Source organism: Pelomonas dachongensis, from assembly GCF_043555865.1.
In the GTDB taxonomy this organism is placed as follows: Bacteria; Pseudomonadota; Gammaproteobacteria; order Burkholderiales; family Burkholderiaceae_C; genus Pelomonas; species Pelomonas dachongensis.
Window position 1 is genome coordinate 1 of sequence record NZ_JBIGHY010000011.1, and the last position, 56000, is coordinate 56000.

Here is a 56000-nt window from a genome sequence, read left to right on the forward strand (position 1 = left end):
CTCAGCCAGCGGAGCGTCGAATAGCCGGTACCAGCGGCAGCGGCCATCGAACCATTAAAAATGGATGTTGGCAGCCAGCCATCCAGCGTTGGTCGATGTGGCGCGGTGGGCGGCTGCTATGGGCACATAGCAGTCGGTCGCAAGTGCGCCGCGAGCGGCAGCAACCAGCCTGAGAAGCCACTCAACCCTTGACAGATCCCAGGTAATCCACGGCCAGGTTCGCCAGCGCGCGCACGCCCACCTCCAGCCCGCGCTCGTCGACGACGAAGCGCGGTGAGTGGTTGGAGAAGGCCTTGGCGGGCTCGATGTCCGGCGGCGTGACGCCGACGAAGAAGAACAGGCCCGGGATCAGGCGCTGGAAGAACGAGAAGTCCTCCGCGCCGGTCGCCTTGGGCACGACCTCGATACCCATGGGCCGCGGACCGGTGCTCGCCACGCGCGTCAGCGTGGGCACCATCTTTTCCGTCAGCACCGGGTCGTTGCGCGTGACCGGGTAGTTCTTCGTGATGCAGACCTTGCACGTCGCCCGCGACGCGGTAGAGATGCCTTCGGCCAGCGTCGTGATTCGCTCGTGGATGGCATCGCGCATGCCCTCGTCGAAGCTGCGGATGGTGCCGCGCATCTCCACCGAGTCCGGGATGATGTTCTCGCGCACGCCGCCCTTGATGGCGCCGATGGTGACGACGGCCGGCTCGCGGTTCAGGTCCAGCGTGCGGCTGACGATGGTCTGCAAGCCCAGCACGATCTGCGCGGATGTGACGATAGGGTCCACACCCAGCCAAGGCGCCGCGCCATGGGTCTGCTTGCCCAGCACGGTGATCTTCAGCTTGTCGCTGCTGGCCATGGTGGGCCCGGGCCGGTAGCCGATGACGCCGGCCGGCTGTCGCGACGTGACGTGCAGCCCGAAGATGGCGCTGGGCGTGGGGCTCTCCAGCACGCCCTCCTTGATCATCAGTGCCGCGCCGCCCTCCTCGCCTTCGGGCGGCATCTCCTCGGCGGGCTGGAAGATGAACTTGATGCTGCCCGGGATCTGCGCGCGCAGCCCGGCCAGGATGCTGGCCACGCCCATCAGGATGGCGACGTGGCAGTCGTGCCCGCAGGCATGCATGACGCCGACCTCCTCGCCGTTCCAGACCGCGCGGGTCTTGGACGCGAACGGCAGGTCGACCTCTTCGGTGACGGGCAGCGCGTCCATGTCGGCACGCAGCGCGACGACCCCGCCCGGCAGACCGCCCTTCAGCAATCCGACGACGCCGGTGTGCGCCACGCCGGTCTTCACGTCGTCGAAGCCCAGCGCCTTCAGGTGCTCGGCCACCAGCGCAGCGGTACGGAACTCGCGGTTGCCCAGCTCGGGGTGCTGGTGGAGGTCCCGCCGCCAGGCGATGACCTGGTCTTGTAGGGCGGCAGCGGCGGCGTCGATCTCGGCAGTCAATGGCATGGTGGGACAGCTTGCCCCAGTTCGGCACGGGTTTTCAAGCCATCAAGTTCAAATCTTGTTGCGCCCACGCACGGATCGCGGCTCGCGCGACAGGCACGGTCAGCGCCAGCTGAATCGCCAGCCAGACGGCGCCGCGTTGTGGTGTCAGACCAAGCCAGGAGGTCACTGCAATGGCCAGCGCGGCCACCACGCCCAGCGCGAGGACGATGCCGAGCCCGCGCCAGGTGTTGCCGCGGCGGCCGCGCAGCCAGGCAGCCACTGCCACGGCCAGCAGCGCATCGCCCATCGCCGCGGCCCAGTTGCCGACGTGGACCGGCTGGGTCAGCCGCGCCATGCACAACCCGAGGCTGAGCCAGGCGGCGATGAACAGCATGGAGCCGAACACCAGCCGGAGTGCCCAGCGCTGCGCGCTCATGCCGCCAGGGGCCAGCCGTTGCCGCCAGTGGAGCGGAGGCGCAATCAGCCACACGCAGGCCATGCCACTCAGCAGCGACAGCCACAGCCCGTAGCCGAGCGCGGCGGGCACGGTGTCATAGGCGCGGCCCCAGTCCAGCCACCGCACGCGCTCGGCGTGCATCTGGAACTGTGGCACGAAGACGAACATCGTGAACGGCAGCGCGCGGGTCTTCTTCTCGCCCATCGGCACCATGCGCCAGACGCGGCTCGGCAGCCGGCGCAGCGCCGGGATGGGGTTCCACTGCGGCAGCGGCGCCCCGCGGCGCACCAGCGACCGGTGCGAAAAAAGCCAGAACGCTGTCACGCCGGCCAGCCCCAGCAACAGCAGCGACTGCAGCGGCGTACGGTGGCTGAGCGCCTGCATGCTGTGCGGCAACGCCAGCGCTGCCAGCACCAGCAGCGCCGGGGGCAGCAGCCATCGCGGCGCACGCCCCTGCCAGGCCAGCCCCATCGCCAGACCGGCGCACAACCCGCACGACAGCAGCGCCACCACGCCGGGCAGCAGGCGCACGCCCCCGGACTGCAGGTCCAGCACCGCCGCCAGCACCAGCGGCCCGGACAGGCCGATGCTGCCCATCCAGCCCAGGTCAAGCAGCAACCGGGCACGCGCCCGCGCGTGGGCAGCCGCCGGTGCGATGCGCCCTTCCCACCGGTGCAGCCGCTCGTGCGCCGACGTGGCCAGCGACACCGCGCCGATGACCAGCAGCAGCGTCTGCAGCCAGCACACCGTCACTGCCAGGCGGTCCATCCGGCCGGGGAACTCGTAGGCCAGCGCGGCCGGCGCCAGCGCCAGGCCGCTGACCAGGGCTGGCAGCAGGCGGGTGAATACCGGCAGATCGGACGCCGGCAACGACTCGTCGCTGGCGTAGCGGGCGGGGCGCGTTGTCGCGTTCATGGAGCCAACTCCTTCAGCAGGGCTTCAGCCATTGCACGCCAGCGCGTTGATGTCACGCCGCGCCCAGGCACGCAACGCCAGGATCGTCATCACCCCGACAAGGCCCGCCTGCACCATCAGCCACACCGCGCCGCGCTGGGGCGTGAGGCCCAGCGCATTCAGGCCGCACAGCATCGCCACGGCGGCCAGCGCAGCGCCGAGCAGGCGGCGCAGGTTATCCAGCAGGCCATCGCTGCAGCCACGCGACCAGAGAGCCACGCTGCTGGTGAGCATCAGGTCGCCCAGCACGGACGCCCAGAAGCCGGCATCGACAGCCGGGTCGCGCCGCAGCCAGATGGTCAGCATCAAGAGGCCCGCGGGGGCATAGGTGAGCAGCGAGCCCCACACCAGCTGGCGCACCCAGCGGCGCGTCGTCAGCCCTCGCGGCGCCAGCCGGTGGCGCCAATGCAGCGACGGGGCACTCAGGTGCAACGCGGCCGCGGTAGCAAGGATGAACAGGCACAAACCGCCACACGCCACGGTCACGACATCGCCAAACGGCTGCCCCCACGCGAGCCAGCCCATGCGGTGGGCGATCAGCAGGACTTGGCTCTGAAAGAAGAAGCCCACGGCGGCCGCCACGGTGTGCCGGACCAAAGGCTCGCCCGCCGCGTTGCGCATCGGCAAGCTGCGCCAGTGGAACAGCCAGTTGGTCAGCCAGTTCCGCCGCCACCGGGCCGGCAGCCGGGGTCGGGGCAGCGGCGACGCCACCACGCGCAACGCATCGGCCCGCACAAGCGCAGCGCCGGCCAGCCCGGCAGCGCCGATGACGAGCAGCGACACCAGCGGCTCGCCACGCACGACCGCTTCGACGCCGCTTGGCCGCAGTAGCAGCGCCAGCACACCAGCAGCCGGCACGACCAGCCAGCGCGGCGCGCGACCGCACCAGCCAAGGCCCAGCACAAGGCCGCCGCACAGGCTGGCCGCCAGCAGCGCCGCCACGCCGGGCAGCGTTTGCACTTCACCAGCATGCGCGTCCAGCACGACCCCGAGCGCCAGCGGGCCGGCGGCGCCGAGCCCCCCCAGTTGCCCCAGCCGGCTCAGCAGCCAGCCGCGCACGACTTCCCGCGAACCGAGCGGCGCCACGCGGCGCTCCCATGGCAGCAGCCGCTCATGCGCGACAGCGGCACTGCGGTTCGCCCCGTAAGCCAACAACAGCGCCTGCCCCCACAGCAGCGGGAATGCAATGCCGACATGGCGCGGGGCCAGGATGGCCAGGCCCGCTGCGATCAGCACCAGCAGACTGCCGGCGGCGGGCAGCCCGCACGTGACGAAGGGCAGATCCGGCCACGGCAGCGCGGCGCCGAGCCGCCTGGCCGCGGCGTAGTACGGGGTTTGTCGCGCAGCCGGATTCATGTGTTCAGCACCTCCAGCAGGTCTTCCATGCCCAGGCCGGCCAAGCCTGCGGCGTCCGGGCGCTGGCGCGCGTCCACCAGCAGCTGCCCGCCCTGCGCCGCGCTCCAGTGCAGCCCCGTCGGGTCGGGCTCGCGGGCGGACACGCAGCGCAGGTGCTCGACCGCCTCGTCCCACTCGATGAACAGCTGCACCCGGCCCTCGCGCAGGAACAGCACGTGGCTGACCACCCGCTCCAGGTCGCTGAGCAAATGGCTGGACACCAGCACCGTGCGCGGCGCGGGCTTACGGCGCAGTGCGAACAGCGCTCGCATGAAGTCGCGGCGTGAGATCGGGTCCAGGCTGGCCACCGGCTCGTCCAGAAGCAGCAGGTCGGGGTCGTGGGCCAGCGCCAGCACCACGGCCAGCTTCTGCTGGTCGCCCAGCGACAGCGCATCGGCGCGCCGGCCCAGCGGCAGGTCCAGGCGCGCCGCCAGCGCCAGCGCGTCAGGCAGATGCACGCCGGGGTAGACGGCGGCCATCTCCTGCAGGTGCTCGTGCCCGTTCAACCGCGCAAACAGATCAGGCGTCTGCGCGGCGTAGCCCAGGCGCTCGCGCACCGCGTCGGTTAGCGTCAGGCTGGGCTCGCCCAGCAGCCGGGCCTCGCCGCCGTCGGGCGTCTGCAGGCCCAGCAGGCAGCGCATCAGCGTGCTCTTGCCGGCTCCGTTGCGGCCCACCAGGCCCACGACAGCACCTTCCGGGACGCGCAGGTCGACGGGGCCCAGCAGCAGCGGGCGTGCCGCGCTCCACTGGCTGTCAGACTTGCGCAGGCTGAGCTGGCGGGCCTCGATGGCGGCGGTCATGGGCGGTCCTTGGAGTCGGGTTGAAGGGCGCGAGCGAGGGCCTGCAAGACCTGCTCTGGCGGGATGCCTAGTTGCCCGGCTTGCTGCGCCAGCGCCTGCAGCGCGGGTTGCAGCAGCGCGAGCCGGTCCGTGCCGGCCGCGGCCGGCTGGGCCTGGGCGGCCACCACCATGCCGACGCCGCGGCGCCGCTCCAGCAGGCCCTCGGCTTCCAGCAGGCTGTACGCCTTGCTGACGGTCATGGGGTTGATAGCATGGCGCTCGGCCACGGCGCGCACGCTGGGCAGCTCGTCCCCGGCGCTCAGCTGGCCACCCGCCACCAGGCGCTGCACCTGCTCCACCACCTGGCGGTAGATGGGCGTGGCCAGTTGCGGCTGGATGTCAAAGGCGACCGGCGACGACATGTGTATTAGTGTATTGCATACTTAATACACTTGGCAACACGCCGTGTCCCTTAGGTGCCCAGCAGCCGCCTCCAGCGGCGTTTCAGGTCCAGCCACTGACGGCCCCGCGAGCGGTCGATGCGCTTCACGTCGATCAGGGTCAGCGCGTCGCCGCAGCCGCTCAACGTGTGCAGGCCGGCGGTATGGCTGGCGCTGGCGAGGTCGCCCGTCAGGCGCTCGATGCCGGCCTCGATGACGACACGCTCGGGCGTCAGCACCGGGAAGCGCAGCAACCGCGTCGCGCCGCCGTAGCCGGTCGAGCTGTCCTGCACCGGCAGCACCAGCACGCCGTCACGGCCCACGAAAGGCCGGCCCGCCGGCCGCGCGCCATCGTGGGCGACGCGCACGGGGTTGGCGGCCAGCGGCGTCCACGGCCCGGTCAGCGACGGCGCGTGCGCCACGTGCAGTTCGCGCTGGTCGCGTCGCTCGCGGCCCACCAGCGCATAGAACATCCACCAGCGCCCGCCGTGCTCCACCAGCGTCGCATCCGCGCCGGGCAGGCCGCGCAGCAGCGCGCACTCGCGCTCCCAGTAGTTCAGCGAGTCGTCGCTGGCGCGGTACAGCGCGATCTCGCCCGCCTGGTAGCTCTCCGGCACCATCCACGTCTCGCCGTCGTGCTCGAAGACCTGCGGGTAGGACAGGTGGAAGGGCCGCGCCAGCACCGTCGCCTGGCCGCGCCAGCGCAGGTCGGCCCGCCCGAAATCGTGGCGCTCGATGTGGGCGCGCTTGGTCCGGTAGTCATAGGCCTCAACGAACACGTGCAACGCATCGCCGCGCACCAAGCCGAACGGATCAGCCAGGTAGCGCCAGCGGCCCGGGTCGGGCAGCCAGGTGATGCGGTCGCGCACGCCGGCCAGCCGGGCGGCGTTCACGTCTGCCACGGCCAGCGGCACGATGCCGACCTGCCAGAAATCGCTGCGGGGGGCCTTCAGCATCAGGCGGCCACGACATCGTCGTCCAGCTGCGGCAGTGGCCGCGTCTGCTGGCTCATCACATCGCGATAGAACGCCAGCGTGTGGGCGACGGCGTTGCCGCGGTCGTACGCCGCCGTGGCGTACGTGACCGTGCGCGCTGCGGGGGGCAGCGCGCGCAGGCGCCCCAGCTCCTCGGCGATGGCACGGCCCAGCGCTGGCGCGTCGTTCACCGCCACCAGCCGGGCCGGCTGACCCGCCAGCATCTCCAGCGGCCCTTGCGTGGCGGTGGACAGCACGGGGCAGCCGGCGCGCATGGCTTCCAGAATGGCCAGCGGGAACGCCTCCTCGCGCGACGGCGACACGAACAGGTCGAAGGCCTGCAGCGCGCGGTCCACGTCGTTGCGGAAACCCAGCAGGCGGATGCGCGCGTCGCCCGCGGCCAGTGCGCGCAGCGCCGCCTCGTCGGGGCCCTCGCCCAGGATGGCCAGCACCGCGTCAGCCGGTGCATGGGACTGGAAGGCGGCGATCAGCAGGTCCATGCCCTTGCTGCGGTGCAGGCGGCCCACGCTGCCCACCAGCAGCTGGCCCGGCGCCAGGCCCAGCTCGGCGCGCAAGTCGGGCGCTGCCGCCACCGCTGCCGGGCTCTCGGGCGCCCAGTTGTAGATGACGCGCGCCATCGGGCCGGCGGCCGGCAGGCTGTCGTGCTGGGCGCGGTTGACGCACACCAGACCGTCCAGCCGACCATGGTGGTGGGCCTTGTAGCCGACGTGCAGCGTGCCGATGCGCATGCCCTGCTGGCTGTACGCAACCGCCTTGCAGGCGGGGCCGAGGTGGCCGTGGCAGATGTCGGCACCCAGCCGGCGCGCCAGTGCGGCCACGCGCCGGCCGCGCAGCAGCGGCAGCCGCAGGCCGTGGAAGCGCACGCCCAAGGCCAGCGCACCGGCCACCGCCGAACCGGCCGCGCCGATGACATGCACGCGGTGGCCCAGCGCGGCCTGCGCGTTGGCGAGATCGATGCAATGCCGCTCGCCGCCGGCGATGCGAGAAGAGAACACGACATGAACCAAAGTGAGCGGTTCGGGAGCAGAGAACATGGTCGGGGCGCTGGGCGATTTCGGTGCACCGCAATCTACGTACGGAAACATTCGGAAACCTTTAGCCAGCTGTACCGGGGCTTGCCGGTGCCCGTCCCGCCAGCCTCGCGACGGCTCACGGTCAGGAAATGCGGGGCGCTCACCCGCCTTTTCAGCGGCTTCGCGGGCTCAAGCCTCCGCAGAATCGGCCGAGTGAAGTCCCTGCAAGCCCTCCTCCTCAGCCTCGCCCTCGTGCTGGCTCCCTTGACGCCGCCTGCCCAGGCCGCCCGCATCAAGGAAGTCGCGTCGGTGGCCGGCGTGCGTTCCAACCCGTTGACGGGCTACGGCCTCATCGTGGGACTGGATGGCACCGGTGACCAGACCACCCAGTCCCCGTTCACCGGCCAGAGCCTGACGGCGATGCTGCAGCAGTTCGGCGTGATCCTGCCGCCGGGCGTGACCATGCAGCCGCGCAACATCGCCGCCGTCATGGTGACGGCTTCGCTGCCGGCGTTCGCCCAGCCCGGTCAGCAGTTGGACATCAACGTTTCGTCCATCGGCAACGCCAAGAGCCTGCGTGGCGGCACGCTGGTGGCGACGCCGCTGCGCGGCGCGGACGGCCAGGTCTACGCCATCGCCCAGGGCAACCTCGTCGTCGCCGGCGCGGGCGCGTCGGCCGGCGGCTCCAAGGTGCAGATCAACCACCTCAGCGCGGGCCGCATCCCCGCCGGCGCGCTGGTCGAACGCTCGGTGCCCACGCCGCTGGCGCAGGGCGAGTTCGTCCAGTTCGACCTGAACAGCAGCGATTTCGCGACCGCCCGGGCCGTCGCCCAGGCCATCAACAAGGCCAAGGGTGACGGCGTCGCGCAGGCACTGGACGGCCGCGTCGTGCGCGTGCGGGCACCCGCCACCCCGGATGCGCGCGTGGCCTTCCTGGCCGATGTCGAGAACCTGGACGTCAGCACCACGCCGGCCGCGGCCCGCGTGGTCATCAATGCCCGCACCGGCTCCATCGTCATGAACCAGGCCGTCACGCTGTCCGCCTGCGCGGTGGCCCACGGCAGCCTGTCGGTGACGATCAGTTCCACGCCGGTCATCAGCCAGCCCAACCCGCTGTCCGGCGGCCAGACCGTCGTCGCGGAGAAGGCCGACATCGCGATCCGGCAGGAGCCGGGCAGCCTGATCCAGTTGCCGGCCGGCGCCCGGCTGCCGGATGTCGTGAAAGCGCTGAGTTCGCTGGGCGCCACCCCGCAAGACCTGCTGGCCATCCTGCAGGCGATGAAGACCGCGGGTGCGCTCAACGCCGAGATCGAGGTGATCTGATGTCCTCCTCCTTCCAATCCATTGCCGGCCAGAGTCTGGGCAGTCTCGACAGCCTGAACGGCCTGAAGGCCCAGGCGTCGCGCGACCCCAAGGCCAGCATCCGCGAGACCGCCAAGCAGTTCGAGACGCTCTTCATGCAGGAAGTCATGAAGAGCATGCGCGCGTCCACGCTGGCCAGCGGCATGCTGGACAACAACGCCACGCAGCTGGGCACCGAGATGCTGGACACGCAGTTCGCCGGCAAGATGAGCGGCCTGCCGGGCGGCCTGTCCGACGCCATCCAGCGCCAGCTGCAGCGCCAGATGGGCGTGCAGGACCTAAGCCCCGAGGCCGTCAAGCGCGCCAGCCAGACGACGCTGGCGCAGGCGCTGCCGGCGCTGGCCACCAAGGGCATTCCCAATCACGTGCAGAGCTTCATCCAGAAGCACGACGCGTCCGCCAAGGCGGCGTCGGCGGCCACCGGCATTCCGGCCAGCTTCATGGTGGCGCAGGCCGCGCACGAGAGCGGCTGGGGCAAGCGCGAGATCGTCGGCGCCGACGGCACCAAGTCGCACAACATCTTTGGCATCAAGGCAACGCCGGGCTGGACCGGCAAGACCGTGGACGTGCAGACCACCGAGTACGTCAATGGCAAGGCGCAGAAGGTGGTGGCCAAGTTCCGCGCCTACGGCAGCTACGACGAGGCGTTCAAGGACTACGCACGCCTGATCGGCACCAACGACCGCTACGCCAAGGTCGTCGCGCAGGCCCAGACCGGCAGCGCCGCCGGCTTCGCCAAGGGCCTGCAGCAGGCCGGCTACGCCACCGATCCGGCCTACGCCGAGAAGCTGGCGAAGACCATCAACACGACCATGCGCGTCCAGCGCGCCATGGCCTAGGAACTGACATGTCCGGCTTGCTCACCCTCGGCGCCCGCGCGATGTTCGCCAACCAGGCGGCACTGCAGACCGTCGGGCAGAACATCGCCAATGCGAACACGCCGGGCTACTCGCGCCAGTCCGTCGTGATGACCACCTCGGCCGGCCAGTTCACCGGTGCCGGCTTCTTCGGCAAGGGCGTGGACATCGAGACCGTCCAGCGCTCACACAACGCCTTCCTGACCAAGGAGGCGGCCACGTCCAAGTCCACCGCGTCGGCCGACGCCACCCGTGCCGAGCAGCTGTCGAGGATGGAGAAGGTCTTCCTGCCGGGCACGGACGGGCTGGGCTATGCCGCCAGCCAGTTCCTGAACGCGATGGTGGACGTGACCAGCCGCCCCAGCGACCCGGCCGCGCGCCAGGTGGCGCTGGGCCGCGCGACCGAGCTGGCCACGCGCTTTTCCAGCGCCGGCCAGCAGCTGACCGACCTGCAGTCCGGCGTCGTCAGCGACCTGCGTGCCGGCGTCACCGTCGTCAACCAGCTCGCGCAGCAGATCGCCACCGTCAATGACCAGATCTCCCGCACGCAGGGCACGGGCCACACGCCCAACGACCTGCTGGACCAGCGCGACCGCCTGGTGACGCAGCTGGGCGAGTACGTCGCCGTGACGACGCTGCCCGCCGACGACGGCAGCATGGGCGTCTTCATCGGCGGCGGCCAGCGGCTGGTGCTGGGCAACCAGGCCTCCACACTGCAGGTCACGACCGATGCCTACGACGCCACGCGCGCGCGCCTGGCGCTCGACGAGGGCGGCCGCATCCGCGCGCTGGACGAGAGCGTCTTGACCGGCGGCTCCATGACCGCACTGCTGTCCTTCCAGAACAACGACCTGCAGGACGCCCGCAACCTGCTGGGCCAGTTGGCGGCTGCCATCGGCACGCGCGTCAACGACCAGAACGCGCTGGGCTTGGACCAGTCCAACCCGCCCGGCGCGGGCGCGCAGATCTTCAACGTCGCCGCGCCGCGCGCGCTGGCGGCCGCCACCAACCTGCGCAACCCCGATGGCAGCTTCGCCAGCGGCGTGCAGGCCACGATCGTCGACGCCGGCCAGCTGCAGGCCGCCAGCTACAAGCTGACCTCGTCGGCGCCCGGTGCCTACGAGCTGACGCGGCTGCCCGACGGCCAGCCCCGCTCGGTCAACGACGGCGACGTCATCGACGGCTTTCGCATCAGCTTCACGCCCGCAGCACCGTCGCCTGGCGAGAGCTTCCTCATCGAGCCCGTCGGCGGCGCCGCGGTCGAGATGCGCCGCGTGCTGGACAGCCCCAACGGCCTGGCCGCCGCCTCACCGCTGACGGCCGCGACCTCGGTGAGCAACGCCGGCACGCTGACCGTGGACAGCGTGTACGCCGTCAAGCAGAGCTTCAGCGCCGGCGTCGCGCCGATGACGCTGACCTTCGGCGCCGCCGACCCGGCCAACCCCACGGCCCTGCCCTACACGCTGACGCTGGCCGACGGCACGGCACTGTCCGGCACCTGGAAGGCGGGCCAGCCCATCGGCAACCAGCCCGAGCTGGGCATCGACCTGGGCTTCGAGCTGCGCACCAACGGCGTGCCGCGCGAGGGGGACAGTGTCACCATTGACCCGACGCGCTACACCAACACCAACAACGGCAACGCCAAGGCGTTTCTGAACATCCAGGCCGACGCCTTCGTGGGCCGGCAACTGCTGCCGGACGGCACCCTGACGGTCGGCACCACCATCAACGACGCCTATGCGGCAGCGATGAGCGAGGTGGGTGCCCGCGTGCAGAGCGCCACCTACCTGTCGGGCGTGTCGACCAGCGTTGCCGTCGATGCCGAGGCCAGCCGCGCCGGCCAGTCCGGCGTCAACCTCGACGAGGAGGCCGCCCGGCTGATGCAGTTCCAGCAGAGCTACCAGGCCGCGGCCAAGATCCTGCAGACGGCGCAATCGCTGTTCGACGAGCTGATGCGCATCGCTCAGAGGTAACCCATGAGACTCTCCACCGCCAACCTCTTCGACGTCTCCATCGCCAATCTGCAGCGTCGCCAGAACACGCTGCAACAGCAGCAGCAACAGCTGACGTCGGGCAAGCGCGTTGCGCTGGCCAGCGACGACCCCACCGGCGCCGCGCGTGCCGAGCGCGCCCTGGCGTCCATCGGCCGTGTCGATGCCAACCAGCGTGCGCTGGAGGCCAGCCGCAACAGCATGACGCTGGCCGAAGGCGCGCTGGGCGATGCCAACGAACTGCTGCAGCAGGCCCGCGAGACCATGGTCTCGGCCGGCAACGCCAGCTACTCCGACGCCGAGCGCAAGGGCCTGGCCAACAAGCTGCAGGGCCTGCGCGACCAGTTGCTGACCATCGCCAACCGGGCCGACGGCGCCGGCGGCTACCTGTTCTCCGGCCAAGGCTCATCCAGCCCGCCGTTCCTGGACCAAGCCGGCGGAGTCAGCTACGTGGGCGTGGCGGGCAGCATCGCGACCGGCAACCTCGAATCCTTCGCGCTGACCGTGGACGGCCGTGGCGCCTGGGAGCAGGCGCGCAGCGGCAATGGCAGCTTCGTCACCGAGGCCAATCCCAACGCCATCGACCCAACCCAGGCCGCCAAGGGCTGGATCGACAGCGGCCGGGTGACCGACCCGACGCTGCTGACGGGCCAGAACTACCGCGTCGACATCTCCGGCACCGCGCCCGCACAGACCTATTCGGTCACCAACCTGGACACCGGGGCCGGCGTGGCCAGCGGCAGCTACGCGTCAGGCCAGGCTATCCAGTTCGACGGCATGGCGGTCGCCATCACCGGCACACCGGTCGACGGCGACAACTACTCCATCGCGCCAGCCACCAACACGCTGAAGGTGTTCGACGTGCTTGACCGCGCTATCAACGAGCTGAAGACCCCGCTGCGCGGCAGTGCCGCCATCCAGCAGAGCAACAGCGGGCGCATCCGCGACATCGACGCCGTGATGGGCAACCTGCAGAACCTGCGCAGCCAGGTCGGTGAGCAGCTCAACAACCTTGACGGCACCGAAACCCGCCTGGCCGCGCTGAAGCAGTACAGCACCGAGGAACGCAGCGCCGCCGAGGACCTGGACATGGTGCAGGGCATCTCCGACTTCCAGAACCAGCAGACCGGCTACGACACGGCGCTGAAGACCTACGCCATGGTGCAGCGCATGTCGCTGTTCGAGTACCTGAGGTAACGCTGCGGACCGCCGGCGCATGCCGGCGGCACGGCGACAGCACGGCGGCGCGTGAAGCTGTCACGATTTGCCGGCTCTGACAGGTGGAGGCCGTGGCAGACTGCCGCATTCACCGCCCCCCGCGCCGCGCCATGTCCGACACCACCCCCGCTGCCCTAGACCAAGCCGTCCTGTCCGGCGTCGCACTGGGCTACGCCCCCGTCATCGACCGCCAGCACGCCATCGCGGGCACGCGGCTGACGCTGGTACCCCTGCGCGCCGACGCCCCCATTGACCACGCCGAACTGCTGGGCGCGCTCACCGCGGCCTTTCCTCAGGGCGGCACGGTGCTGAACCCACAGGGCGAGGTGCTGCTGGCCGCGTTGCTGCAGCAGCCGCCCGCCGAACCCTCGCAGATCGAGGTGCCCGCCTTCATTGCGGCCGACCCCGCCCATGCTGCGGCCATCGCCGCGCTGAAAGGCGCCGGCCATTCGGGCCTGTTGAAGGGACTGCCCGGCGAGCCGCTGCCGGCCGCCGTGCAGGCGGTTTTCAAGCAGGTCGTGCTGGAGCCGGGCCAGAGCGCGCCGGCCGGCATGGGGCTGGTCTGTGCGGGCCTGCGGGGTGCCGCGGCCGTCGATGCCGCGTTCACCGCCGGCGCCCAGGCCGTCATCGGCTGGCCCACGGACGGCGTGTTCCAGCCGGAGCCGGGCGTCAAGAACGAGATCGCGGCCGACCTGCAGGTCATCATGGAGCTGATGTCGCGCGTGGACGAGGGCGAAGACGTCGAGCGCCTGGAGCAGACGCTCAAGCGCGACCCCAGCCTCGCGTTCAAGCTGCTGCGCTACATGAACTCGGCCGCCTTCGGCCTGCCGGTGCAGGTGTCCAGCTTCCGCCACGCCATCATGCTGCTGGGCTACGCGCGCCTGAAGCGCTGGCTGGCGCTGCTGCTGACGACGGCCTGCACCGACCACAACATGCGCCCCATCATGTACGGCGCACTGCGCCGCGGCCTGCTGATGGAGGAACTCGCGCGCGGCATGGACGAGCGCGAGATGCGCGACGAGATGTTCATCTGCGGCCTGTTCTCGCTGCTCGACCACATGCTGAAGGCACCGTTCGAGAAGCTGCTGCAGAGCATCCCCGTGCCCGAGCGCGTGCGCCAGGCGCTGGTGGACGAGACCGGCCCCTTCCTGCCCTACCTGGAGCTGGTGCGCGCCATCGAGGCCGAGTCGGTGTTCGACTACCGCGAGCGCGCCGAGGCGCTGATGGTGGGTGCTGGCGAGATCAACGCCTGCGTGCTGCGCGCGCTGCACAAGGCCACCCAGCTCGAATGAGCGGGATCCCGTCGGCCTGATGTTCGGCTCGCCGCCCCCGCCACCCGCGCTGCTGGAACTCATCGGCGACCCGGTGCTGACACTGCGGGCCGATCTGACGGCCCTGCGCGCCAACCCGGCCGCCCGTGAGTGGCTGGGCAGCGATGCCACCGACGGCTGGCGGCTGCTGCGCCAGGCCGCCGGCAGCCGGCTGGAGACCTGGCTGCGGGATGCCAGCCACGCCGTGGAGACCGGCCGCCCGGTGCCGCCGGCCCCGCCGCTGAAGCTGGCCGATGGTCGCCGCGCCACGCTGCACCTGCTGCGCGAGCGTCCCAACTGGTTGCTGCACGTGCGCCTCAGCGCCGCCGACATCGCCGAGCCGCCGCTGCGCGAGTGGCTGGCGCTGTCGCCGCTGCCGCAGCTGATGGCGGACGCCGCCAGCGGCGCGCTGCTGCGCCTGAACACCGGCTTCGAGCAGCTGTGCGCCGCCGCGCCGCGCCACCTGAACGACTTGCCGGACCTGCTGCAGGCGCTGCTGGGCTGGAACCGCGGCGCCCCGCTGCCGGCGCTGGCGGCGCAGCGCGCGGCGGACGGCCCGCTGATCACCGAGGCAGAGTTCGTCGACGCGCAAGGCCAGCACCGCTGGCTGCAGGCGCGGCTGCGGCTGTGGCGGCAGGACGGCCGCACGCTGCTGCTGGCCGTGCTGGAAGACCAGAGCCTGCTGCACGAACGCGACCTCGCCCACCAGCAGCTGGACGCGTTGATGGACACCGCCGCCGTCGGGCTGGCCACCTTCCAGCCCGAGGGCGGCTGGCTGAAGGCGCACCGCAAGGGCACGCCGTTCAAGAACGGCGCCAAGGCCGTCGTCGGCTCGCTGCAGGGCATCAGCCGCGACATCGTCGAGCCGGGCTCGCTGGCCGAGTTCGAGCGCCTGCAGCGCGCGCTGAAGAAAGGCGATCTGGCCGAGGTGCGCTACGCAGTGCGCCACCCCGAGCTGGGCCGGCGCTGGCTGCTGACGCGCGTGGCGCCCGGCATACTGGCCGGCGGCCGGCGCACGACCTCGGTCGTCACGCTGGACGTGACCGCCCAGGCGCAGGCTGAGAACGCGCTGCTGCTGCGCGCCGAGAGCGAGCGCGCGGTGCTGGACTCGGTGCTGGTGGGCATCGTCACCGTCGGGCCGGATGGCATCGAATGGATGAACCGCTCCGCGCGCCGCATGTTCGGCTGCGAGCTCGCCGACGTGCTGGGCCAGCCCATGGGCGTGCTGGCACCGGAAGACGACGAGCATGCCTTCCACGCCGAGCCCGGCAGCGACGTGTTCGAGTGCCGGCTGCGCGGCCGGGACGGGCGCGAGTTCTGGGTCATCGGCAACGCGGTGCAGACACCGCGCGACGACGGATCCCAGCAGCTGACTTACGCGCTGCTGGACATCGACCGCCGCCGCCACGCCGAGGCGCAGAGCCGGCTGGCGCAGGCATCGCTGGCACGCATCATCGAAGGCGCGCCGATGGCCATCACGCTGCATGAGGCGCAGACGCTGCGCATCGTCAAGCTCAACCAGGCCGCCGCCGCGATGGCCGGCCAAACCGAGGCAGAACTGCTGGGCCACGGCCCGGAGGCGCTGTTCGGCAACGCCCAGGGCGGCCGGGTCGCCAACGACATGCGCGAGGCGCTGGCCTCGCAGTCCGTTGTGCAGCGCGAGTACCAGGTCACGTCCGGCCCCGGCACGCGCATGTGGGACACGCGGCTGCTGCACCTGGCCGGCGTCGGCGGCGACGACGCGCCGGAGCTGCTGCTGCTGGTGGCCAGCGACGTGACCGAGCACCGGGCCGCCGAGGCCGCGCGGCTGCAGGCGGCGATTGCGCAGCGCGAGCTGTTGGTGCGCGAGGTGCACCACCGCATCAAGAACAACCTGCAGGGCGTCGCCGGCCTGCTGCAGCAGATCGCCGCGCGCCGGCCCGAGGTGGCCCCGGTGCTGAAGGACGCAGTGGGCCAGGTGCAGGCCATCGCGCAGGTCTACGGCCTGCAGGTGGGCGCCAGCGGCCCGCTCGTGCTCAAGCGCGTGTTCGACGCCATCGTCGGCTCGGTGCAGCGCGCGCAGGGCCGCGTCGTCACGACCACGGCCGAGGGCGGCGCGCTGCTGGAGGACTGGTGCCTGCCCGAGGCCGAGGCCATCCCGATCGCGCTGAGCCTGAACGAGCTGCTGGGCAATGCGCTGCGGCACGGCAATGGCGGCGACGGCGGCGAGGGCGGGCAGGTGCGCTGCCAGCTGATCTGCGACGCTGGTGGCGTGACGGTGGAGATCGCCAACGCGGGCCGACTGCCCGACGGTTTCCTGCTGCAGAACATCCGCAGCGGCGTGTCGGGCCTGGGCCTGGTGCGCGCCCTGCTGCCGCGGCGCAGCGCCATCTTGAGTCTGGAACAGCAGGACGACGATGTCGTCTGCCGGCTGGAACTGCTTCCACCGAGCGTGGTTCACAATCCGGCCATAAAACCAAGTTCTGGATAGAGGGGCACGGTGAGCAAGGGCAAGATCCTGGTCGTCGATGACGACCGTCTGGTGCTGGCGACGCTGAGTTACGGGCTCACGCAGGCCGGCTTCGAAGTCATCGACGCCGACAACGGCGACGATGCCATCCTGCTCGCGCGCGAGCACCGGCCCGAGCTGGCGCTGCTGGACATCCGCATGGAGGGCCTGACCGGCTTCGACGTGGCGGCCTACCTGCGCGAATACCTGCAGACGCCGTTCATGTTCCTGTCCGCGTTCGCCGACGAGGCGACGGTGGCCAAGGTCAAGGAGCTGGGCGCCGTGGCCTACCTGGTCAAGCCGCTGGACATCTCGCAGATCGTGCCGGCCGTGGAGGCAGCGTTTGCGCGCACCGCGCCCCCCGCAGCGGCGCCGGCCGCGCCGGTGCAGCCGCCGTCCGAAGTACCCGCCCAGCTGGACCCGACGGCCATGGCCGTGGGCGTGCTGATGCACCGCTACTCGCTGCCGCGCGACGAGGCCCTGACCCGCCTGATGGGCCTGGCCGCCGCCGACGGCCACAGCGTGCAGGAGCAGGCGCGCCGCATCGTCGACGCGGTGGAGTTGCTGGCCCGGCCCGGTCAGCGCTGAATCACCCGACTGCGCGGGCGTCGTGCCCTGTGCGGGCCGAGCGCCGGGCCGCTCCCAAGCCGGCCCGTCTGGCGATGTGCGAGCGGGGCCTCCCCCGCGAGCATCGACGTCCCCTCGGGGACCGACCAGCACCGCCTGCGTTCAGCAAGGCGGTCTGGGCGAGAGGTCTCAGTTCAACGTGAAATAGAAGCTGGCGCCTTCGCCCACGGCCGACTCGGCCCAGATGTCGCCGCCATGGCGGCGCACGATGCGCTTGACCAGCGCCAGGCCCACCCCGGTGCCCTGGAAATCGCTGGCGCTGTGCAGGCGCTGGAACACGCCGAACAGCCGCTCGGCGAAGCGCATGTCGAAGCCGGCGCCGTTGTCCGACACGAAGAACACCTGCCGCCCGCCCTGCTCCACGCTCCCGAAGCGGATCTCGGCACGCTCGGCCTTGCTGCTGTACTTCCACGCGTTGCCCAACAGGTTCTCCAGCACCATGCGCAGCAGCGTGGGGTCGCCCTGCACGGTCAGGTCGGGCTCGATATGCAGCGTCAGTTCGCGCTGGGGTGCCGCGCGCTGCAGCTCCTCCATGACATAGCCGGCCTGCTGCGACAGGTTGACCGGCTGGCGCGACAGCGGGCGCGTGGACAGCTGGCTCAGCGACAGCAGCGCGTCGATCATGCAGTTCATGCGCGCCGCGGCGCTCATGACGCGGTCCAGGTGGTCGTTGCCGACCCGATCAAGCCGCGCGCCGTAGTCCTCCTTCAGGATGCGTGCAAACCCCTCAACCACGCGCAGCGGCGCACGCAAGTCGTGCGACACCGTGTAGCTGAAGGACTCGTGCTCGGAGGCCATGTCCGGCTGGGCCGCCGCGGCTGCCCTCGGCGCTTCGGCGCCTTCCGGCCGCGCCGTGCCCACATAGCCGGCGAAATGACCTTGCGCGTCGATGCACGGCAGGCCGCGCAGCTGCCAGCACTTGTCGCCACCGACGCCAGCGACGGCCAGATCGACGATGGGCTGGTGCGCCTGCAGGCGATCGCGCAGGTCCTGCGCGGGGGGGGCCGGCTCGAAGCGCTCCCACAGCAGCTGCGTACTGGCGCCCGCGCCCATCCAGCTGGACGACGGCGCGCCCTGCGGTGCCTGCCAGCGCACCAGGTGGTGCTGCGCATCGGTCGCCCATTGCCAGTCACGCTGCAGCTGCGCCTGCATCAGCAGTTGCTGGCGCAACTCACGCAGCGGTTCGGACAGACGCTGGCGCGTCAACCGCACGCCGACGTGCCAGCCCAACGCAGCGGCGACCAGCAGCAGGCATCCGGTGAAGAAAGCCGTCAGCACCAGCGCCGCATGCACCAGACCGACCTCGCCGCCCCAGACCCGCACCAGCGCCAGCAGCACCAGGGTGCCGAGCATCAGCAGCACGAGTGCAGCCGCGGCCAGACCCAGGACCAGCCAGCGCATCGGCAGTCGCCGCTCCAGGCGGCGCACGGAGGCGCTGTCTTCGCTGAGGCTCTTCATGCGCGGCATTGTAGGCAGCGGCTCCCCGGTATCTGGTGCATATGCACGTCACGGCGATGAGGCTGGAATCTGTGCATTCCTTCGCGCAAGCCCCCCCGTCCGGCCGCGATACATTTGCCAACGTGCGCATCGCCCTGCCCCATGACTGCCAACGACAACGCCGCCCTGCTCGACGCTGAGGCCATCCAGCGCCTGCGCGAGCTCGATCCGACCGGCGGCAACAAGCTGCTGGAACGCGTCGTCGCGGCCTTCAACACGTCCCTGGAACGCCTGCTGCCCGACCTGGCGCAGGCACGCAGCGGCGCGGTGCTGGACCTGGCCGTGGTGCGCCACGTCAGCCACACGCTGAAGTCCTCGTCCGCAAGCCTGGGCGCGACGCGGCTGTCCATGCGCTGTGCCGACATCGAGGCCCGGGCACGCGATGGCCGCAGCGATGGCCTGTCCGAGCAGCTCGACGCTATGCTGCTGGACATCCAACAGGTACGCGTCGCCCTGGCGGCGCTGCTCTGATGTCCAGCCACCAGTCACACCCCGTGATGGACGACCTGCCTGCGCGCCCGCGCGTGCTGCTCGTCGACGACGACGAAGTCAACCTGCTGCTGACGGCAGCGGCGCTGCGCGAGCGTGGTTTCGAGGTCGACGAGTCGCCCAGCGGCAGCGATGCGCTGGGCAAGCTGTCCACGCGCGCGCCGGACGTCGTCGTGCTGGACGCGCTGATGCCGGAGCTGGACGGCTTCGAGACCTGCGCGTTGCTGCGCGCGACGCCCGGCTTCGAGTCGCTGCCGGTGCTGATGCTGACCGGCCTGGACGACGAGGCGTCCATCAACCGCGCCTACCAGGCCGGCGCCACTGACTTCTTCGTCAAGTCGCCGCAATGGAGTCTGCTGGACGGCCGGCTGCGCTACCTGCTGCGCAGCTCGCGCACGCGGCTTGAGCTGGAGCGCAGCAAGGCCAAGCTGGCCCGCGCGCAGGACCTGGCGCGCATGGGCAGCTTCGAATGGCGGCGCGGGCTGGCGGGCAGCTTCTCAATATCCGCCGAAGGCCTGCGCGTGTTCGGCCGCGGCCCGCAGGACCGGCTGGACTTCGCCGGCGTCATGCGCATGGTGGCGCTGGACGACCGCCACGTGTTCCTGCGTTTGCTGCGCGATGTCGTCGCGCACACCTCGGTGCTTATCACCGACCTGCCGCTGACGCTGCCCGACGGCCGCCTGCGCGTGGTCCACATCGAGGCCGAGCCCGAGTTCAACGAGCAGGGCGGCATCAGCGGCTACACCGGCATCCTGCAGGACGTGACCGACCGCCGCCAGGCCGAGGACCGCATCCGCCAGCTCGCGCACTTCGATGCACTGACCGGCCTGCCCAACCGACGTCAGCTGATCTGGCGCGTGGAGCGCGCCATCGAGAGCGCGCGCCGTGGCGGCCACGAGGTGGGCCTGCTGCTGATCGACCTGGACCGCTTCAAGATCATCAACGACACGCTGGGCCACGCGGCCGGCGACGAGCTGCTGATCGAGGTGGGCCGCCGCCTGCGCGGCTGCGTGCGGCACTCCGACCAGATCATGGAAGGCGTGCTGGAAGGGATGGGTAGCCGCAGCCACCGCGGGCTGGAGGCCGTGGGCCGCCTGGGCGGCGACGAGTTCGTCGCACTGCTGCCTGAGGTGGTGGACGAGCGCGATGCCGAGCGCGTCGCGCAGCGCGTGCTGGAGGCCCTGCGCGAGCCCATCTTCGTGGGCGGCCAAGAGTGCTTCGTCACCGCCAGTGTGGGCATCGCCATCTACCCGCGCGATGGCCAGAGCATGGCCGACCTCCTGCGCAATTCCGACGTGGCCATGTACGCCGTCAAGAGCCAGGGCCGCAACGCCTCGGCCGTGTACTCGCCGCAGCTGGCCGGCCACGGCAAGCAGAAACTGGAGCTGGAAAGCGCGCTGCACAAGGCGCTGGAGCGCAACGAGATCGTGCTGCACTACCAGCCCAAGATCGACGTGCGTGCCGGCCGCATGGTGGGCGCGGAAGCGCTGATGCGCTGGAGGCGTGGCGACGTGCTGGTGCCGCCGGCCGACTTCATCCCGCTGGCCGAGGAAACCGGCCTCATCGTGCCGCTGTCCGAATGGGCGCTGAAGGAGGCCGCCCGCCAGGCCAAGCTGTGGCAGCTGCAGTTCGGCTTCGCCGACTCCATCGCCGTCAACCTGCCCAGCCGGTTGTTCGAACGCACCGATCTCGTCGAGCACATCCACCAATGCGTCAGTGCCTATGGCGTGCCGCACCGGTCGATCCAGCTGGAGATCACCGAGAACAACCTGATGAAGGACCTGCAGAACGTCATCCCGTCGCTGCACCGTCTGAACGAGGTCGGTGTCGAGATCTCCATCGACGACTTCGGCACCGGCTACTCGTCGCTGGCCTACCTGACCACGCTGCCGATCTCCGAGGTGAAGATCGACCGCACCTTCGTGCGTGACCTGGGCATCACGCCGCAGAGTTCCGAGGTGGTCACCGCCATCATCGCGCTGGCCCGCGCGCTGGAGTTGCGAGTCATCGCCGAGGGCGTGGAGACGCCGCGCCAGATGGAAGTGCTGCACCGCCTGGGCTGTTCGCTGATGCAGGGCTTCCTGTTCAGCAAGCCCTTGCCGGCCGACGAACTGGAGCGCTGGATCACGGAGGTGGTGCAGCCTCGCAACGCGCCCTGGATCACCGCGATGGACGGCGTCGCGGACACGGCGCGCCGCCCGGGCTAGACGACAGCATGCGGCCCACCCCCGCGCCGGCGCAGATCGCCAAGGCCGCCCTGCAGCGGCTGGCGCAGGCGCGGCTGGAACCCACGCCCGAGAACTACAGCCGCGCCTACGCCATCGAGGCCGGCACGGAGGTCGCCCCCGGCGCCAACGGTGCCATGCCCGAGCGCGTGCAGCAGCTGCTGTCCAAGTTGATCAGCCTGGCCCTGCCCTCCGGCAGCGCGCGCCAGGATCTGCAGGCCGCCTTGCGCGAGCAGCGGCTGGACGAACTGCAGCGCCAAGTCGACAAGCTGCTGGACACCGCCGGCCCCGGCGCCCAGGCGGATGCGCTGGCCCAGGCCATCGACCGACTGGTGCGCGGCCTGGAGCGCGGCGGCAGGCACTGGACGCTGGCGCGCAAGAAGGAAGGCATCAACCGCGTGCTGGAACTGAGCCGCACCGACAGCGGCAAGCTGGTGAAGCGCATGCTGCAGCTGATCGCCAGCTGGGACAAGGACGACGACGGCAGTGGCGTGGAGACCGACGAAGATGGCGGCACACCCAGCCAGTTCTTCGCCGACAGCGCCTTTGCCGACACCGGCCTGCGCGAGCCCGGCGACTTCGTCGACACGCCGGTCGAGACCATCAGCCTGGACCTGCCTGCACCGGTGGACCTCACGCCCTGGCAGGAGATGGGCGGCGAGCTGAACGCCACCGTGCGCCACGCGCTGCGCTCGCCGCAGGCGGAGGCGACGCCGGCCGACGCGCTGATGCGCGAGCTGGACGAAGCCCAGGCCGAGATCCAGGCCCAGGGCGCCAGCCCCGAGCGTGCGCAGCAGATGGCCGCGCTGTGCCAGCGCGCGCGCCACCTGCTCGACCACCGCCGCCACATGTTCGACGCACTCGGCGGCCTGTGCCGCGAGCTGTCGGCGAGCCTGGTGGACCTGGCGGAGGACGATTCATGGTCGCAGGGCCAGGCCGAGGCGATGAACAACACGCTGGCGCAAGGCCTCTCCGGCCGCGGCGTGCGCACGGTGTCGGAGCTGCTGGCCGGCACGCGCCAGCGCCAGCGCACGCTGCGCGACGAGCGCTCCAAGGCGCGCGATGCGCTGAAGGGCCTGATCCAGCGCATGCTGACCGAGCTGGGCGAGCTGGGCCAGCACACCGACCGCTTCCAGAACAACGTCGGTCGCTACGCCGACGCCATCGAGCAGGCCGACTCGCTGGAGAGTCTGGCGGGCACCGTGCGCGAGATGGTCGAGGAGAGCCGCAGCGTGCAAGGGCTGGTGTCGCAGACACAGCAGCGCCTGACGCTGGAGCACGAACGTGCCGCCGCGCTGACGCAGCGCGTGGACGAGCTGGAGGGCGAACTGCGGCGGCTGTCCAACGAGGTCCACACCGACCAGCTGACGCAGGTGGCCAACCGCCGCGGCCTGATCCAGGCCTTCGGCATCGAGCAGGCCAAGGCCGAGCGCGAGTCCACACGCATGGCCCTGGCACTGCTGGACATCGACAACTTCAAGAAGCTCAACGACAGCCTGGGCCACCACGCCGGCGACATCGCGCTGAAGTCGCTGGCCGAGCGCACGCAGGCCTCGTTGCGGCCCGGTGACATGGTGGCACGCTACGGCGGCGAGGAGTTCGTACTGATGCTGCCCAACACCCCGCTGGACGAGGCGCAGGCCGTACTCGTACGGCTGCAGCGCTCGCTGTCGATGGCGCTGTTCAACCACGAGGGCAAGGACGTCTTCGTGACCTTCTCGGCCGGCGTCACGCTGTACCGCCCCGGCGAGACGCTGGAGACGGCACTGGACCGCGCGGACGTGGCGCTGTACGAGGCCAAGCACACAGGCAAGAACCGGGCGTGCATCGCGGAATGAGGCGGTGGACGGCGTTGCTGGCCCTGGCCGCCGGCAGCGCTGCGGCACACGCGCGCGTGCCTTTGTGCGTGACCGACTTCCCGCCTTATGTCAGCGCGGCGGCGCCCGATGGCGGCAGCATCACCGCGCTGGCGCGCCGCGCCTTCGAGTCTGGTGGCCTGGGCGTGCAGACGCTACACGTGCCGTGGGTGCGTGCCTTCGCGATGGCCAGGAACGGCGAGTGCCTGCTGCTCTCGCTGTGGCGCAACGAGGAGCGTGACACCCTGTTCCTGTACTCGCTGCCGGTGACGCGCATGGAGCTGGGCCTGTTCGTGCGCGCCGACCTCGACACGCCGCTGCCGCCGGATGCCACGGTGGCCTATCAGCGCGGCTCCTACCTGCCAGCCGCGCTGGCCGACGGCCGCTACCAGTTGTACGAGCTGGTGGACCCGCGCCCCGGGCTGGAGATGCTCCGGCGCCGCCGCGTCGACGCGGTGATGTCCGAGCGCGCCACCTTCGAGCACCTGCTGGCCTCGCAGCCGCGGGGCGCCGACGACGTTCGCTGGCAAGCGCCGGCGATCGAGGTCAAGAACAGCTACATCGCGATCAGCCGGCACCACCCCCAGGCCGAGGCCTGGCTCGCACTGCTGAACCGCGAGATCCGCCGCTCGGTCAGAAATTGAAGGCCAGGCGCAGGCCGCCCCAGTGGCGGCCCTTGACCATGATGGGCGCCGCCGCCTCCTTCAGCAGCACGAAACGGCCACCGCCCATGTCGCGGCGGTAGGTCTGCAGCAGGAACGGCCGCGCGTTGCGCGCGGACGCCAGGCCGGTGCGGTCGTTGAAGATGCGCCGGTAGCGGCTGTGGGCCGTGTTCCAGACCGTGTCGCCCGGCCGCTGTGGCTGGCAGTACGTGCGGTTGTGTGTCGCGATGTAGCCATTGCGGTCGGCGGCAATGCAGAACACGATCTTGTCGCTGAAGCCCAGCGTCTTCTCCTGCACACCGGGGAACAGGCGGTCACTCAGCTGGCAGAAACGCGTCGTGTGCTGCTGCGGGTTGGTGTCGGCGATGGGCCGGTAGTTCTCGTCGAACAGGTCGGCCTCGCTGATCTGGCCGTCTCGCAGCGCGGCCTCCAGCAGCGCGGAGATCTCGCCCGCCGCCGCCTGCGCGGCGCGGATGAAGGGCATGTCATCGACCTCCACGCCGCTCTCCGCGATCTGCTCGATCAGATCTTCCGACATACGCAGGAAACGGTCGCTGCCATCGAAGGCCACCTTCAGGCTCTGCGACGCGTCGGTCACCTCGCGGCCCAGCTCGTGGGCGTGCTCGTTGAGCAGCTGCATCTGCTGGCCGCTGTGCGCCGCGGAGGCGGCAATGCGCTGCACGTCTTCCTCGACCTCGTGGAAGGCGGCGTGGATCTGGCTGGGCTTGGCGCCCTTCTCGGTCAGCTCGTCACTGAAGCGGTCGATGCGCGTCTGCAGCGTGGCAATGGCACTGACGATGGCCTTGGACGAGGCCTCGACCTGCCCTGCCAGCGCCTTCACGGCCTCGGCAACAACGGCGAAACCACGGCCGGCGTCACCGGCATGCTTGGCCTCGACGGCGGCATTGAAGGCCACCAACCGGGTCTGCAGCGAGATCTTCGTGATCTCGGCGGCGGCCTCGGACACCTGGGCCAGCGTGCTGGCCATCCCCACCACCTCGCCGCCTACGACGCCCAGCGCACCACGTGCGCGCTGCACGGCGGCCGAACTCTGCGCCGTGGCGGTGGCGATGGCCGCCTGAGCCTGGCTGATCTGGTCGAGCTGCTGGGCCAGCGCCTGCATGGCCTGTCCCTGCGCCTGCACCACGCGCTGCGTGTCTTCCAGCGCGCCGCGCACCTCGGCGGCGTCCTTGCCCACGGTGGAAATGGAGCGCGACAGCTTCTTGACGACGTTCAACGCCGCGCTGTCATCGCGCCGGACGGGCTCCTCCCGAACGGTCTGCGCAGACGCCGAGACTCCGGCCTTGGGCCACCTGAACATGCGTTTGTCCCCCGCTTATAGGCTGGGGCCGCCGCTGTCAGCCGCCCCTCAGATCACCAGTCGCGCAGCTTAACGCGCAACCTTGCGATGGACTGACTGTGCAGCTGGCACACGCGCGACTCCGTGACCTTGAGCACGGCCGCGATCTCCTTGAGATTCATGTCGTGCTCGTAGTACATGCTCATCACGTACTGCTCGCGCTCGGGCAGGTTCTTGATGGCGGCCACCAGCGCCTCGCGCATGCGGTGGTCCTGCAGCTGCGCCATCGGGTTGGCGCTTTCGTCGGCGACGTGGCGGTCAAGGTAGTCGTTGTCGCCGTCGTCGCCCGACATGTCTTCCAGGTACACCAGCTGCGTGCCGCGCACCTTGCCCAGCAGCTCCTGGTAGTCGGCCAGCGACAGGCCCATCTCCTTGGCGATCTCCTCCTCCTTCGGCGCGCGGCCAAGCTTCTGCTCGACCTTGTGCACCGCGGCCTCGATCTCGCGCTGCTGGCGGCGCGTGCCGCGGCTCATCCAGTCGCCGCCGCGCAGCTCGTCGAGCATGGCGCCGCGGATGCGCTGCGTGGCGAAGGTCTCGAACTGCACGCCCTGTTCGGCGTCGAAGCGGGACAGCGCATCGGTCAGGCCGATGAGGCCGACCTGGATGAGGTCGTCCACCTCCACGTTGGCCGGCAGCTTGGCGATCATCTGGTGCGCCAGGCGTCGGACGAGCGGGCTGTACTGCTTGATCAGCGTGCTGTTGTCGAGGCGGCCTTTGGGCGTGTACATGTTCTGCTCCCAGCAGAGGTCAATGCGCTGCGAGGAAAGGGTTGGACACCGTGCGCGCCGGGCGCAGCGGGGTCGCGTCAGAAGCGGCGTCGATGGCGGCGCCCGGGGGCGCCGCCAGCAGCAGCTCGCGGGCCAGGTGGCGCAGCTCGGGCGTCAGCGGCGCATGCTGCGAGGCGCGCGGGTCCAGGCAGGCCCAGTCGCGCAGCACCGCGCCGAGGAAACCGTCGGCGCACGAGTGGAGCTGCTGCGCGATGCGAGTGGCCACGCGCAGCTGGGGGTGGCAGGCCATCAGCAGACTGTAGACCATCAGCCCCGCCCGCTGCGTGAGCCATTTCATGCCGGCGTAGGCCTCGGTGACGCTGTGCGGATCGGTATCCGCCAACAACAGTGGACGCACCTCGCGCAGCGCGACGATGCGGGCCAGCTCAGGCGCCGGTGCGTGCAGCAGGATGACGTCGGCATCCGGCGCGGCGGCAGACACGGCCTCCAGGAAGGAAGCAGCCGACCCGTTGGCATTGATATGACGCAGCGGCAGGCCGCGAGCGGCCAGGTACGACACCTTGGGCGACAGGCGCTCGATGCAGTTGGACAGGTCCACCTGCGCCAGCTCCGAGGGCGCCGGCGAATGCTCACCGGCGTCAACCACCAACGTCTTCAGGTTCAGTTCGCTGAATGCGGCGCACAGGCCTTCCAGCAGCACGCCGGCGCCCATCACGCGCGGGTTGCTGACGACCGGCACGAAGCGGGTCTTGGAGGCGGCGAAGAGGCGGCGCAGACCGTGGGCTTGATCCATCATGTTTGCCCCTCGTGCAAGGAATGCTTTGACCGGTCTCCCGAGGGGATGCGGGCCGGCTTGGGAGCGGCCCGGCGCGCGGCCCGCTCAAAACGCACTGTGACGCCTCGCATCAGTGGACCGCCCGCAGGCCCGCGTCGGCGAGCGGTCCGCCGGCGAAGATCAGGTTGACATCGGTGTTGTCCATGCGCCAGGCGCCGGATGCGGCGCCCTTCAACGCGCGCTGCACCAGCGCCACGCTGGGCAGGCGGTGCCAGTCTTCCGGCACGCGCTGGCCGTTGGCCACGCCCAGCACCTTGAGCTTGTGGCGGATCAGCGTGTCCAGCGCCGGGGCCAGCTTGACCGCTTCGTCGAGCTTGCTGAGCACCACGCCCTCGCAGGCGGCGGCTTTCCAGGCGTTGACGACGTCCTCGATGGTCTCGCCCTGCTGCGCGGCGTTGATGACCAGCAGCTTCTTGATGCTGGGGTGGGCGAGCATCTCCAGCAGCTCCTGCGTGCGGCTGTCGCGCTGCGCCATGCCGGCGGTGTCGATGAGGATGAGCTTCTTGCTGGACAGCAGGTCCAGCAGGTCGTCCAGCGACGCGCGGTCGTGCGCGGTGTGCACGGGCACACCGAGGATGCGCCCGTAGGCACGCAGCTGCTCGTGGGCGCCGACGCGGTAGGCGTCCAGCGTGATCAGGCCCAGCTGGCCAGCGCCGTACTTGGTCGCGAAGTGGGCGGCCAGCTTGGCGGTGGTGGTGGTTTTGCCAACGCCGGTGGAGCCGATCAGCGCGAACACGCCGCCCCGGTCCTCGATGGCCGGCGCGGCCTCGTCGGCCTGCAGGTTGCGCGACAGCACGTGCGCGGCCCAGGCCGTCTCGTCAGCCGGGTCGGTGGGCGAGCCGGCGCGGAAGTCCGACGGGCAGCTCTCGGCCAGCTTGCGCACCAGCGCGGGCGAGAAGCCCAGCTCCAGCAGCTTCTGCGTCAGGCGCGCCTGCACGGGCTGGCGCTGCAGCTTCTCCATGAAGGCCAGCGACGAGAAGCGCTCCTCGATGAGACCGCGCATCTGGCGCAGCTCGGCCGCCATGTCCATCTGGCTGCGCTGCACGGACGTGGGCTGGCCCGGCAGCGGCGTGGGTTCGAACGCCGTGGCGATGTCGCCCAGCTGCGGCACGGCGCGCTGCACCGGCGTGGCGGGTGGGAGGCGGATCTCGTCGCGCAGCACCGGCGGCGCGGGGCGGCGGGGCTGCGGCTGGGCAGCTGCGTGCACCTGCACCTGCGCCGGCGCGGCGCGGCGCGGCGCCATCGCGGCCATCGCGTCGGCAGCGCGGCGCTCGCGCTGCGCGCGCGCGGCGTCCAGCGACGAAGCCGCAGACTGCACCTGGGGTGCAGGCGCGGCGCGCGTGACGGGGTCGGGCTGACCAGTCATCTCGGCCTGGCGGCGGCGCAGCACGCGCTCGCGCACATAGTCCTGGAAGCTCAGCGTGCTCATGGCCAGCTGCTCCACGTCGCCGCCCACCTCGGGGGCCGCGGCGAAGCTGGGCTCCTGGCGGTTTGCGCGCTCGGCGAAGGGGGCGCGCTGCGGCGCCGCTTGCGGAGCCGGCGCCTGCGACGGCTGGCGCGCCACGGTGCGCGGCGCGGTCTGGGCGATCTGCTCGATCTGGCCCATGCCCTCGGGGGCCATAGCCAGCACTTCGACGCCTTCCGGCACGGATTTGTTGGACAGCACGACAGCGTCGGCCCCGAAGGCCTGCTTCACGAGCGCGAGGGCTTCGCGCGAGGTGCGAGCGGTGAATTTGCGGACGTTCATGCTGTGCCTCCGATGATGGAGCCGATGCGGATGGTGTGGGTTTCAGGGATCTCGCTGTGGCCGAGGACCTTGAGACGGGGCGCGGCGCGCTTGAGCAGGCGGGCCATGGGCGCGCGGATCAGGTCGGGCACCAGCAGCGTGGCGGGCACGCCGCGGTCTTCCTGCTTCTGGGCCGTCTCGGCAGCGCTGCGCGCGAGCGTGTCGGCCACGCCGGGGTCCAGCGCGGCGCCGTGCGGCGAGTTCAGCGCCTGCGTGACCAGGCGCTCCAGCTCAGGTTCCAGCGCGATGACGTCCAGCTCCTTCACGCTGCCGTAGATCTGCTGCACGATGGCCGGCGCGATGTGCATGCGGATGCGGCGAGCCAGCTCGCCGGGGTCGGTCACGGCGACGGCGTTCTCGGCCAGGCATTCGACGATGGAACGCATGTCGCGCACGTGCACGCCCTCTTCCAGCAGGTTCTGGAGGACTCGTTGCAGGGTGGCGATGCTGACCATCTTGGGAATCACGTCTTCGATCAATTGCGGCGCCTGCTTGGTGAGGTGTTCCACCAGGCTTTGCGTCTCCACGCGACCCAACAGCTTGGCCGCGTGCACTTGCATCAAGTGTGAAAGGTGGGTGGCCACGACGGTCGAGCAATCAACCACCGTAAACCCGCTCATTTGGGCCATCTCCTTCTGCCGTTCCTCGATCCACACCGCCGGCAGGCCGAAGGCGGGGTCGGTGGTGGCGGTGCCGATGAGCTTCTGTGTCGCATGGCCGGGATTGATGGCCAGCCACATGCCGGGGAAGGCCTCGGCTTCGCCGACGACGGCGCCGCGCAGCGAGATGCGGTACTGGCTGGGCCGCAGCTCCAGGTTGTCGCGGATGTGCACCGGCGGCGGCAGGAAACCGACCTCCTGCGCGAACTTGCGCCGCACGCCCTTGATGCGGCTCAGCAAGTCGCCCTCCTTGCTCTTGTCGACCAGCGTGATGAGCCGGTAGCCGACCTCCAGGCCCAGCGTATCCACCGGCACCAGGTCGTCCCAGCTGGCCTCGCCCGAGCCCTCGCTGGGCGGCATGATGGGCTTGACGGCCTTGGCTGCCTCCTGCGCCTGCTCCTTGCTGCGCAGCCACCAGGCAAGGTAGCCCAGGCCCGCGGCGATCAGCAAGAACACGACGTGCGGCATGCCCGGGATCAGGCCGAGCGCGCCGATGACGCCGGCAGTGATGGCCAGGCTCTTGGCCGAGCCGAACACCTGCTTGCCGATCTGACTGCCGATGGCCTTGTCCGTCCCCACGCGTGACACCACCATGGCGGCCGCCACCGAGATCAGCAGCGCCGGGATCTGCGCGACCAGCGCGTCGCCCACCGCCAGCAGGATGTAGCTGTTGGCGGCCTGGCTGGCGCTGAGGCCATGCTGGGCGATGCCGATGATGAAGCCGCCGACGATGTTGATGACCAGGATCAGCATGCCGGCGATGGCGTCGCCGCGCACGAACTTGCTGGCGCCGTCCATGGAGCCGAAGAAGTCCGCCTCGTCACCCAGCTCCGAACGGCGGCGCTTGGCCTCGGCCTCGTTGATGAGGCCGGCATTCAGGTCCGCATCCACGGCCATCTGCTTGCCGGGCATCGCGTCCAAAGTGAAGCGCGCGCCGACTTCGGCGATGCGCTCCGCGCCCTTGGTCACGACGATGAAGTTGATGACCACCAGGATCGCGAACACGATCAGGCCGACCGCAAAATTGCCGCCGATCAGGAAGTGGCCGAACGCCTCGATGACCTTGCCGGCCGCGCCCGTGCCGGTGTGGCCTTCCAGCAGCACCACGCGGGTGGACGCCACGTTCAGCGACAGCCGCATCAGCGTCGTCAGCAACAGCACGGTCGGGAAAGCTGCGAAGTCCAGCGGCCGGATCATGTTGGCCGCCACCATCGTCACCATCACCGCCATCGCGATGTTGAAGGTGAACAACAGGTCCAGCACGAACGGCGGCAGCGGCAGCACCATCATCGCCAGCACCAGCAGCACGGCAATGGGTGCGCCCAACGCGGCGATCACGCCGGCGCGCGGGCCGAGCAGGGCTTGGAGTTTGGCGGTGAGCTGGTTCATGCGACGGGTCTGGCCTCAATCGCATTCTTCGCGGCGGCTCGGCAAACTTGAGCCGGAGAAGCGGCGGGAAAGCCCGGCTGTTCTCAGCCCGGGCGACCTGCCCCGTTCACTCCGTGAAGTCTTCCTCGGGCTCGGGCGTCCAGCCCGGCTTGTTGTGCGGGTCGAGTTCGGGCGGCACATGCGGCCTGGGCATGTCCGGCGCGTTCACGTGGCGCGACTTCAGCGCGGCGCGCAGCTGGTAGACGTAGGCCAGCACCTGCGCCACCGCGCCGAACAGCGCCGCCGGGATCTCCTGGTCGACCTTGGCGTGGGCATAGAGCGCGCGCGCCAGCACCGGCTGCTGCAGCACGGGCACCTTGCTCTCCTTGGCCAGGTCGCGGATCTTCATGGCCAAAAGGTCGGCGCCCTTGGCGATGACCTTGGGCGCGGCCATCTTGCCCTCTTCGTACTTCAGCGCCACGGCGTAGTGGGTCGGGTTCATGACCACCAGGTCGGCCTGCGGCACGGCGGCCAGCATGCGGCGCTTGGCCATCTCGCGCATCTTGGCGCGCACCTTGGCCTTGATCTCGAGGTTGCCCTCGACCTCCTTCATTTCCTGCTTGACCTCTTCGCGGCTCATGCGCATGCGGCGCAGCCACAGCTGGCGCTGAAGCGGCACGTCGATGGCGGCGAACACGGCCAACGCGACAGCCAGCAGCCCCAGCCCGCCCATCAGCTGCTGGCCCGCATACGCCAACGCCGACGGCAGCGGCACGGACATGATGCTCACGTAGGCCGCCAGCCGGTCCTTCAACACCATGCCGCCGACGATGCCCAGCACCAACGCCAGCAGCACTGCCTTCAGCGCGGTGCCCAGACCCTGGCCGGTGAACAGCCGCTTCAGGCCACCCAGCGGATTCAGGTGCGTGAACTTGGGCGCCAGCGGCTTCATCGTCCAGTTCCAGCCACCGCTGGCGAGGTTGCTGGCGATGCCCACGAAGCTCAACAGCAGGCCGACCGGCAGCGCGACGATGGCGAACGCCAGCGTCATCTCCATCAGCCGCTCGCCCATGAAACCGGGCCGGGCCAGCAGGCTGGCGTCGAAGCGCAGGCCGGCGATCAACGTCTGGCGCAGCTTCTCAACGATCTGCGGCCCCGCCGCGGCCAGCACCGCACCGCCCGCCACCATCATGGCGAAGTGCGGCAGGTCCCGCGAGCGCGGCACCTGACCCTCGGCCCTGGATCTCTCAATCTTTTTGGGCGAGGCGGGTAAGTTGCGGTCTTGTGCGTCCTGGTCGGCCATGGCAATGCCGCAATCACAGCGCGGCGTGGGACCGCATTGTTCGGATCGCCCGGCGTAACCTGCGCCGGATCAGCGGGGTTGCCCACCCGCTGTTCCCGGCACTGACGGACTCAGTCCGCCGGGCGGCGCCGGCGCGCGACCGCCAGCACAGACAGGCCCAGCCCCATCAGCAGCGCCGACATCGGCTCGGGCACGGCGGTCACCGGCGCCATCAGGTCGAGCCCCGTCTGCGACACGAGGCTGACGGTGGACAGGTTGACCGCGCTGCCATTCAGTCGCACACCCTGCACGCCGTTCCAGGAAAGGCTCTGGGTGCCGCCACCCATCACGCTGTCGCCGGCGCCTGCCATCTGATCGGTGCAACCCGGGCAGAAGCCGAAACCGCCGCGGCCGAACGCCTGCGCCCAGGCCCACGCGTTCAAGCCCAGGGGAGCACCCGTCATCAGCAAGGCCGTGAAACTCTTGCTGCCGAAGTCCAGGCTGTTGAACGTGACGTTGCCGTACTCGTCGACCTGCAGCGTGCGGGTGCCCGAGTCGTACAACATGCCGGCACCCCAACCGGCGCTGGTGACCTGCAGCAGCCAGTGGTAGTCGCCCCCGCCCTTGCCCCATCCGCCCGCCACCGAGCTGTGCGTCACATTGGCCACGCCATCGAAGCGCATCGAGAAGTCGACCTCAACCAAGGTGCCGGCCGCCACCCCGGCAATGTCCAGCGTCATGCTGTCGTTGAAGCCGCCCCACGCATACGCGTAGCCCGTGCTGTCGCTCTGCCCATAGGTGGGCGGACTGGCGGTGCCGCCCCCGTAGCCCGACGCCCGCAGGCTCACCACGCCCGGCGCGACGCTGGCGGAGGCATGCGCAGCGGCCGACGCCGTGTACAGCGGGTAGGTCGACAGCGCGTTGGCAGCGTTGACGAGGCTCAGCGTCTCGACCGTCGTCGTGGACGCCGAACGGTCGGCGGGCGCGTGCTCGGTACTGCCCGGCGCGCCGATGACGCTGACACCCGCGCCGGCGCGCGTGAACACGGAAGCGCTGTAGGCGTGGGCCGCCAGCGGCAGTGCCAGCGCGAAGCCGGCCAGCAAGGTGACGAGCGATGGGGGGTTGAGCACGCGCATGGGGTGGTCCCTGGTTTGGAAAGGCGACGGCATGCTAGGAGGCGCGTGCCGCGCCGCCAACCCGGCTCCCCGCGAACACGTGAACCCGTTTGGCGCGACGCGGGCCATGTCCGGTTTTGGAGAAATGGCCCGCCGCCCCAGTGGCAGCTCGCTGCGCGCCCTCCCAAATGCAAACGGCTGGCACAAGGCCAGCCGTCTGAATGTCGCGCCGCAGGGTCGCGGCCGCGATGCCAGGGACTCAGAAACCGAGGCTGGCCAGCAGGTCGTCGACCTCGCCCTGGTTGGTGACGACGTCCGTGCGACCTTCGGCGTTGACGACCGGGCCTTGCAGGATGGTCGGATCGACCTTCTCGCGCTGCTCGGGCGGCACGACCTGCACCAGCAGCTTGACGAGGCTGTCTTCCAGGTCGTTGGCGAGCTTCACGACCTTGGCCACCACCTGGCCGGTCAGGTCGTGGAAGTCCTGCGCCAGCATGATGTCGGTCAGGTGGTTGTCGATGCTCTGCGTGCGGCCTTCGACATCGTTGACGAAGTTCATCACCGCGCCGCTGGCCACGGCGCGCACCGGGTCGGCGACGATGAGGGCCGCCAGTTCCTTGGTGGCCTTGCTGATGCCGACGTGCTCGGCCTTGGCCTGGTCGACGGAGTTCAGCACCTTCTCGGCCGCGGCAGCGGTCTTCTCGGCGATGTAGCTGAGGCGGCTGCGCGCATCGGGCAGGCCGTCGGTGGCCACTTGCAGCTTGGGCATGACGCCCAGGCGCTGCATGGTGTCGTGCAGAGTGCGCGTGATCGTCCCGAGCTGCTGAAAAACCTCGGGCGAGACGAGCAGGGGTTCCTGCGCCTTGGCCAACTGGTCCAACTGATCCATCGACATGGCAGTCCCCTTTTCGGTTGTTGTCAGGTCAGGCCGCAGCGGCCAGCTTCTGCATGATCTTCAGGACCTTCTCTTCCAGCGTCGCCTTGGTGAAAGGCTTGACGATGTAGCCAGCGGCGCCCGACTGAGCGGCCAGCACGATGTCTTCCTTGCGGGCCTCGGCCGTGACCATCAGCACCGGCAGGTGCTTCAGGTTCGGGTCTTCCTTGATGGCCTTCAGCAGTTCGAAGCCCGTCATGTTGGGCATGTTGATGTCGCTGACGACGAAGTCGAACTTGGCGCCCTTCAGCATGCTCAGCGCCTCGACGCCGTCTTCGGCCTCTTCGCAGTTGTTGTAGCCGATCTCCTTGAGCAGACCGCGGACGATGCGGCGCATGGTGGAGAAGTCATCAACAACCAGGAATTTCATGTCAGCGCTCATGGCGATCCTCTCTGTGCAGGCCGGGATTTCAGGGGTCAGGCCGCAGTCTAGTTCTAGCGCGGCGGCGTCGCCGATTGAGTTTGCGGCATTTTCCCGGTCGCCGGCACTTGCGTTGCACCGGGCTCGCCGGCTGTGGCATCTGCCTCAGCTTCTTCGGGCAGATTCTTCAGCACGGCGTCCTCCGCGTCGCGGTTCATCACGATGATGCTGATGCGCCGGTTCAGTGCGCCGTTGGGGTCCTTGGGGTCCAGCAGCTTGCTGGCGGCCAGGCCTTGCACGCGCAGCATGCGCGCCTCCTGCAGGCCGCCCGCCACCAGTTCACGGCGCGACGCATTTGCGCGGTCAGCCGACAGCTCCCAGTTGCTGTAGCCCTTGTCGCCCGCCGAGAACGGCTGCGCGTCGGTGTGGCCTTCCACCGTCAGCCGGTTGGGTACCTCGGTCAACACGCTGCCCAGTTCCTGCAGCAGCTCGCGCATGTAGGGCTTCACGATGGCGCTGCCGCTGTCGAACATCGGCCGGTTGCCCTCGTCGACGATCTGGATGCGCAAGCCCTCGCGGGTCATGTCCAGCCGGATCTGGCCGCCGAGAGCGGCAAGCTTTGGATTCTCGGCCAGCACGTCCTCGACCTTGGTCTTGAGCTGCTCCAGCCGCGACTTCTCCGCCTTGCGCTGCTCTTCCTTCAACGCGCGCAGCGTGTAGCTGGAGCGCTTGGCATCGCTCTGGCCTTCCTTGACCTGGCCGGTCTCGCGCGTGAGGTCCTTGCCGCCACCGCGGATGACGCTGGACGAGTCGCCCGAACCCGAGCCGCCCAGCATCGCCACGCGCAGCGGCGACTGGAAGAACTCGGCGATGCCCTTCTTGTCGCCCTCGGTCGTGGAGCCCAGCAGCCACATCAGCAGGAAGAAGGCCATCATGGCCGTGACGAAGTCGGCGTAGGCAATCTTCCACGCGCCGCCATGCGCCGCGTGGCCGCCCTTCTTCACCTTCTTGATGATGATGGGCTGGAGCTTCTTTGCATCTCCAGCCATTTAGCCCACCCCCGAAGCGCCTGCGGCGCTCCCGCTCAAGAGGGCGCCGCCAGCCGCTTGGCAAAGCCAGTTCGACGGCGGCTGCGCGATGGGCGCCGCCGGCTTCGCCGGCCGGCTGGTCAATGCACCAGGCATCATTTCTTCTTCACGTGGCCTTCGAGCTCACTGAACGACGGGCGGTCGCCAGAGAACAGCACCTTGCGCCCAAACTCGATGGCCACCTGCGGTGCGTAGCCTTGCATCGAAGCGAGCAGCGTCGTCTTGATGCACTGGAATTCCTTGCCGCCGTCTTCCACCTTCTGCTCCAGCAGGCCGGCCAGCGGCTCGGCGAAGCCGTACGCCAGCAGGATGCCCAGGAAGGTGCCGACCAGCGCCGAGCCGATCATGCCGCCCAGCACGGCTGGCGGCTGGCCGACCGAGCCCATGGTGTTCACCACGCCCAGCACGGCGGCCACGATGCCGAAGGCCGGCAGGCCGCCCGCCAGGCGTTGCAGTGCGGCGACCGCCGCGTGTTCTTCCTGGTGGTGCGTCTCGATCTCGCTGTCCATCAGCGACTCGATCTCGTGCGCATTCAGGTTGCCCGACACCATCATGCGCAAGTAGTCGGTGATGAATTCGGTGACATGGTGGTCGTTGCCCACCACCGGGTACTTCTGGAACAGCGGGCTGCTGTGCGGATCCTCGACGTCCTTCTCGATGGACATCAGGCCTTCCTTGCGCGCCTTCTGCAGGATGTCGTACATCAGCGCCAGCAGCTCCATGTAGCGGGCCTTGCTGTACTTGCTGCCCTTGAAGCAGCGCCCCAGGCCGGCAATCGTCGCCTTGACCACCTTCATCTGGTTGTTGGCCAGGAAGGCACCCATGGCGGCGCCAAAGATGGTGATCATCTCGAACGGAAGCGCCGTCAGGATGACGCCCATGTTCCCGCCGTGGACGATGAATACGCCGAAGATGCAGACCATGGAGATGGCCCAGCCGATGAGGACAAACATGCGCTGTGGGGTTGGGGGTGTTCAGACCATATCGGCCCGATGCCGGGGGGCTTGAGAAAGTATGCCGCTGCAAGCCTGCGAGTAAAGGGTCAATTGGCCCCCTTTGACGTCTCTTTCCGCCCCGGGCGGTAAAGCCACACGAACTGTCCGCCCGGCAGTTGCCAGCTCGCCACCGGGGGCACGCCGGGCACGGCGAAATCCAGGCTGACCAGCCAGGCGTCAACCTCCAGCTCGGCCACCGCCTTGGCCCACACGCGCGGCATGGACTCGGGCCGCTGGAACACGTAGACCAGCGCGAACGGCGCCCAGTCGTCGGCCCACAGGTCGCCGCGGCGCACCGTTGCGGCGCGCACGCGCCAACGCGCCAGCAGCGCCAGGGGCCGGCTCCATTCCACGCCCTCCACGCGCGCCTGCGGGTAGGCGCGCGCCAGTTCGCGCAGCCCGTCGCCGACCCCGCAACCCGCATCCAGCACACGCGCGCCGGGCGGCAGCGGCGCCAGCGCCGGCAGTGCGTCCAGCGCACCGCGCGGCGTCGGGAACAGCGGCGCCTCGCTCCAGCTGCGTCGTGGGTAGAGCCACCACAGCAACGCCAGCGGCGCAAGCCACAGCAGACTGCCGACGATGCCCTGCCCTGCCTGCCAGCCCTGCGCCAGCACCGACACCGGGAAGCCCAGCGCCACGATGAACCGGCGCCAGCGCTGCGCGTGCAGCCAGCCCAGCGCCGCGCCGGCCGCGGCGCCGAGCGCCAGCGCCGGCCCGCCCGCCAGGCCCAGCGCCAACGCCACGGAATAGACCAGCCACGCGGCCAGCCACGCCCACAGTGCCGCCAGCGGCCAGCGGGTCAACAGTCGCAGCGGCAGGTTCAGCACGGCCACGGATGGGCGGCGCGTAGCGCGGCGGCCTGGTCGGGCCGATCCGTGCCTTCCAGCACCAGGGCCAGGTTGTGCGCGGCCAGCCAGCTGCCGCGGCCGGCCACGGCGCCGGGATGTTCGGGCTGCTCGCCCAGTTCCAGGCAACGCAGCCAGGCGGCCTCGATCATGGGCAGCAGCTCGTCAGCCTGCGCTGGCTGCGACGCGGCCAGATCCAGCAGCACGTCGCCGACCGTGAAGAAGAAGTCGGGCGACCCGGCGCCGGCGTCCATCTGCGACTGCGCGAAGTCCATCGCATCGGCATGCCGGCCCAGGCACTTCAGCGCGAACAGCCGGCGTGCCACCAGGTCCAGCCACCACGGCGACGTGACGGCACCGGGCAGCGCTGCCGCGCGGGCGAAGGCCGCCTCTGCAGACTCGTGCTCGTCGTAGACGGCGCAGTCCTTGCCCAGCTGAAACCACAGGTAGGCGTCCTGCGGCGCGTCGGCCAGCGAGCGCTCCAGCAGCCGGCGGTTGCGGCCGCGCTTGTCCGCCAGCCGCGCGTCCAGGTAGCCGTCGTGCCCCACCACCAGCGGCAGGCGGCGCACCGGCAGGTCATGCACGGGCTGCTCGTGCACCCGCCCGGCGTAGCGCACCGGCCCCGGCAGCACGCGGCTCAGCCAGGCCACGGCCTCGCCGCGCTGGCCCGGCCCGAGGTCGAAGGCGTCTCGCAACTGCAGCGCGCCGACGAAGCCGGGCGGCGTGTCGCGCAGCGCCTGCAAAGCCTCGCCGCCCGAGATCAGCCATTCGTCGGCGTCCAGCACCAGGTGCCAGTCTGCGTCGGACTGGACCAGCGCGGCGTTGCGCGCAGCGGCAAAGTCGTCGCACCACGCAAAGTGGGCGACGCGCGCACCATGCGCCGCCGCAATGGCGGCGGTCGCGTCGGTGGAGCCGGTGTCCAGCACCAGCATGTCGTCCACCCAGGGGCGCACGCTGTCCAGCAGCCGCGCAAGGCGATGCGCCTCGTCGCGCGCGATCACGACAAGGGCCAGGCGGCGCGGGGCAGCGGTCATGCCCGCATTGTGTTCACGCGCGCGGGGGCAGGTGGCTGTTTCAGGGCCGGATTTCCCCCACTCCACCGGGTTTCATGGCGAGGCGACCCGGCCTAGAGTGGCAACCTCTCCAACCTCCGCGAGGCTGTCCATGATCCCCCGCACGCTGCATGTGATCTGGGTCGGCGACGAATCCAAGCGCCCCGACAACTGCATCGCCACCTGGCGCGAGCACAACCCCGACTGGACCGTGCGCGTCTGGGGCAACGACGAGCTGGCCAGCTACGGCTGGGTGAATGCCGCGCACATGCGCGACATGGCCAAGCGCGAGTTGAACGGCGTGGCCGACCTGATGCGCTGGGAGATCCTGTATCACGAGGGCGGCTTCGTCGTCGATGCCGACAGCATCTGCAAACGCCCGCTGGAGCCCTGGCTTTTCGAGGGCGAGGCCTGCGCCTGCTGGGAGAACGAGCTGATCCGCCCCGGGCTGATTGCCGCCGGCTACGTGGCCTCCAAGCCCGAGAACCCGTTCTTCGGCCAGATCATCCTGGACCTGCAGAAGGAACCCTCCGTCGTCGACCGCATGGCCTGGCAGAGCGTGGGCCCGCTGTACCTGACCGAGCAGGTGCGCCTGCAGCGCTACGCGGGGCTGACCATCTGGCCCAGCCACTTCTTCATCCCGCGCCACTTCACGGGCCACGAGTACACCGGCGGCGGTGCCGTGTTCGCCGCGCAAGAATGGGGCAGCACGCTGGGCAAGTACGACGAACTGCACAAAAGGAAGGTCGCATGAGCAACGTCGCAGAACTCGCCTCCGAACCGCGGCCCGTGAGCGACCTCCCCGTCTCGCCGCTGGAGTACGCCCATCAGAAATACTTCGTGCAGAAGGTCAAGGTCGGCGAGGACTTCGTCGGCCTGCCGCGGCTGGACGTCTTCGCGGCCCTGTGCGCCGACCGGCGCGTGCTGCACGTCGGCTGCGTGGACTGGCCCATCACCGACCTGAAGCGCTCGCTGCACCTGCAGCTGGACGCCCACTGCACACTCGACGGCTTCGACATCCACGGCGAAGCCTTCGACCAGATGCGCCCGCACGTGAAGGGCCGCCTGTTCAGCGACTGGGCCGACGTGACCGAGCGCTACGACACCGTGCTGGTGCCCGAGGTGCTGGAGCACGTGCCCGACGTGCAAGGCTTCCTGCAGCAGCTGGACGCGCTGGGCGCCGAGCAGTACATCATCACTGTGCCCGACGCCTACTCGTGCTTTCGCCGGCACTTCGACTACAACAGTGGCGCGCAGACCTTCGTCGAGGTCGTGCACCCCGACCACAACTGCTGGTACACACCGTTCACGCTGAGCAACGTGATCCGCAAGTACACGCCGTGGCAGATCGATGGCATGTTCTTCTTCAACGGTATGTCGCTGCTGGTCGTGGCCAGCAGAAGCCAGCCCGCATGACGCCAGCCGCGCTGCGCACTCAGGCCGAAGCACTGCGCCTGGCCGGCCGGCCGGCCGAGGCTATCGACCCGCTGCTGCAGGCGCTGGCGCTCGCGCCGACCGACACCGACACCTACCTGCAACTGGGTTTTGCGCTGCAGGCGCTGGGGCTGCACAGCCAGGCCGCTGAAGCCTTTCGCACGCCGGCGCTGCTGAATCCGGGCAGCGTCATGGCGCAGGGCTATCTGGTGCACGCCACGCAGAAGGCCGCCGACTGGACGCAGCTGGACACCGACCTCGCCGCACTGCGCCGGGCGCTGGCCGACAAGCCCGACACAGCGGACGACGAATTCGGCATGCCGTTCGCCCTCGTTGGCTTGACGCACACGCGCGCGGAGCTGAGGAAATCGGCCGCACTGGCAAGCCGCCACGTCGCACGCGGCCTGAAGCCGATGATGCCGAGCAAGCCCGTGCCGCGTGAGCGCCTGCGCATCGGCTATCTGTCGGCCGACTTCCATGCCCACGCCACCGCCGCGCTGTTGGTGGACCTGCTGGAGAGCCACGACCACCAGCGCTTCGACATCCGGCTGTACGCGCACGGCCCGGACGACGGCTCGGCGCTGGGCCGGCGCATCCGCGCTGCGGCACCGGTCGTCGACGTCGGCGCGCTGGGCCTGGCCGCCACGGCCGAGCGCATCCGCGCGGACGGCGTCGACATCCTCGTCGACCTGAAGGGCCACACCGCCAGCAGCCGCCTGGCCGCGCTGGCCTGCCGGCCCGCGCCGGTGCAGGTGAGCTGGCTGGGCTTTCCCGGCACCAGCGGCGCCGGGTTCATCGACTACGTCATCGGCGACCCCGTCGTCACGCCGCTGGCGCACGCGCCCGACTACAGCGAGTGCATCGCCCAGCTGCCGCACTGCTACCAGCCGCAGGACCGCCGCCGCGCCGCCGGACCGGCGCCTTCGCGTGCCGAGCTCGGGTTGAAGGACGACGCGCTGGTGCTGCTCGGCGCCAACGCCGTCTACAAGATCACGCCGGCGCTGTGGGCGGCGTGGATGGACGTGCTGCGGCAGTTGCCAGGCGCCCAGCTGTGGCAGCTCAGTGGCGGCGAGCAGGCAGATGCCCGGCTGCTGGCGGCGGCGGGCGACTGCGCCGACCGCATCGTATTTGCGCCGCCGGTGGGCATGGACGAACATCTGGCCCGATTACAGGTCGCCGACTTGGCGCTGGACAGCTGGCCCTGCAACGGCCACACCACCACGAGCGACGCGCTGGCAGCCGGCGTGCCGGTGGTCACGCTGATGAACGACAGCTTCCCCGGCCGCGTGGCCGCCAGCATCCTGGCGGCGGCGGGGGTGGACCGGTGCATCACGCACGACGCCGCCAGCTACGTGGCACGGATCTGCGATCTGGGGCGCGACGCCGCCGCCCGCCAAGCGCTGCGTGAACAAATCACGGCACGGCCGACGGGTCTGTACGACACCCCACGCTTTGCGCGCGACCTGGAGTCGCTCTACCAGCGCATGTGGGAACGCGCAGTGGCCGGCTTGCCGCCGGCACCGCTGGGCGCCTGAAGCACGCGCACCTTCCAACAGCAAGGGGCCTCACGGCCCCTTACTCATTCAGTGCATCTGGATCGAGCCCTGCGCCCGACCCTTGCCGGCACGCGCCGGCGGGTTGCACAGGCCGCAGATGTAGTGGCGCGCCACCTCGTGCGGGTGGGTGACGAACTGGCCGTTGCACTTGGAGCACTTGGTCAGCGTCAGCATGCCGTTGTCGACGAACTTCACCAGGCGCCAGGCGCGGGTGACGGACAGCATGGCTTCCAGGCCCTGGGCCGTGGTCTGCTCCTGGTACAGCTGGTAGGCCTTGATGACGGTGTCGATCTCGTCCATCTCGGCGGCCTTGTTCAGGTACTCGTGGATGTTCAGGAACAGGCTGGCGTGGATGTTGGGCTGCCAGGTCATGAACCAGTCGGTCGAGAACGGCAGCTGGCCCTTGGACGGCGACTTGCCGCTGACTTCCTTGTACAGGCGCAACAGGCGCTCGTAGGACAGATCGGTTTCCGACTCCAGCACCTGCAGGCGCGCACCGAGGTGGATCAGCTGGACGGCACGGTCGATCTGCTTGGCTTCGGTGAGGATGCTCTTGACGCGCATGGTGGGCTCCGGAATCTGTGAACTGTTGAGGCGGCTGGGCGGGTCAGGCGTGCTCGTGGCGGCCGGCCATCAGGATCGAGGCGTGGAGGCGGGACACCGACTCGTTCGCACCGGGCTTGCTGTGGTTGGTCAGCAGGCCCCACACCAGGTCGTCGTTCATGCGGAAGGCGCACAGCAGCGTGTTGCCCGCAGCGATCTTCATGATCTGTGCCGGGCTCAGCGTGCCGATCAGCGTCGCCGTGTCCTCGCTGATGCCCAGGCGGTACAGCGCCTGCTCGCGGTCCGCACGGATCAGGCTCTGGGCCAGCATCAGGTAGGACAGGTTGGCTTCACGGATCTCGGCGAGCATTTGGTCGGTGTTCATGGCGGCTTCCGTTCAGAGGTAGAGGGGTGTTGCGGATCAGTGAAACGGATTGTGTTGACCCCTCTTCTTCTTCGATATCAGGCTGCGTCGGTGCGGCGCGTCTCCGCCAGCGGCAGCGCTTGTCATCCAAATTCCTACAAGCGCGTCGGGCGCGGCGGCCCGGCAAATGACAGGGCCCCGGCAGCTGTCGCTGGCGGGGCCCTGTGAGGAAGAGGTGCGGTGGCGGTCAGTCGCGGCTGCGGCGCAGGCGCTCCAGCTCGATCATGGCCACCGGCACCAGTTCGGGCGCCTCGGCCTGCAGGCTGTCTCGGCCGACGCCCTGCTGCAGTTCGTTCAGCACGCCAATGGCGTGGTCGATCTCGCCGCGGCCCGACAGCGCGAAGGCCAGCGTGTAGAGGCTGGGACCGTGCAGCGTGTGGATCTGCAACGCACGCTCGGCGTAGGCGCGGGCGTGGTCCAGTTTGCCGGCGGCCAGCAGCAGTGCCGCCATGTCGGCCAGCAGTTCGTGGCTGAGCGGCTCGTCCTGCAGCGCCTCGTACAGCACGCCCAGGCCGCCGCCCAGGTTGCCCTTGGCCGCTTCGGCAAACGCGGCGTTGCGCGCGCGGGCCAGCAGCATGGCCGGCGCGTTGGGTGCCACGGCAACGGGGCGATGGGCTTTCTTGGCTCGGGCGGTCGTCGTCGAGGCGCGCATGGCGGGGCTCCAGTCCGGCACAGGGTTCGGCCGGGATGGGCTGGACTTTAGAAACGCCCCCCGGCGCCGATCCCGTGAAAAGCGCCACTTTTCGGGTGCGCTTGTGCCGGCGGCGGTCGATCCGAAGAACTGGCAGTTGCGAACCCTTTTGTTCAAAAGATCACGCCCTTGACAAATCGGGCTAAAGAAACTTCTCCCTCACACCGATAGCCATCCCAACGGCGCTGCAAACAGCACCGTGGTCCGGCCGGAAGGCCGAGCAGATGCGCCATCTCTGAAACGGGGTGACACGTCTGGTCGATCAACCGGCGTCGGGCGTCGCCGTCAGGGTGGCCGCAAGGCGGCTTTGGCGGACCGCACGGGTGCCCACCCGGGCATTCGGGTCTTCGTCCGGCGCTGTTGCCGGGTTCTCTCTAGCTGAAAAGGAAGCGCACCATGGCCTCGGTCATCAACACCAATCTGCTGTCGCTCAATGCGCAGCGCAACACGTCCACCACGCAGGGCACCCTGTCGGTCGCCATGCAGCGTCTGTCGTCGGGTCTGCGCGTCAACTCCGCCAAGGACGATGCCGCCGGCCTGGCCATCTCCGAACGCCTGAACGCCCAGGTGCGCGGCTCCAACGTCGCCATCCGCAACGCCAACGACGGCATCTCGCTGGCCCAGACGGCCGAAGGCGCCTTGTCCAAGGTGGGCGACTCGCTGCAGCGCATGCGTGAACTGGCTGTGCAGTCCCGCAACGCCACGAACACCAGCGCCGACCGCGACTCGCTGGACAAGGAATTCGGCGAACTCGCCAAGGAAATCCAGCGCGTGCTGGGCGGCACCACGTTCAACGGCCGCGCCATCCTGGCTGGCGACTCGGGCACGCAGACCTTCCAGGTCGGCGCCAACGTGACCTCCAACGACCGCATCGACGTCGCCACGACCAACATGACGACGGACACGTCGGTCACCGCCGTTGCCGGCACCGACAACACCGGCGCCAGCCGTGCCGTGATCAACAGCACGACCGCCAGCGACATCGACACCGTCATCACCAACATCGACACGGCCATCAACACGGTCAACAGCGAGCGCGCCACGCTGGGTGCTTCTCAGAACCGCATGGACCAGGTAATCTCCAACCTGCAGATCTCGGTGGAGAACCAGAGCGCCGCCAAGAGTCGCATCACCGATGCCGACTTCGCGCAGGAAACGGCCAACCTGAGCCGAGCGAGCATCCTGCAGCAGGCCGGCAACGCGATGATTGCCCAGGCGAACCAGATTCCGTCGCAGGTCCTGTCATTGCTTCGATGACGCCGGGCCAGCCTCGCTGGCCCTGAGCGGACTGTCGGTCACCAAGACAGAAACCCTCACCCCTCCAGCACAAGCCCCTTGACGCCTCCTCGCCCTCGCGAGGGGCGTTTTTAGGGCGGACTGTGCAAAAAGCACTCAAGCCGATCCTCTCGGCCGACGATAAGCATCTCAACGGGTTCGCGATTCATTCGAGGACTTCGTACCAGACGCCTTGTCAACGAAAGGATTGAGCCATGCCCCAGATCATCAACACCAACCTCGCCTCGCTGAATGCCCAACGCAACACGGCGATGTCGCAGTCATCCCTGTCCGTGTCCATGCAGCGCCTGTCTTCAGGCCTGCGTGTGAACTCGGCCAAGGATGACGCGGCCGGCTTGGCCATTGCCGAGCGCATGAACACCCAGGTGCGCGGCATGAACGTCGCCATCCGCAACGCCAACGACGGCATCTCGCTGGCCCAGACGGCCGAAGGCGCGCTGTCCAAGGTGGGCGACTCTCTGCAACGCATGCGTGAACTGGCCGTGCAGTCCCGCAACGCCACCAACACCAGCGCCGACCGCGACTCGCTGGACAAGGAATTCGGCGAACTCGCCAAGGAGATCCAGCGCGTGCTGGGCGGCACCACCTTCAACGGCAAGGCCGTGCTGGCGGCGGAGTCGGGCACTCAGACCTTCCAGGTCGGCGCCAACACGACTGACAACGACCGCATCGACATCACCACCACCGACATGACGACCGCGACGGAGATCACGACCGTCGCCGGCACCGACAACACGGGCGCCAGCCGCGCGGCCATCAATGGCGGGACGCTGACCGATATCGACACGGTCATCACCAACATCGACCTGGCGCTGGACAAGGTCAACGGCGAGCGCGCCACGCTGGGCGCATCGCAGAACCGCTTCGACGCCGTCATCTCCAACCTGCAGGTGGCGGTGGAGAACCAGAGCGCCGCCCGCAGCCGCATCATGGATGCCGACTTCGCGCAGGAAACCGCCAACCTGAGCCGCGCGCAGATCCTGCAGCAGGCCGGTAACACCATGGTGGCCCAGGCCAACCAGCTGCCGCAACAGGTCCTGGCCCTGCTGCGCGGCTGATCGCAGCAATACCGGGCGACGCCGCCCATCTTGACTAGGCATCCGCGCGGCCCTGGCCCAGCCAGGCGCCGCAGCGGCCACCTCGCCACCCCTTCCCCGCCGAGCACGGGCGCGGAGGTTTTGAATAGCCGTGGTTTAACCCGTTGATCGGGCTTTTGCCGGCGGTGCGCATCTCCAGAATTCGGTTCATCGGATCCCGTCTCCATTGGGTCCGGCATCTGTCCCGAGGAGTGCGTAATGCCCCAGACCATCAACACCAACATCGTCTCGCTGAACGCGCAGCGGAACCTGAACGCCTCGCAGTCGTCGCTCTCGACGTCGATGCAGCGTCTGTCGTCCGGCCTGCGGGTGAACTCCGCCAAGGACGATGCCGCCGGCCTGGCCATCGCGGAACGCATGAACACCCAGGTGCGCGGCATGAACGTCGCCATCCGCAATGCCAACGACGGCATCTCGATGGCGCAGACCGCGGAAGGCGCACTCGGCAAGATCGGCGACAACCTGCAGCGGATGCGCGAGCTGACCGTGCAGGCCCGCAACGCCACCAACAGCAACTCCGACAAGGACTCGCTGAACAAGGAATTCGAGCAACTGGGCTCGGAGATCTGGCGCATCATCAACGCCACCACCTTCAACAGCAAACCCATCCTGGCGGACACCGCTGGCGTGGGTGCTGGTGCCGGCCAGACCTTCCAGATCGGCGCGAACACGTCCACCAACGACGTAATCACCGTCGCGGCGCTGGACTTGACGGCCGACGCCACGCTGACAGTCCTCGTCGGAGATGGGTCGACTGCCTCGTTTGCGCGCATCGACAACTCTGCCAGCTTCGACCAGCTTGGCACGGTGATGCAGAACATCGACATCGCGCTGGACACGGTCAACAACACACGCGCCACGTTCGGTGCGATGCAGTCGCGCTTCGACGCCGTCATCTCCAACCTGCAGGTGGCCGTGGAGAACCAGGCCGCCGCGCGCAGCCGCATCATGGACGCCGACTTCGCCCAAGAAACCGCCAACCTGAGCCGGGCCCAGATCCTGCAACAGGCGGGCAATGCGATGGTGGCGCAGGCCAACCAGCTGCCGCAGCAGGTGCTGTCGCTACTGCAACGTTAAAAAATTCTCACTCCGGGCCTCAAGTTCCGGAAACACAGGCCGATATCGCCAGGGCATATCGGCTTTTTTCGTTTGTGTACCGTGCCCGCTTCCTGAAGAATGGCGGGACCCACCTCTGGACAGCAGCCCTTCCACACCATGGCAACGATCACCTCCGCCGGACTCGGCAGCGGCCTCAATGTTGAGGAGCTGGTGGCCAAGCTCGTCTCCCTTGAACGCACGCCCATCACCCAGCTGACGAAGCGCACGGATGGCTTGAAGACCGAGCTGTCCGCCTTCGGCAAGGTGCAAAGCGCCCTGTCGACGCTGCGCGACGCGGCCAACAAGCTCACGTCGCCCAGCAGCTGGGCCGGCACGCTGGCCACCTCCAGCGACCCGACATCCGTCAGCGTCACCGCCGGCGAGGGGGCCGCCATCGGCAACCTGTCGGTGGAAGTACAGGCCCTGGCCCAGTCGCAGACGCTGGTGGGCAGCACCACTTATACGAATGCCGCATCCACCGTCGGCCAGGGCAGCCTGACCATCACCTTGGGCAGCTGGGGCGCCAACAACGCCAGCTTCACCGACAAGGCCGGCGCCACGCCGATCACCGTCAACATCGGCCCCGGCCAGGACACGCTGACCGGCATCCGCGATGCCATCAATGCCGCCGGCGCCGGCGTCACCGCGTCCATCATCAACGACGCCAGCGGCGCCCGGCTGTCGCTGCGCTCCACGACCAGCGGCGCGGCCAACGGCTTTCGCATCGAGTCCACCGGCGGCCTGGCCGACCTGAGCTATGACCCCCGGGTGGGCGTGTCGTCGCTGACGCAGACGCTGCCGGCGCAAAACGCCCGCGCCCTGATCAACGGCATCGAGGTCAGCTCCGAGTCCAACACGCTGAAGGCCGCCATCGACGGCCTCAACATCACGCTGCTGAAACAGACCACCTTCCCGGCCAGCATCGCCGTGACGCAGGACAAGGACTCGATCAAGAAGCTCATCACCGACTTCACGACCGCGTACAACGCCGTCAACGCGCTGCTGCGCGAGCAGACCAAGTACGACGCCGGCAGCAACACCGCCGGTGCGCTGCAGGGCGACTCCACGGCCAACGGCCTGCAGGCGCAGCTGCGCGGCATCATCGGCGGCGCCACCACCCTGGGCGGCACGATGAACCGCCTGGCCCAGATCGGCCTGGACCCGGGCAGCGACGGCAACATCAAGCTGTCCGAGACCAAGCTCAACACGTCGCTGAACGACCTGGACAGCCTGAAGCAGATGTTCATGGGCCTGGACACCGGCGACGACAGCAACAACGGCTTCGCGCAGCGCATGCGCAGCTTCATCGACGGCGCGCTGGGCACCGAAGGCGCCGTGTCCAGCCGCCAGGCCGGGCTGAAGAAGCTGATCGACAACAACAACAAGCGTTCCGACCAGCTGGAAGACCGCGTCGCGCTGACCGAGGCGCGGCTGCGCGCCCGCTACACGGCGCTGGACACGCAGATGGCCAAGCTCAACGGCCTGTCCAACTACGTGAGTCAGCAGCTGTCCACGCTGAACCTGAACGGCAATTGACGCCGCGGCGCTTGCGCGGCTCCAGCGACAACGGCGACCTGCGGGTCGCCGTTTTTCATGGCGGGTGCAGCGGTTGAACAAGCGCACAGTTCCGGTCATCTTCGTGGGATGTGCGACTCAAGTCGGCGCGCCAGAGGCCGAAAAACAGTCAACGCGACGAAGCAACCCCACACACCATGTACGGCAACATGTCTTCCCCCTTCGCAGCCCGCAACCAGCGCGCCACCCTGTACGCCAAGGTCGGCCTGGAAACCGACGTGCAGGCGGCCAGCCCGCACCGCCTCGTGACCATGCTGTTCGACGGCGTGTTCGAGGCGATGGCGCAGGCCACCCAGGCCATCCAGGCCGGCAACGTCGAGCTCAAGGGCCGGGCCCTGTTGCGCGCCGTGCGCATCCTGGACGAAGGCCTGCGCGCCGCGCTGGACCTGTCCGCCGGCCAGCTCGCCACCGACTTGCGCGAGCTGTATGGCTACGTTTGCATGCGCCTGACGCACGCCAACCTGAAGAACGATCCGGCAGCCATCGAGGAATGCCAGCGCCTGCTGACACCGGTGCGCGAGGCCTGGAGCGCCATCGGCCAAAGCCCGGCCGCACAAGGGGCGCCCGCCGCCCGTGCCGCCTGAGACCCGTCGTTCAGCGACCTACCGCTTACCGGTGATCCCGCAATGAATTCCGAACTGCTGAACTACTACGAAGCCATCGAGCAGGCCAGCGCCGACATGCTGTCGGCCGCCCGCACCGGCAACTGGGACGAAGTCGTCAAGCTCGAAGGCGCCTGCGTGCTGCTGATCTCGCAGCTGAAGTCCGCCGCCGCGCAGCGCCATCTGGCACCGGGCGAATCTCAGCTGAAGACGCGCATCATGCAGCGCATCCTGCTGAACGACGCCGAGATCCGCCACCTGGCCGAACCGTGGCTGGAGGACCTGGATCAGGTGTTGAAGGGCAAGAGCCGGATGGTCCATTGAGCCCCCCGTCTGGTCTCGCCTGCTGAACGCGGCGAGTCCAGCCGGTCTTGCAGACCGCGCTGCGCCAGCGGCGCAGCCCTTGGGCAGGCACATCGCGCCCACTCGGCGCAATGTGTCCGGCCTCAGCCCCCGAGGGGACGGCGATGCTCGCGGGAATACCCCGCTCGCACATCGCCAAGGCGGGCCGGCTTGGGAGCGGCCCGGCGCTCGGCCCGCAAACACCGCACGCACGACTACCATTCCCGCATGTCTGCCCCTCCAGCCGCCCCCGAGGAATTCCGCGTTGCCGCGTCCGCCGAGATCGCGGCCTATCTGCAGCAGCTGCAGCGTGACCACGTGACCGTGCTGCTGAGCGGGCCGCCGGGCTGGAGCCTGTCGAGCCGGGTGACCGCGCTGGACGTGGCGGCCGGCGTGATCGGGCTGGACATCGGCGCCGATCCCGAAGGCATCAGCCAGGCGCTGGTCGCGGGTGGCGAGATCACCGGCGTGGCCTACCTGGGCGCCATCCGGCTGCAGTTCGAGCTGGACGACGCGGTGCTCGTCAGCGGCGCCCAGGGCGCCGTGCTGCGCAGCAGCCTGCCCGAACGGCTCTACCGCTTCCAGCGCCGCCAGTCCTTCCGCGTCCAGCCCGCCGGCACGCTCTACCCGCGCGTGGTCCTGCCCGGCGGCGAGACGCCCGGCCAGGCGCTGCGCGTGCTGGACCTCAGCATCGGCGGCCTGGCCCTGACGCTGCCGGCCGACACCGCATCGCCGCTGGCCCTGGGCCACGCCACGCCGGCGCTGGTCCTGGAGCTGGATCGCATCACCGCGCTGCGCGTGACGCTGCTCCCCCATCACGTCAGCCCGATCACCGGCGACGCCGCCGGCACCCAGCAGCTGGGCTGCGCGTTCGTCGACCTCGACACGTCGGCCACGCGCACGCTGCAGGTCTACGTGGACCAGACGCAGAAGCGCCGCCGACTGCTGAAGCTCGATCTATGAACCCTGCAACCTCGCCGGCCCCGGCCGACCGCCGGGCCACATCCCAGGCGCCGCGAGTCATCTCGCGAACCGGGCGTGTTCGCTCCCGCGCCGCCGGGCAAGGCTTCACGCTGATCGAGGTGGGCATCGTCATGGCCGTGATGGCCATCCTGGCCGCGGTGGCCATCCCGAGCTACATGGAGCATGTGGCCCGCCAGCGGCTGCGCCTGGTGGCCGAGCAGCTGGAACAGGACCTGCGCCGCGCCCGCGCGCTGAGCGTGAACGAGGGCCGCAACATCAGTGTCAGCTTCCGCAGCGGTGCGCAATGGTGCTGGGGCACCAGTCGGCAGGGTCCGTGCGACTGCGCGGCGGAACAGTCGCGCTGCGAGCTGGCCGGCATGAGCTGGCGCAACAGCAAGGGCGTGCTGCTGCAGTCCGGCCAAGGCATCACCTTCGAAGGCGGGCTGGGCCGGGCTCTCGGCTGGTCGCGCATCGGCCTCTCTAACGAGCGCAACCAGCAGCTGTCCATCGACCTGAACCCGCTGGGACGGCCGCAGATCTGCGGCGTCGACGCACGCAAAGGCAGTTGCTGAACCCGGGCCGAGCGCCGGGCCGCCCCAAGCCGGCCCTCTCTGGCGATGTGCGAGCGGCTCCATGCCGCGAGCATCGCCGCCCCCCGGGAGGCCGATCAGGCTCGCCCGCGTGCAGCGCGGCGAGACTGGGCGAGGGGCGCGTCAGACCTGCATGTTCATGATTTCCGAGTAGGCCGACACCAGCCGGTTGCGCACCTGCAGCGTCGCCTGAAAGCCGATCTGGGCCTTCTGCATGGCCACCATGGTCTCTTCCAGGCTGACGGTGGGGTTGTCCAGCTGCACCTCGCGCTGCAGCCGCGACACCTCCTTCTGTTGGGCGCTGACGTTCTTCAGCGCCTGCGTCATCGCGTCGCCGAAGCTCGCGCCCTGCGGCGCCGCCGGCTTCACGGACAGCGGCTGGCCATTGACCCCCAGACCCGCGCGGGCGGCGGCCTGGGCGAAATCGAAGGGGCGCAGCTTCATGTCCATGGTGCGGCACTTTGGCAGCAAGCCCTTCGCGCGAAACCCGAAGATGCACGCCCACCGTCGGCTACTTCGGCGCTTTCTTGAGGGTGGCGACACGAATAATTTGCGGCATCGGCCCCTGCTGGGGCCCTCCCTCTGCACTGGCCCCTTTCGATGGACAACGCCCTGAGCGCCCCTGCTGCTGCCGCCCCGGTGATGATCACCCCGGCCGACACCGCGCCGCCCACCTTCGTGCAGCGCATCAACGGCTTGCCGCTGCGCAACAAGCTGACCATGGGCGTGGGTCTGCTGGCGCTGGCCGGTGCGGTACTGGCCGTCACGCTGTGGTCGTCGCAAGGCGACTACCGCCCGCTGTACAGCGGCCTGTCCGACAAGGACGGCGGCGCCGTCATCAACCAGTTGTCGGCGCTGCAGGTGCCCTACAAGCACGAGGCCGGCGGCACCATCCTCGTGCCGGCCAGCCAGGTCTACGAACTGCGCATGAAACTGGCCGCCCAGGGCCTGCCCAAGGGCGGCAACGGCAACACCGTGGGCTTCGAGCTGATGGACAAGAGCTCCATCGGCCAGACCCAGTTCAATGAGCGCCTGAACTTCCAGCGCGCCCTGGAAGGCGAGCTGACGCGCACCATCACTGCGATGGCCGACGTGGCCGACGCCCGCGTGCACCTGGCCATCCCGCAGCAGAACGGCTTCTTCCGCGAGCAGCAAAAACCCAGCGCCAGCGTCGTGCTGACGCTGCGCGGCGGCCGCACGCTGGACCGCAACCAGGTCGCCGGCATCGTCCACCTGGTCTCCAACGCGGTGCCCGAACTGCACCCCAAGGCCGTCAGCGTGATGGACCAGACGGGCGCGCTGCTGTCGCAGACCGGCGCCGACCCCGCCACCGGGCTGGACAGCCTGCAGCTGCAGTACAAGCAGCAGGTCGAGGCGGGTTTCAACAAGCGCATCTTCGAACTGCTGGAACCGGTCGTGGGCCGCGACAACCTGCGCTCCACCGTCACCGCCGACGTGGATTTCTCGCAGACCGAGGCCACCGCCGAGGAGTACCGCCCCAACCAGGGTCCCAACGCGCAGGCCGCGGTGCGCTCCAACCAGACCAGCGAATCCACCAACGGCAATAACGGCCAGCCCACCGGGGTGCCGGGTGCCGCCACCAACCAGCCGCCCGCGCAGGCGGCTGCGCCCATCAACGGCGCCAGCGCGCCGCTGCAGGCCGCCCAGGGCGGCGCCGGCAGCACCAACAACCGCCGCGAGCAGGTCACCAACTACGAGGTCGACAAGACCGTGCGCGTCACACGTGGCGCGGTCGGCAACGTCAAGCGGCTGAACGCGGCCATCGTCGTGAACCACCGCTCGGTGACCGACCCGCGGGGCAAGACGACGACGCAGCCGGTGTCCGCCGAGGAAATCACGCGGCTGACCGACCTGGTCAAGGAGGCGATGGGCTTCAGCGCCGAACGCGGCGACTCGGTCAAGGTCATCAGCGCACCGTTCGTCATCGACAAGACCGAGCCCGCCGACCTGCCGATCTGGAAGCAGCCGTGGCTGCTGGACCTGCTGCGCAGCGCCATCGTGCCGTTCGCCTTCGTCGCGATCGCGCTGATCGCCGTGTTCGGGATGATCCGCCCGGCCATCCGCGCCGCCTATCCGCCCAAGACCGAAGACGCGGTGGACAGCGTCAGCGAGGTCGTCGACGACGCGGAGGTGCTGCCCGGCGCCGACGGCATGCCGCGGCTGGAAGCCCCCATTGACGTCACCAAGCTCGAGCGCGCCCGCGCCATGGCGCGCGACAATCCGGTGGCAGTCGCCAACATCGTGCGCGACTGGATGGCCGGTTCCGCGGCCTGAATCCGAGCTGAACCATGGACGACAAAGGCACCGAGAACGCAGCCATCCTGCTGATGTCGCTGGGCGAGGAAGAAGCCAGCGAGGTCTTCAAGCACCTGTCGCCCAAGGAAGTGCAGGCGCTGGGCGAGACCATCGCCAAGCTCAAAGTCATCAAGCGTGCCCAGGTCGACGAGGTGCTGAGCCGGTTCGACGCCGTCGCCGAGACACAGAGCACGCTGGTGACCGACACCGACGAGTACGTGCGCGCCGTGCTGCGCAAGGCGCTGGGCGAGGACAAGGCCAACCTGCTGCTGGATCGCATCCTGCAGGGCAGCGACGTGTCGTCCATCGAGAGCCTGAAGTGGATGGACCCCGGCTCCGTGGCCGAGCTGCTGCGCAACGAGCACCCGCAGATCATCGCGGCCATCCTGGCCCACCTGGACTACGACCAGACCAGCTCGGTGCTGAAGTTGTTCACCGAGCGCGGGCGCAACGAGGTGCTGATCCGCATCGCCACGCTGGACGGCATCCAGCCGACGGCGTTGAAGGACTTGAACGAGGTCATGAGCCAGATCCTGGCCGGCGGCGAGCGCATGAAGAAGAGCTCGCTGGGCGGCGCCAAGACGGCGGCCGAGATCATCAACATGATGGGCTCCAGCGTGGAGGCCTCGGCGCTGGACTACATCCGCGAAGCCGACTCCGACCTGGCGCAGAAGATCATGGACAACATGTTCACGTTCGACGACGTGAACAAGATCGACGACAAGGGCATCCAGGCGATGCTCAAGGAAGTGCAGAGCGAGAGCCTCATCGTCGCGCTCAAGGGCGCCAGCGTGGAGCTGCGCGAAAAGATCTTCCGCAACATGTCCACGCGCGCCGCCGAGACGCTGCGCGAGGACCTGGACACCCGCGGCCCGGTGCGGCTGTCGGAGGTCGAAGCCGAGCAGAAGGAAATGCTGAAGATCGTGCGCCGCCTCGTCGACGAGGGCCAGATCGTCCTCGCTGGCGGCGGTGACGATCAATTTGTCTGATCATGGTCACTCGACAACCGCCCCGGCAAGTCCCACCGCCCGACCGCCGCGAGGGTGACCGCCGCGGCAGCTATGCGCGCTTCATCCCCGGCGAGGAGGTGCAGGGCGCCAAGGCCTGGAGCCTGGACAACCTGGGCGACACCCCGCCCTCCCCGTTCGCGCCGATGCGGCCCACGCCGGCGGCAGCAGCGCAGCCCCCGGCTGCAGCGCCTGCGGCAGAGCCACCGCCGCCGCCCACGCCCGACGTGCAGGAGCAGCTGCACGCCGCCCGGCAAAGCGGCTACCAGGACGGCTACCGCGACGGCATGGCGGCGCTGGACGCGTTCAAGCACAGCTTCGCGCAGCAGGTCAGCGCCCAGGTGGGCCAGCTCGTGAAGAGCTTCGACGCCGAGATGCAGGCGCTGGAAGGCGGCATGGCCCAGTCGCTGGCTCGCGTCGCCGTCGAGCTGGCCCGCCAGGTCGTGCGCAGCGAGCTGGAGCAGCGGCCGGATCTGATCTCGCGCGTCGCACACGACGCCGTCGAGGCGCTGCAGCTGTCCGCCCGCCATGTGCGCGTGCGCGTGCACCCTGACGACTTCCCGCTCGTGCAGGCCGGCGCCGGCAACGAGCTGCAGGCGCGCGAGGCGCAGCTCATCCCCGACCCCGAAGTCGCGCGGGGCGGCGTCAAGGTCGATGCCGACGTCGCCAGCGTGGACGCCACCATCGCGGCGCGCTGGCAGCAGGCCGTCTCCAGCATCGGCCAGCGCGCCATCTGGGAAGACCGCCGCGGCGACACGGCGGCCGAAGCCGACGCCGAATGAGCGCCTCCCGCACGGACCGCTGGCAACGCTACCTGTCCGACCTGGAGACGCTGGCCGGCAACACCGCGCCGCTGGAGTCGCACGGCAAGCTGGTGCGCGTGGCCGGCCTGGTGCTGGAAGCCACCGGAATCAAGGTGCCCCTGGGCTCGGTGTGTCGCATCCAGATGCCCAGCAGCGGCAGCAACCCACGCCGCGGCGCAGCACCTGTGAACGCCGAGGTGGTCGGCTTCTCGGGCGACCGCGCCTACCTGATGCCCACCGACGAGGTGCAAGGCCTGTCCAGCGGCGCCACCGTCGTGCCCCGCCACCTGCCGCCGCTGGCGCCGCAGCTGGGTCAGCCGTTGCACCCGTGGCGCCGCGGCGAGGACCGCGGGCTGCACCTGCCCATGGGTGACGGCCTGCTGGGCCGTGTGGTGGACCCGCACGGCCACCCGCTGGACCGCCGCGGCGACCTCGCCAGCATCCACAACGAGCCCATGGTGCGCCGCCCCATCAACGCGATGGACCGCGACCCGGTGCGCACGCCGCTGGACACCGGCGTGCGTGCCATCAACGCGCTGCTGACAGTGGGCCGCGGCCAGCGCCTGGGCCTGTTCGCCGGCACGGGCGTCGGCAAGTCGGTGCTGCTGGGCATGATGGCACGCTACACGCAGGCCGACGTCATCGTCGTGGGCCTCATCGGCGAGCGCGGCCGCGAGGTGAAGGAATTCATCGAGGACATCCTCGGCGAGCAAGGTCTCAAGCGCAGCGTCGTCGTCGCCGCACCGGCCGACGCGCCGCCGCTGATGCGCATGCAGGGCGCGCACTACGCCACCGCCATCGCTGAGCACTTCCGCGACGAAGGCCGCCACGTGCTGCTGCTGATGGACAGCCTGACCCGCTACGCGATGGCGCAACGCGAGATTGCACTGGCCATCGGCGAGCCGCCGGCCACCAAGGGCTACCCGCCCAGCTGCTTCGCCAAGCTGCCGCAACTGGTGGAGCGCAGCGGCAACGGCCTGCCCGGCGAAGGCTCCATCACGGCCTTTTACACGGTGCTGACCGAAGGCGACGACCCGCAGGACCCGATCGCCGACGCGGCACGCGGCATCCTGGACGGGCACATCGTGCTGAGCCGCGAGCTGGCCGAGAGCGGCCACTACCCGGCCATCGACATCGAGCGTTCCATCTCGCGGGTGATGACCAGTGTTGCACCCCAAAACCAGGTCGATTCCGCGCGTCGATTCCGCCAACTTCTGGCGAAA

51 protein-coding genes (1 of these 51 running past the window's edge) are annotated in these 56000 nt (G+C 69.5%); 26 read left to right on the forward strand and 25 right to left on the reverse strand.

Annotation, left to right across the window (positions count from 1 at the left end; translation table 11 throughout):
- Positions 1-181: 181 nt before the first annotated feature.
- The 7 genes from ACG02S_RS22710 to ACG02S_RS22740 are packed head-to-tail and all read right to left on the reverse strand — an operon-like array spanning position 182 to position 7432.
- Positions 182-1438: an amidohydrolase gene (locus ACG02S_RS22710; protein WP_394472781.1), complete on the reverse strand. Its 1257-nt coding sequence runs from the start codon at positions 1436-1438 to the stop codon at positions 182-184.
- Between the two features lie 34 nt (positions 1439-1472).
- Complete coding sequence (locus ACG02S_RS22715) at positions 1473-2789, reverse strand: hypothetical protein (RefSeq protein WP_394472782.1); 1317 nt, start codon at positions 2787-2789, stop codon at positions 1473-1475.
- Between the two features lie 24 nt (positions 2790-2813).
- A complete protein-coding gene (locus ACG02S_RS22720) occupies positions 2814-4184 on the reverse strand; it encodes a hypothetical protein (RefSeq protein ID WP_394472783.1) in 1371 nt (456 codons plus the stop codon).
- The gene (locus tag ACG02S_RS22725) at positions 4181-5023 is read right to left on the reverse strand and encodes an ABC transporter ATP-binding protein (RefSeq protein WP_394472784.1); all 843 of its coding nucleotides are present in this window, start codon (positions 5021-5023) and stop codon (positions 4181-4183) included. The genes ACG02S_RS22720 and ACG02S_RS22725 overlap by 4 nt, the downstream gene beginning before the upstream one ends.
- Positions 5020-5424 (reverse strand): GntR family transcriptional regulator, encoded by a 405-nt coding sequence (locus ACG02S_RS22730; RefSeq protein ID WP_394472785.1) that lies wholly within the window; start codon positions 5422-5424, stop codon positions 5020-5022. Before ACG02S_RS22730 ends, ACG02S_RS22725 begins: the two co-directional genes overlap by 4 nt.
- 50 nt (positions 5425-5474) lie before the next feature.
- Complete coding sequence (locus ACG02S_RS22735; protein WP_394472786.1) at positions 5475-6398, reverse strand: glucosamine inositolphosphorylceramide transferase family protein; 924 nt, start codon at positions 6396-6398, stop codon at positions 5475-5477.
- Complete coding sequence (locus ACG02S_RS22740; RefSeq protein ID WP_394472787.1) at positions 6398-7432, reverse strand: glycosyltransferase; 1035 nt, start codon at positions 7430-7432, stop codon at positions 6398-6400. The genes ACG02S_RS22735 and ACG02S_RS22740 overlap by 1 nt, the downstream gene beginning before the upstream one ends.
- Positions 7433-7663: 231 nt before the next feature.
- On the opposite strand from ACG02S_RS22740, the gene ACG02S_RS22745 reads away from it, so the two are divergent.
- The 7 genes from ACG02S_RS22745 to ACG02S_RS22775 all read left to right on the forward strand — a co-directional run bounded on the left by ACG02S_RS22745 (position 7664) and on the right by ACG02S_RS22775 (position 17264).
- Positions 7664-8773 carry a flagellar basal body P-ring protein FlgI gene (locus ACG02S_RS22745; protein WP_394472788.1) on the forward strand — a complete coding sequence of 370 codons (1110 nt, stop codon included), beginning with the start codon at positions 7664-7666 and terminating at the stop codon, positions 8771-8773.
- On the forward strand, positions 8773-9651 hold the full coding sequence (gene flgJ, locus ACG02S_RS22750) for a flagellar assembly peptidoglycan hydrolase FlgJ (protein WP_394472789.1): 879 nt from the start codon (positions 8773-8775) through the stop codon (positions 9649-9651). Before ACG02S_RS22745 ends, flgJ begins: the two co-directional genes overlap by 1 nt.
- An 8-nt stretch (positions 9652-9659) precedes the next feature.
- Positions 9660-11642 carry a flagellar hook-associated protein FlgK gene (gene flgK / locus ACG02S_RS22755; RefSeq protein WP_394472790.1) on the forward strand — a complete coding sequence of 661 codons (1983 nt, stop codon included), beginning with the start codon at positions 9660-9662 and terminating at the stop codon, positions 11640-11642.
- 3 nt (positions 11643-11645) lie between these two features.
- Positions 11646-12857, forward strand: a complete 1212-nt coding sequence (gene flgL / locus ACG02S_RS22760; RefSeq protein WP_394472791.1) for a flagellar hook-associated protein FlgL — start codon at positions 11646-11648, stop codon at positions 12855-12857.
- A 131-nt stretch (positions 12858-12988) separates the two neighbouring features.
- Positions 12989-14170, forward strand: coding sequence for an EAL and HDOD domain-containing protein (locus tag ACG02S_RS22765; protein WP_394472792.1), 1182 nt, complete (start codon positions 12989-12991; stop codon positions 14168-14170).
- Between the two features lie 19 nt (positions 14171-14189).
- The gene (locus tag ACG02S_RS22770; protein WP_394472793.1) at positions 14190-16658 is read left to right on the forward strand and encodes a PAS domain-containing sensor histidine kinase; all 2469 of its coding nucleotides are present in this window, start codon (positions 14190-14192) and stop codon (positions 16656-16658) included.
- 9 nt (positions 16659-16667) lie between these two features.
- Positions 16668-17264 carry a response regulator gene (locus ACG02S_RS22775; RefSeq protein ID WP_394472794.1) on the forward strand — a complete coding sequence of 199 codons (597 nt, stop codon included), beginning with the start codon at positions 16668-16670 and terminating at the stop codon, positions 17262-17264.
- Between the two features lie 168 nt (positions 17265-17432).
- On the opposite strand, the gene ACG02S_RS22780 is transcribed toward ACG02S_RS22775, so the two are convergent.
- A complete protein-coding gene (locus ACG02S_RS22780; protein WP_394472795.1) occupies positions 17433-18761 on the reverse strand; it encodes a sensor histidine kinase in 1329 nt (442 codons plus the stop codon).
- A 141-nt stretch (positions 18762-18902) separates the two neighbouring features.
- On the opposite strand from ACG02S_RS22780, the gene ACG02S_RS22785 reads away from it, so the two are divergent.
- From ACG02S_RS22785 to ACG02S_RS22800, 4 genes are read left to right on the forward strand one after another with little or no spacing between them, the layout of a single operon-like run.
- Entirely contained in the window at positions 18903-19271 is a 369-nt protein-coding gene (locus ACG02S_RS22785; RefSeq protein WP_394472796.1) for an Hpt domain-containing protein, read from the forward strand.
- A 26-nt stretch (positions 19272-19297) separates the two neighbouring features.
- Complete coding sequence (locus tag ACG02S_RS22790) at positions 19298-21496, forward strand: putative bifunctional diguanylate cyclase/phosphodiesterase (protein ID WP_394472797.1); 2199 nt, start codon at positions 19298-19300, stop codon at positions 21494-21496.
- An 8-nt stretch (positions 21497-21504) separates the two neighbouring features.
- A complete protein-coding gene (locus tag ACG02S_RS22795; protein ID WP_394472798.1) occupies positions 21505-23352 on the forward strand; it encodes a GGDEF domain-containing protein in 1848 nt (615 codons plus the stop codon).
- Positions 23349-24014 carry a substrate-binding periplasmic protein gene (locus ACG02S_RS22800; RefSeq protein ID WP_394472799.1) on the forward strand — a complete coding sequence of 222 codons (666 nt, stop codon included), beginning with the start codon at positions 23349-23351 and terminating at the stop codon, positions 24012-24014. The genes ACG02S_RS22795 and ACG02S_RS22800 overlap by 4 nt, the downstream gene beginning before the upstream one ends.
- Here ACG02S_RS22800 and ACG02S_RS22805 read toward each other — a convergent pair.
- From ACG02S_RS22805 to ACG02S_RS22865, 13 genes are all read right to left on the reverse strand, one after another.
- Positions 24004-25353 carry a methyl-accepting chemotaxis protein gene (locus tag ACG02S_RS22805; RefSeq protein WP_394472800.1) on the reverse strand — a complete coding sequence of 450 codons (1350 nt, stop codon included), beginning with the start codon at positions 25351-25353 and terminating at the stop codon, positions 24004-24006. The two genes, ACG02S_RS22800 and ACG02S_RS22805, sit on opposite strands and share 11 nt — an antisense overlap.
- 53 nt (positions 25354-25406) lie before the next feature.
- Positions 25407-26120, reverse strand: a complete 714-nt coding sequence (locus tag ACG02S_RS22810; protein WP_394472801.1) for an RNA polymerase sigma factor FliA — start codon at positions 26118-26120, stop codon at positions 25407-25409.
- A 19-nt stretch (positions 26121-26139) separates the two neighbouring features.
- A complete protein-coding gene (locus ACG02S_RS22815) occupies positions 26140-26913 on the reverse strand; it encodes a MinD/ParA family ATP-binding protein (protein WP_394472802.1) in 774 nt (257 codons plus the stop codon).
- A 112-nt stretch (positions 26914-27025) separates the two neighbouring features.
- Complete coding sequence (gene flhF, locus ACG02S_RS22820) at positions 27026-28702, reverse strand: flagellar biosynthesis GTPase FlhF (RefSeq protein ID WP_394472803.1); 1677 nt, start codon at positions 28700-28702, stop codon at positions 27026-27028.
- Entirely contained in the window at positions 28699-30789 is a 2091-nt protein-coding gene (flhA, locus tag ACG02S_RS22825) for a flagellar biosynthesis protein FlhA (RefSeq protein WP_394472804.1), read from the reverse strand. The genes flhF and flhA overlap by 4 nt, the downstream gene beginning before the upstream one ends.
- Positions 30790-30895: 106 nt before the next feature.
- On the reverse strand, positions 30896-32071 hold the full coding sequence (flhB, locus tag ACG02S_RS22830) for a flagellar biosynthesis protein FlhB (protein WP_394472805.1): 1176 nt from the start codon (positions 32069-32071) through the stop codon (positions 30896-30898).
- A 110-nt stretch (positions 32072-32181) separates the two neighbouring features.
- On the reverse strand, positions 32182-33186 hold the full coding sequence (locus tag ACG02S_RS22835; RefSeq protein ID WP_394472806.1) for a PEP-CTERM sorting domain-containing protein: 1005 nt from the start codon (positions 33184-33186) through the stop codon (positions 32182-32184).
- A 238-nt stretch (positions 33187-33424) separates the two neighbouring features.
- On the reverse strand, positions 33425-34054 hold the full coding sequence (locus tag ACG02S_RS22840; protein ID WP_394472865.1) for a protein phosphatase CheZ: 630 nt from the start codon (positions 34052-34054) through the stop codon (positions 33425-33427).
- 34 nt (positions 34055-34088) lie between these two features.
- The gene (cheY, locus tag ACG02S_RS22845; RefSeq protein WP_233371843.1) at positions 34089-34481 is read right to left on the reverse strand and encodes a chemotaxis response regulator CheY; all 393 of its coding nucleotides are present in this window, start codon (positions 34479-34481) and stop codon (positions 34089-34091) included.
- A gap of 53 nt (positions 34482-34534) precedes the next feature.
- On the reverse strand, positions 34535-35509 hold the full coding sequence (motB, locus tag ACG02S_RS22850; protein WP_394472807.1) for a flagellar motor protein MotB: 975 nt from the start codon (positions 35507-35509) through the stop codon (positions 34535-34537).
- 134 nt (positions 35510-35643) lie between these two features.
- Positions 35644-36501, reverse strand: a complete 858-nt coding sequence (gene motA, locus ACG02S_RS22855) for a flagellar motor stator protein MotA (protein ID WP_394472808.1) — start codon at positions 36499-36501, stop codon at positions 35644-35646.
- Positions 36502-36590: 89 nt separating this feature from the next.
- Positions 36591-37376 carry a class I SAM-dependent methyltransferase gene (locus ACG02S_RS22860; RefSeq protein ID WP_394472809.1) on the reverse strand — a complete coding sequence of 262 codons (786 nt, stop codon included), beginning with the start codon at positions 37374-37376 and terminating at the stop codon, positions 36591-36593.
- A complete protein-coding gene (locus tag ACG02S_RS22865) occupies positions 37364-38422 on the reverse strand; it encodes a glycosyltransferase (protein ID WP_394472810.1) in 1059 nt (352 codons plus the stop codon). Before ACG02S_RS22865 ends, ACG02S_RS22860 begins: the two co-directional genes overlap by 13 nt.
- 130 nt (positions 38423-38552) lie before the next feature.
- Between ACG02S_RS22865 and ACG02S_RS22870 the strand changes: the two genes are divergently transcribed.
- From ACG02S_RS22870 to ACG02S_RS22880, 3 genes are read left to right on the forward strand one after another with little or no spacing between them, the layout of a single operon-like run.
- On the forward strand, positions 38553-39194 hold the full coding sequence (locus ACG02S_RS22870) for a glycosyltransferase family 32 protein (RefSeq protein ID WP_394472811.1): 642 nt from the start codon (positions 38553-38555) through the stop codon (positions 39192-39194).
- Positions 39191-39856 carry a class I SAM-dependent methyltransferase gene (locus tag ACG02S_RS22875; RefSeq protein WP_394472812.1) on the forward strand — a complete coding sequence of 222 codons (666 nt, stop codon included), beginning with the start codon at positions 39191-39193 and terminating at the stop codon, positions 39854-39856. Before ACG02S_RS22870 ends, ACG02S_RS22875 begins: the two co-directional genes overlap by 4 nt.
- A complete protein-coding gene (locus ACG02S_RS22880; protein ID WP_394472813.1) occupies positions 39853-41409 on the forward strand; it encodes an O-linked N-acetylglucosamine transferase, SPINDLY family protein in 1557 nt (518 codons plus the stop codon). Before ACG02S_RS22875 ends, ACG02S_RS22880 begins: the two co-directional genes overlap by 4 nt.
- A gap of 48 nt (positions 41410-41457) precedes the next feature.
- Here the strand turns inward: ACG02S_RS22880 and flhC are convergent, their stop codons facing one another.
- From flhC to ACG02S_RS22895, 3 genes are all read right to left on the reverse strand, one after another.
- The gene (flhC, locus tag ACG02S_RS22885; RefSeq protein WP_394472814.1) at positions 41458-41994 is read right to left on the reverse strand and encodes a flagellar transcriptional regulator FlhC; all 537 of its coding nucleotides are present in this window, start codon (positions 41992-41994) and stop codon (positions 41458-41460) included.
- A 43-nt stretch (positions 41995-42037) separates the two neighbouring features.
- A complete protein-coding gene (flhD, locus tag ACG02S_RS22890) occupies positions 42038-42358 on the reverse strand; it encodes a flagellar transcriptional regulator FlhD (RefSeq protein ID WP_394472815.1) in 321 nt (106 codons plus the stop codon).
- Positions 42359-42584: 226 nt separating this feature from the next.
- Positions 42585-43049: a hypothetical protein gene (locus tag ACG02S_RS22895; protein ID WP_394472816.1), complete on the reverse strand. Its 465-nt coding sequence runs from the start codon at positions 43047-43049 to the stop codon at positions 42585-42587.
- A 435-nt stretch (positions 43050-43484) separates the two neighbouring features.
- Here ACG02S_RS22895 and ACG02S_RS22900 point away from each other — a divergent pair, with 435 nt between their 5' ends.
- From ACG02S_RS22900 to ACG02S_RS22935, 8 genes are all read left to right on the forward strand, one after another.
- Complete coding sequence (locus tag ACG02S_RS22900) at positions 43485-44345, forward strand: flagellin N-terminal helical domain-containing protein (RefSeq protein WP_394472817.1); 861 nt, start codon at positions 43485-43487, stop codon at positions 44343-44345.
- A 233-nt stretch (positions 44346-44578) separates the two neighbouring features.
- Positions 44579-45442, forward strand: a complete 864-nt coding sequence (locus ACG02S_RS22905; RefSeq protein ID WP_394472818.1) for a flagellin N-terminal helical domain-containing protein — start codon at positions 44579-44581, stop codon at positions 45440-45442.
- 237 nt (positions 45443-45679) lie between these two features.
- The gene (locus ACG02S_RS22910) at positions 45680-46558 is read left to right on the forward strand and encodes a flagellin N-terminal helical domain-containing protein (protein ID WP_394472819.1); all 879 of its coding nucleotides are present in this window, start codon (positions 45680-45682) and stop codon (positions 46556-46558) included.
- A 138-nt stretch (positions 46559-46696) separates the two neighbouring features.
- Positions 46697-48115 carry a flagellar filament capping protein FliD gene (gene fliD / locus ACG02S_RS22915; protein WP_394472820.1) on the forward strand — a complete coding sequence of 473 codons (1419 nt, stop codon included), beginning with the start codon at positions 46697-46699 and terminating at the stop codon, positions 48113-48115.
- Between the two features lie 188 nt (positions 48116-48303).
- Entirely contained in the window at positions 48304-48738 is a 435-nt protein-coding gene (gene fliS / locus ACG02S_RS22920) for a flagellar export chaperone FliS (RefSeq protein WP_394472821.1), read from the forward strand.
- A 42-nt stretch (positions 48739-48780) separates the two neighbouring features.
- Positions 48781-49080, forward strand: a complete 300-nt coding sequence (locus ACG02S_RS22925) for a flagellar protein FliT (RefSeq protein WP_394472822.1) — start codon at positions 48781-48783, stop codon at positions 49078-49080.
- Between the two features lie 246 nt (positions 49081-49326).
- Positions 49327-50061 (forward strand): flagellar brake protein, encoded by a 735-nt coding sequence (locus ACG02S_RS22930; protein ID WP_394472823.1) that lies wholly within the window; start codon positions 49327-49329, stop codon positions 50059-50061.
- Positions 50058-50633 carry a pilus assembly FimT family protein gene (locus tag ACG02S_RS22935; protein WP_394472824.1) on the forward strand — a complete coding sequence of 192 codons (576 nt, stop codon included), beginning with the start codon at positions 50058-50060 and terminating at the stop codon, positions 50631-50633. The genes ACG02S_RS22930 and ACG02S_RS22935 overlap by 4 nt, the downstream gene beginning before the upstream one ends.
- 141 nt (positions 50634-50774) lie before the next feature.
- Here the strand turns inward: ACG02S_RS22935 and fliE are convergent, their stop codons facing one another.
- Positions 50775-51101, reverse strand: coding sequence for a flagellar hook-basal body complex protein FliE (fliE, locus tag ACG02S_RS22940; protein WP_394472825.1), 327 nt, complete (start codon positions 51099-51101; stop codon positions 50775-50777).
- 192 nt (positions 51102-51293) lie between these two features.
- Here fliE and fliF point away from each other — a divergent pair, with 192 nt between their 5' ends.
- The 4 genes in view from fliF to fliI are tightly spaced (at most 14 nt apart) and all read left to right on the forward strand, a layout consistent with a single transcriptional unit that may run on beyond the window.
- On the forward strand, positions 51294-52946 hold the full coding sequence (gene fliF / locus ACG02S_RS22945; protein WP_394472826.1) for a flagellar basal-body MS-ring/collar protein FliF: 1653 nt from the start codon (positions 51294-51296) through the stop codon (positions 52944-52946).
- A gap of 14 nt (positions 52947-52960) precedes the next feature.
- Positions 52961-53956 (forward strand): flagellar motor switch protein FliG, encoded by a 996-nt coding sequence (gene fliG, locus ACG02S_RS22950; protein WP_394472827.1) that lies wholly within the window; start codon positions 52961-52963, stop codon positions 53954-53956.
- A gap of 2 nt (positions 53957-53958) precedes the next feature.
- Positions 53959-54756, forward strand: coding sequence for a FliH/SctL family protein (locus ACG02S_RS22955; protein ID WP_394472828.1), 798 nt, complete (start codon positions 53959-53961; stop codon positions 54754-54756).
- Positions 54753-56000 carry the 5' portion of a flagellar protein export ATPase FliI gene (fliI, locus tag ACG02S_RS22960; protein ID WP_394472829.1) on the forward strand. It continues 180 nt past the right edge of the window, so only the first 1248 of its 1428 coding nucleotides appear in the window; the start codon lies at positions 54753-54755; its stop codon lies beyond the right edge, outside the window. The genes ACG02S_RS22955 and fliI overlap by 4 nt, the downstream gene beginning before the upstream one ends.

Coding starts and splice junctions, on each gene's coding strand:
- ACG02S_RS22710 (WP_394472781.1), bottom strand. CDS start 1,438: ATGCCATTGACTGCCGAGATCGACGCCGCCGCTGCCGCCCTACAAGAC.
- ACG02S_RS22715 (WP_394472782.1), bottom strand. CDS start 2,789: ATGAACGCGACAACGCGCCCCGCCCGCTACGCCAGCGACGAGTCGTTG.
- ACG02S_RS22720 (WP_394472783.1), bottom strand. CDS start 4,184: ATGAATCCGGCTGCGCGACAAACCCCGTACTACGCCGCGGCCAGGCGG.
- ACG02S_RS22725 (WP_394472784.1), bottom strand. CDS start 5,023: ATGACCGCCGCCATCGAGGCCCGCCAGCTCAGCCTGCGCAAGTCTGAC.
- ACG02S_RS22730 (WP_394472785.1), bottom strand. CDS start 5,424: ATGTCGTCGCCGGTCGCCTTTGACATCCAGCCGCAACTGGCCACGCCC.
- ACG02S_RS22735 (WP_394472786.1), bottom strand. CDS start 6,398: ATGCTGAAGGCCCCCCGCAGCGATTTCTGGCAGGTCGGCATCGTGCCG.
- flgJ (WP_394472789.1), top strand. CDS start 8,773: ATGTCCTCCTCCTTCCAATCCATTGCCGGCCAGAGTCTGGGCAGTCTC.
- flgK (WP_394472790.1), top strand. CDS start 9,660: ATGTCCGGCTTGCTCACCCTCGGCGCCCGCGCGATGTTCGCCAACCAG.
- flgL (WP_394472791.1), top strand. CDS start 11,646: ATGAGACTCTCCACCGCCAACCTCTTCGACGTCTCCATCGCCAATCTG.
- ACG02S_RS22765 (WP_394472792.1), top strand. CDS start 12,989: ATGTCCGACACCACCCCCGCTGCCCTAGACCAAGCCGTCCTGTCCGGC.
- ACG02S_RS22770 (WP_394472793.1), top strand. CDS start 14,190: ATGTTCGGCTCGCCGCCCCCGCCACCCGCGCTGCTGGAACTCATCGGC.
- ACG02S_RS22780 (WP_394472795.1), bottom strand. CDS start 18,761: ATGAAGAGCCTCAGCGAAGACAGCGCCTCCGTGCGCCGCCTGGAGCGG.
- ACG02S_RS22785 (WP_394472796.1), top strand. CDS start 18,903: ATGACTGCCAACGACAACGCCGCCCTGCTCGACGCTGAGGCCATCCAG.
- ACG02S_RS22790 (WP_394472797.1), top strand. CDS start 19,298: ATGGACGACCTGCCTGCGCGCCCGCGCGTGCTGCTCGTCGACGACGAC.
- ACG02S_RS22795 (WP_394472798.1), top strand. CDS start 21,505: ATGCGGCCCACCCCCGCGCCGGCGCAGATCGCCAAGGCCGCCCTGCAG.
- ACG02S_RS22800 (WP_394472799.1), top strand. CDS start 23,349: ATGAGGCGGTGGACGGCGTTGCTGGCCCTGGCCGCCGGCAGCGCTGCG.
- ACG02S_RS22805 (WP_394472800.1), bottom strand. CDS start 25,353: ATGTTCAGGTGGCCCAAGGCCGGAGTCTCGGCGTCTGCGCAGACCGTT.
- ACG02S_RS22810 (WP_394472801.1), bottom strand. CDS start 26,120: ATGTACACGCCCAAAGGCCGCCTCGACAACAGCACGCTGATCAAGCAG.
- ACG02S_RS22815 (WP_394472802.1), bottom strand. CDS start 26,913: ATGGATCAAGCCCACGGTCTGCGCCGCCTCTTCGCCGCCTCCAAGACC.
- flhF (WP_394472803.1), bottom strand. CDS start 28,702: ATGAACGTCCGCAAATTCACCGCTCGCACCTCGCGCGAAGCCCTCGCG.
- flhA (WP_394472804.1), bottom strand. CDS start 30,789: ATGAACCAGCTCACCGCCAAACTCCAAGCCCTGCTCGGCCCGCGCGCC.
- flhB (WP_394472805.1), bottom strand. CDS start 32,071: ATGGCCGACCAGGACGCACAAGACCGCAACTTACCCGCCTCGCCCAAA.
- ACG02S_RS22835 (WP_394472806.1), bottom strand. CDS start 33,186: ATGCGCGTGCTCAACCCCCCATCGCTCGTCACCTTGCTGGCCGGCTTC.
- ACG02S_RS22840 (WP_394472865.1), bottom strand. CDS start 34,054: ATGGATCAGTTGGACCAGTTGGCCAAGGCGCAGGAACCCCTGCTCGTC.
- cheY (WP_233371843.1), bottom strand. CDS start 34,481: ATGAGCGCTGACATGAAATTCCTGGTTGTTGATGACTTCTCCACCATG.
- motB (WP_394472807.1), bottom strand. CDS start 35,509: ATGGCTGGAGATGCAAAGAAGCTCCAGCCCATCATCATCAAGAAGGTG.
- motA (WP_394472808.1), bottom strand. CDS start 36,501: ATGTTTGTCCTCATCGGCTGGGCCATCTCCATGGTCTGCATCTTCGGC.
- ACG02S_RS22865 (WP_394472810.1), bottom strand. CDS start 38,422: ATGACCGCTGCCCCGCGCCGCCTGGCCCTTGTCGTGATCGCGCGCGAC.
- ACG02S_RS22870 (WP_394472811.1), top strand. CDS start 38,553: ATGATCCCCCGCACGCTGCATGTGATCTGGGTCGGCGACGAATCCAAG.
- ACG02S_RS22875 (WP_394472812.1), top strand. CDS start 39,191: ATGAGCAACGTCGCAGAACTCGCCTCCGAACCGCGGCCCGTGAGCGAC.
- ACG02S_RS22880 (WP_394472813.1), top strand. CDS start 39,853: ATGACGCCAGCCGCGCTGCGCACTCAGGCCGAAGCACTGCGCCTGGCC.
- flhC (WP_394472814.1), bottom strand. CDS start 41,994: ATGCGCGTCAAGAGCATCCTCACCGAAGCCAAGCAGATCGACCGTGCC.
- flhD (WP_394472815.1), bottom strand. CDS start 42,358: ATGAACACCGACCAAATGCTCGCCGAGATCCGTGAAGCCAACCTGTCC.
- ACG02S_RS22895 (WP_394472816.1), bottom strand. CDS start 43,049: ATGCGCGCCTCGACGACGACCGCCCGAGCCAAGAAAGCCCATCGCCCC.
- ACG02S_RS22900 (WP_394472817.1), top strand. CDS start 43,485: ATGGCCTCGGTCATCAACACCAATCTGCTGTCGCTCAATGCGCAGCGC.
- ACG02S_RS22905 (WP_394472818.1), top strand. CDS start 44,579: ATGCCCCAGATCATCAACACCAACCTCGCCTCGCTGAATGCCCAACGC.
- ACG02S_RS22910 (WP_394472819.1), top strand. CDS start 45,680: ATGCCCCAGACCATCAACACCAACATCGTCTCGCTGAACGCGCAGCGG.
- fliD (WP_394472820.1), top strand. CDS start 46,697: ATGGCAACGATCACCTCCGCCGGACTCGGCAGCGGCCTCAATGTTGAG.
- fliS (WP_394472821.1), top strand. CDS start 48,304: ATGTCTTCCCCCTTCGCAGCCCGCAACCAGCGCGCCACCCTGTACGCC.
- ACG02S_RS22925 (WP_394472822.1), top strand. CDS start 48,781: ATGAATTCCGAACTGCTGAACTACTACGAAGCCATCGAGCAGGCCAGC.
- ACG02S_RS22930 (WP_394472823.1), top strand. CDS start 49,327: ATGTCTGCCCCTCCAGCCGCCCCCGAGGAATTCCGCGTTGCCGCGTCC.
- ACG02S_RS22935 (WP_394472824.1), top strand. CDS start 50,058: ATGAACCCTGCAACCTCGCCGGCCCCGGCCGACCGCCGGGCCACATCC.
- fliE (WP_394472825.1), bottom strand. CDS start 51,101: ATGGACATGAAGCTGCGCCCCTTCGATTTCGCCCAGGCCGCCGCCCGC.
- fliF (WP_394472826.1), top strand. CDS start 51,294: ATGATCACCCCGGCCGACACCGCGCCGCCCACCTTCGTGCAGCGCATC.
- fliG (WP_394472827.1), top strand. CDS start 52,961: ATGGACGACAAAGGCACCGAGAACGCAGCCATCCTGCTGATGTCGCTG.
- ACG02S_RS22955 (WP_394472828.1), top strand. CDS start 53,959: ATGGTCACTCGACAACCGCCCCGGCAAGTCCCACCGCCCGACCGCCGC.